The sequence below is a fragment of the Sphingobacterium sp. PCS056 genome, assembly GCF_023273895.1.
Classification (GTDB): Bacteria; Bacteroidota; Bacteroidia; order Sphingobacteriales; family Sphingobacteriaceae; genus Sphingobacterium.
Map to the genome: position 1 here is coordinate 346,029 of NZ_CP096883.1, position 57,671 is coordinate 403,699.

54 protein-coding genes (2 of these 54 cut by a window edge) are annotated in these 57,671 nt (G+C 34.6%); 31 read left to right on the forward strand and 23 right to left on the reverse strand.

The genetic code is table 11. The features are described from left to right. Positions 1–603, forward strand: partial view of a DnaJ C-terminal domain-containing protein gene (locus MUB18_RS01360; RefSeq protein ID WP_045755103.1) — the 3' portion only. It extends 294 nt beyond the left edge of the window; the window shows 603 of its 897 coding nt (coding positions 295–897); the start codon falls outside the window, past its left edge; its stop codon occupies positions 601–603. A 4-nt stretch (positions 604–607) separates the two neighbouring features. Next, positions 608–898 (forward strand): chaperone modulator CbpM, encoded by a 291-nt coding sequence (locus tag MUB18_RS01365; RefSeq protein WP_248754772.1) that lies wholly within the window; start codon positions 608–610, stop codon positions 896–898. Between the two features lie 23 nt (positions 899–921). On the opposite strand, the gene MUB18_RS01370 is transcribed toward MUB18_RS01365, so the two are convergent. The 5 genes from MUB18_RS01370 to MUB18_RS01390 form a co-directional block, all read right to left on the reverse strand. Then, a complete protein-coding gene (locus tag MUB18_RS01370; protein ID WP_248754773.1) occupies positions 922–1,812 on the reverse strand; it encodes a hypothetical protein in 891 nt (296 codons plus the stop codon). A 41-nt stretch (positions 1,813–1,853) separates the two neighbouring features. Beyond that, positions 1,854–3,521, reverse strand: a complete 1,668-nt coding sequence (locus MUB18_RS01375; RefSeq protein WP_248754774.1) for a TonB family protein — start codon at positions 3,519–3,521, stop codon at positions 1,854–1,856. 27 nt (positions 3,522–3,548) lie between these two features. Then, positions 3,549–3,923 carry a BlaI/MecI/CopY family transcriptional regulator gene (locus MUB18_RS01380; RefSeq protein ID WP_153195015.1) on the reverse strand — a complete coding sequence of 125 codons (375 nt, stop codon included), beginning with the start codon at positions 3,921–3,923 and terminating at the stop codon, positions 3,549–3,551. Between the two features lie 303 nt (positions 3,924–4,226). After that, the gene (gene arfB, locus MUB18_RS01385; RefSeq protein WP_052627713.1) at positions 4,227–4,631 is read right to left on the reverse strand and encodes an alternative ribosome rescue aminoacyl-tRNA hydrolase ArfB; all 405 of its coding nucleotides are present in this window, start codon (positions 4,629–4,631) and stop codon (positions 4,227–4,229) included. Next, complete coding sequence (locus tag MUB18_RS01390) at positions 4,621–5,337, reverse strand: DUF1003 domain-containing protein (RefSeq protein ID WP_248754775.1); 717 nt, start codon at positions 5,335–5,337, stop codon at positions 4,621–4,623. The genes arfB and MUB18_RS01390 overlap by 11 nt, the downstream gene beginning before the upstream one ends. A gap of 157 nt (positions 5,338–5,494) precedes the next feature. On the opposite strand from MUB18_RS01390, the gene bshA reads away from it, so the two are divergent. The 4 genes from bshA to MUB18_RS01410 all read left to right on the forward strand — a co-directional run bounded on the left by bshA (position 5,495) and on the right by MUB18_RS01410 (position 9,120). After that, entirely contained in the window at positions 5,495–6,631 is a 1,137-nt protein-coding gene (gene bshA / locus MUB18_RS01395; RefSeq protein WP_045755097.1) for an N-acetyl-alpha-D-glucosaminyl L-malate synthase BshA, read from the forward strand. A gap of 77 nt (positions 6,632–6,708) precedes the next feature. Next, positions 6,709–7,413: a UMP kinase gene (gene pyrH / locus MUB18_RS01400; protein WP_021189335.1), complete on the forward strand. Its 705-nt coding sequence runs from the start codon at positions 6,709–6,711 to the stop codon at positions 7,411–7,413. A 30-nt stretch (positions 7,414–7,443) separates the two neighbouring features. After that, positions 7,444–8,007, forward strand: a complete 564-nt coding sequence (gene frr, locus MUB18_RS01405; protein ID WP_045753624.1) for a ribosome recycling factor — start codon at positions 7,444–7,446, stop codon at positions 8,005–8,007. Positions 8,008–8,139: 132 nt separating this feature from the next. Continuing rightward, the gene (locus MUB18_RS01410; RefSeq protein ID WP_045753623.1) at positions 8,140–9,120 is read left to right on the forward strand and encodes a sugar phosphate isomerase/epimerase family protein; all 981 of its coding nucleotides are present in this window, start codon (positions 8,140–8,142) and stop codon (positions 9,118–9,120) included. Positions 9,121–9,175: 55 nt separating this feature from the next. On the opposite strand, the gene purE is transcribed toward MUB18_RS01410, so the two are convergent. The 8 genes from purE to glyA all read right to left on the reverse strand — a co-directional run bounded on the left by purE (position 9,176) and on the right by glyA (position 16,693). Continuing rightward, complete coding sequence (purE, locus tag MUB18_RS01415; protein WP_045753622.1) at positions 9,176–9,685, reverse strand: 5-(carboxyamino)imidazole ribonucleotide mutase; 510 nt, start codon at positions 9,683–9,685, stop codon at positions 9,176–9,178. 5 nt (positions 9,686–9,690) lie between these two features. After that, the gene (locus MUB18_RS01420; RefSeq protein ID WP_045753621.1) at positions 9,691–10,833 is read right to left on the reverse strand and encodes a 5-(carboxyamino)imidazole ribonucleotide synthase; all 1,143 of its coding nucleotides are present in this window, start codon (positions 10,831–10,833) and stop codon (positions 9,691–9,693) included. 24 nt (positions 10,834–10,857) lie between these two features. Continuing rightward, positions 10,858–11,361 carry an NADH-quinone oxidoreductase subunit B gene (locus MUB18_RS01425; RefSeq protein WP_021188837.1) on the reverse strand — a complete coding sequence of 168 codons (504 nt, stop codon included), beginning with the start codon at positions 11,359–11,361 and terminating at the stop codon, positions 10,858–10,860. After that, positions 11,358–11,903, reverse strand: coding sequence for an NADH-quinone oxidoreductase subunit A (locus MUB18_RS01430; protein WP_248754776.1), 546 nt, complete (start codon positions 11,901–11,903; stop codon positions 11,358–11,360). Before MUB18_RS01430 ends, MUB18_RS01425 begins: the two co-directional genes overlap by 4 nt. A gap of 295 nt (positions 11,904–12,198) precedes the next feature. Further along, on the reverse strand, positions 12,199–13,536 hold the full coding sequence (gene ffh, locus MUB18_RS01435; protein ID WP_045753619.1) for a signal recognition particle protein: 1,338 nt from the start codon (positions 13,534–13,536) through the stop codon (positions 12,199–12,201). A 154-nt stretch (positions 13,537–13,690) separates the two neighbouring features. Further along, positions 13,691–14,374 carry a zinc metallopeptidase gene (locus MUB18_RS01440; RefSeq protein ID WP_045753618.1) on the reverse strand — a complete coding sequence of 228 codons (684 nt, stop codon included), beginning with the start codon at positions 14,372–14,374 and terminating at the stop codon, positions 13,691–13,693. A gap of 218 nt (positions 14,375–14,592) precedes the next feature. After that, entirely contained in the window at positions 14,593–15,183 is a 591-nt protein-coding gene (locus MUB18_RS01445) for an RNA polymerase sigma factor (RefSeq protein WP_045753617.1), read from the reverse strand. A gap of 238 nt (positions 15,184–15,421) precedes the next feature. Further along, positions 15,422–16,693, reverse strand: coding sequence for a serine hydroxymethyltransferase (gene glyA / locus MUB18_RS01450; protein WP_317233174.1), 1,272 nt, complete (start codon positions 16,691–16,693; stop codon positions 15,422–15,424). 399 nt (positions 16,694–17,092) lie between these two features. Here glyA and MUB18_RS01455 point away from each other — a divergent pair, with 399 nt between their 5' ends. The 7 genes from MUB18_RS01455 to MUB18_RS01485 all read left to right on the forward strand — a co-directional run bounded on the left by MUB18_RS01455 (position 17,093) and on the right by MUB18_RS01485 (position 24,669). Next, entirely contained in the window at positions 17,093–17,446 is a 354-nt protein-coding gene (locus MUB18_RS01455) for a HesB/IscA family protein (protein WP_248754777.1), read from the forward strand. A gap of 239 nt (positions 17,447–17,685) precedes the next feature. After that, on the forward strand, positions 17,686–21,099 hold the full coding sequence (gene ileS, locus MUB18_RS01460) for an isoleucine--tRNA ligase (RefSeq protein ID WP_248754778.1): 3,414 nt from the start codon (positions 17,686–17,688) through the stop codon (positions 21,097–21,099). A gap of 3 nt (positions 21,100–21,102) precedes the next feature. Next, entirely contained in the window at positions 21,103–21,489 is a 387-nt protein-coding gene (locus MUB18_RS01465; RefSeq protein ID WP_045753613.1) for a TraR/DksA family transcriptional regulator, read from the forward strand. A gap of 60 nt (positions 21,490–21,549) precedes the next feature. Further along, positions 21,550–22,200, forward strand: coding sequence for a lipoprotein signal peptidase (locus MUB18_RS01470; RefSeq protein WP_248754779.1), 651 nt, complete (start codon positions 21,550–21,552; stop codon positions 22,198–22,200). Positions 22,201–22,263: 63 nt separating this feature from the next. Next, positions 22,264–23,211, forward strand: a complete 948-nt coding sequence (locus MUB18_RS01475) for a M20/M25/M40 family metallo-hydrolase (RefSeq protein ID WP_248754780.1) — start codon at positions 22,264–22,266, stop codon at positions 23,209–23,211. Continuing rightward, positions 23,211–24,128, forward strand: coding sequence for an SDR family oxidoreductase (locus tag MUB18_RS01480; RefSeq protein WP_248754781.1), 918 nt, complete (start codon positions 23,211–23,213; stop codon positions 24,126–24,128). Before MUB18_RS01475 ends, MUB18_RS01480 begins: the two co-directional genes overlap by 1 nt. Positions 24,129–24,141: 13 nt before the next feature. Further along, positions 24,142–24,669, forward strand: coding sequence for an acyl-CoA thioesterase (locus MUB18_RS01485; RefSeq protein ID WP_045755422.1), 528 nt, complete (start codon positions 24,142–24,144; stop codon positions 24,667–24,669). Between the two features lie 58 nt (positions 24,670–24,727). Here the strand turns inward: MUB18_RS01485 and MUB18_RS01490 are convergent, their stop codons facing one another. From MUB18_RS01490 to MUB18_RS01505, 4 genes are all read right to left on the reverse strand, one after another. Beyond that, positions 24,728–25,135 carry an EVE domain-containing protein gene (locus tag MUB18_RS01490; RefSeq protein ID WP_021188830.1) on the reverse strand — a complete coding sequence of 136 codons (408 nt, stop codon included), beginning with the start codon at positions 25,133–25,135 and terminating at the stop codon, positions 24,728–24,730. A 9-nt stretch (positions 25,136–25,144) separates the two neighbouring features. Further along, a complete protein-coding gene (gldC, locus tag MUB18_RS01495; protein WP_045753610.1) occupies positions 25,145–25,495 on the reverse strand; it encodes a gliding motility protein GldC in 351 nt (116 codons plus the stop codon). Positions 25,496–25,623: 128 nt separating this feature from the next. Then, a complete protein-coding gene (locus MUB18_RS01500; protein ID WP_094771783.1) occupies positions 25,624–25,863 on the reverse strand; it encodes a hypothetical protein in 240 nt (79 codons plus the stop codon). Further along, positions 25,863–27,212 carry a DEAD/DEAH box helicase gene (locus MUB18_RS01505; RefSeq protein ID WP_045753608.1) on the reverse strand — a complete coding sequence of 450 codons (1,350 nt, stop codon included), beginning with the start codon at positions 27,210–27,212 and terminating at the stop codon, positions 25,863–25,865. The genes MUB18_RS01500 and MUB18_RS01505 overlap by 1 nt, the downstream gene beginning before the upstream one ends. Positions 27,213–27,398: 186 nt before the next feature. Here MUB18_RS01505 and MUB18_RS01510 point away from each other — a divergent pair, with 186 nt between their 5' ends. Both MUB18_RS01510 and MUB18_RS01515 read left to right on the forward strand, forming a co-directional pair. Next, positions 27,399–29,537, forward strand: coding sequence for a S46 family peptidase (locus MUB18_RS01510; protein ID WP_045753607.1), 2,139 nt, complete (start codon positions 27,399–27,401; stop codon positions 29,535–29,537). A 127-nt stretch (positions 29,538–29,664) separates the two neighbouring features. Beyond that, positions 29,665–29,844: a hypothetical protein gene (locus MUB18_RS01515; protein WP_045753606.1), complete on the forward strand. Its 180-nt coding sequence runs from the start codon at positions 29,665–29,667 to the stop codon at positions 29,842–29,844. A gap of 141 nt (positions 29,845–29,985) precedes the next feature. On the opposite strand, the gene MUB18_RS01520 is transcribed toward MUB18_RS01515, so the two are convergent. Next, on the reverse strand, positions 29,986–30,789 hold the full coding sequence (locus MUB18_RS01520; RefSeq protein WP_317233175.1) for a GLPGLI family protein: 804 nt from the start codon (positions 30,787–30,789) through the stop codon (positions 29,986–29,988). A gap of 1 nt (position 30,790) precedes the next feature. Beyond that, on the reverse strand, positions 30,791–33,514 hold the full coding sequence (locus MUB18_RS01525; RefSeq protein ID WP_248754783.1) for an outer membrane beta-barrel protein: 2,724 nt from the start codon (positions 33,512–33,514) through the stop codon (positions 30,791–30,793). Positions 33,515–33,715: 201 nt separating this feature from the next. On the opposite strand from MUB18_RS01525, the gene MUB18_RS01530 reads away from it, so the two are divergent. The 10 genes from MUB18_RS01530 to MUB18_RS01575 all read left to right on the forward strand — a co-directional run bounded on the left by MUB18_RS01530 (position 33,716) and on the right by MUB18_RS01575 (position 44,984). Next, positions 33,716–35,086 (forward strand): dipeptidase, encoded by a 1,371-nt coding sequence (locus tag MUB18_RS01530; protein ID WP_248754784.1) that lies wholly within the window; start codon positions 33,716–33,718, stop codon positions 35,084–35,086. Between the two features lie 228 nt (positions 35,087–35,314). Then, positions 35,315–35,914, forward strand: coding sequence for a lysophospholipid acyltransferase family protein (locus MUB18_RS01535; RefSeq protein ID WP_228115782.1), 600 nt, complete (start codon positions 35,315–35,317; stop codon positions 35,912–35,914). Positions 35,915–35,943: 29 nt separating this feature from the next. Then, the gene (locus MUB18_RS01540; RefSeq protein WP_045755420.1) at positions 35,944–36,702 is read left to right on the forward strand and encodes an ABC transporter ATP-binding protein; all 759 of its coding nucleotides are present in this window, start codon (positions 35,944–35,946) and stop codon (positions 36,700–36,702) included. A 144-nt stretch (positions 36,703–36,846) separates the two neighbouring features. After that, positions 36,847–37,068, forward strand: coding sequence for a DUF2795 domain-containing protein (locus MUB18_RS01545; RefSeq protein WP_021188822.1), 222 nt, complete (start codon positions 36,847–36,849; stop codon positions 37,066–37,068). Between the two features lie 79 nt (positions 37,069–37,147). Further along, positions 37,148–37,612, forward strand: coding sequence for a hypothetical protein (locus tag MUB18_RS01550; protein WP_248754785.1), 465 nt, complete (start codon positions 37,148–37,150; stop codon positions 37,610–37,612). A gap of 209 nt (positions 37,613–37,821) precedes the next feature. Further along, positions 37,822–38,811, forward strand: a complete 990-nt coding sequence (gene trpD, locus MUB18_RS01555) for an anthranilate phosphoribosyltransferase (protein WP_248754786.1) — start codon at positions 37,822–37,824, stop codon at positions 38,809–38,811. Between the two features lies 1 nt (position 38,812). Then, the gene (locus MUB18_RS01560) at positions 38,813–39,451 is read left to right on the forward strand and encodes a phosphoribosylanthranilate isomerase (protein WP_248754787.1); all 639 of its coding nucleotides are present in this window, start codon (positions 38,813–38,815) and stop codon (positions 39,449–39,451) included. Then, a complete protein-coding gene (gene trpB, locus MUB18_RS01565) occupies positions 39,432–40,616 on the forward strand; it encodes a tryptophan synthase subunit beta (RefSeq protein WP_248754788.1) in 1,185 nt (394 codons plus the stop codon). Before MUB18_RS01560 ends, trpB begins: the two co-directional genes overlap by 20 nt. Before the next feature lie 4 nt (positions 40,617–40,620). After that, the gene (gene trpA, locus MUB18_RS01570; RefSeq protein ID WP_045753599.1) at positions 40,621–41,382 is read left to right on the forward strand and encodes a tryptophan synthase subunit alpha; all 762 of its coding nucleotides are present in this window, start codon (positions 40,621–40,623) and stop codon (positions 41,380–41,382) included. A gap of 668 nt (positions 41,383–42,050) precedes the next feature. Then, entirely contained in the window at positions 42,051–44,984 is a 2,934-nt protein-coding gene (locus MUB18_RS01575; protein ID WP_248754789.1) for a TonB-dependent receptor domain-containing protein, read from the forward strand. A gap of 29 nt (positions 44,985–45,013) precedes the next feature. On the opposite strand, the gene MUB18_RS01580 is transcribed toward MUB18_RS01575, so the two are convergent. The 4 genes from MUB18_RS01580 to floA all read right to left on the reverse strand — a co-directional run bounded on the left by MUB18_RS01580 (position 45,014) and on the right by floA (position 49,034). Continuing rightward, complete coding sequence (locus MUB18_RS01580; protein ID WP_248754790.1) at positions 45,014–45,592, reverse strand: Maf family protein; 579 nt, start codon at positions 45,590–45,592, stop codon at positions 45,014–45,016. Between the two features lie 2 nt (positions 45,593–45,594). Further along, on the reverse strand, positions 45,595–46,113 hold the full coding sequence (locus MUB18_RS01585) for a KdsC family phosphatase (RefSeq protein WP_248754791.1): 519 nt from the start codon (positions 46,111–46,113) through the stop codon (positions 45,595–45,597). 482 nt (positions 46,114–46,595) lie between these two features. Then, complete coding sequence (locus MUB18_RS01590) at positions 46,596–47,891, reverse strand: DUF3472 domain-containing protein (RefSeq protein WP_248754792.1); 1,296 nt, start codon at positions 47,889–47,891, stop codon at positions 46,596–46,598. A gap of 153 nt (positions 47,892–48,044) precedes the next feature. Then, complete coding sequence (floA, locus tag MUB18_RS01595; protein ID WP_045753594.1) at positions 48,045–49,034, reverse strand: flotillin-like protein FloA; 990 nt, start codon at positions 49,032–49,034, stop codon at positions 48,045–48,047. 391 nt (positions 49,035–49,425) lie between these two features. Between floA and MUB18_RS01600 the strand changes: the two genes are divergently transcribed. The 6 genes from MUB18_RS01600 to lpdA all read left to right on the forward strand — a co-directional run. Then, positions 49,426–52,857, forward strand: a complete 3,432-nt coding sequence (locus MUB18_RS01600) for a response regulator (protein WP_248754793.1) — start codon at positions 49,426–49,428, stop codon at positions 52,855–52,857. Between the two features lie 11 nt (positions 52,858–52,868). Continuing rightward, entirely contained in the window at positions 52,869–53,678 is an 810-nt protein-coding gene (locus MUB18_RS01605; protein ID WP_248754794.1) for a CheR family methyltransferase, read from the forward strand. A 62-nt stretch (positions 53,679–53,740) separates the two neighbouring features. Continuing rightward, positions 53,741–54,307 (forward strand): chemotaxis protein CheB, encoded by a 567-nt coding sequence (locus MUB18_RS01610; RefSeq protein ID WP_248754795.1) that lies wholly within the window; start codon positions 53,741–53,743, stop codon positions 54,305–54,307. Positions 54,308–54,314: 7 nt separating this feature from the next. Further along, positions 54,315–55,919, forward strand: coding sequence for a response regulator (locus MUB18_RS01615; protein WP_094771778.1), 1,605 nt, complete (start codon positions 54,315–54,317; stop codon positions 55,917–55,919). 43 nt (positions 55,920–55,962) lie between these two features. Beyond that, entirely contained in the window at positions 55,963–56,493 is a 531-nt protein-coding gene (locus MUB18_RS01620) for a plastocyanin/azurin family copper-binding protein (RefSeq protein ID WP_045755417.1), read from the forward strand. Between the two features lie 181 nt (positions 56,494–56,674). Further along, positions 56,675–57,671 carry the 5' portion of a dihydrolipoyl dehydrogenase gene (lpdA, locus tag MUB18_RS01625; protein ID WP_248754796.1) on the forward strand. It continues 410 nt past the right edge of the window, so 997 of the gene's 1,407 nt are visible here — the first part of the coding sequence; its start codon is at positions 56,675–56,677; its stop codon lies beyond the right edge, outside the window.

A 57,671-nucleotide genomic window follows, 5' to 3' on the forward strand; every position in this document is an offset into this window, starting at 1 on the left:
AGCTACTCAGGTAATTTTGACGATGGACAATTTTCTGATTTTTTTGAACAAATGTTTGGTAGCAGAGCCGGTGGTGGAAGAAGAAATAATTTCCGTGGTCAGGATCTGAATGCCGACTTAGAGTTGACACAACAACAAGCATACACCACGCATGCACAGACCTTTACCATTAATGGAAAAAATATCCGCATCACCATCCAAGCTGGTATGGAAGATGGTCAAAAAATAAAACTAAAGGGTCTTGGCAGTGAGGGACTCAATGGAGGGCCCAAAGGCGACCTTTACATCACTTTTCACATTGTTCCCGACCCAAAGTTCAAGAGACAGGGAAATGATCTGTATACGTCTTTAGATATTGATTTATACACCGCTATTTTGGGAGGTGAGGGTATTCTTGAGACATATGGTGGTAAAGTAAAACTTAAAATTCATCCGGAAACACAAAACAATGCCAAAGTAAGATTAAAAGGAAAAGGTTTCCCTATCTATAAAAAAGAAGGTGAATACGGTGATTTATATGTCACTATAAATATTGTTATCCCGACTAATCTAACGGATAAAGAAAAGGAACTATTCCAACAATTAGCTGATCTAAAAAAATAATCTCATGGAACGGACTCTTATAAAATTATCGGATTACTGCCTTTCAGGGAAAGCTGAAATCACGTTTATTGACACGCTAAATGAATATGGTCTTCTTCACATTATCATTGAACAAGAGGAAAAATATATCGAAGAAGATCAACTTAAAGATTTGGAAAGATTTTCGGATTGGTATTATGATTTGGATGTCAATCCCGCTGGTATAGAGGTTGCCCATCATCTTATTCAAAAAGTAGAGGCACTTCAACATGAATTGTACCGATTAAAAAATCAGCTTAAATCTTGGGACACATAATTCCAAGATTTAAGCTGTATTGGTCAATGCTTATCATGGTCTAAATGATCATCGTTAACAACTACTTCCTTTCGCCAAATAACACGATGCTGCAGATCTGTTAATTCTAACTGATATATTCCTTTACAAACAACAAAAGATCCATATGATTGGCCTGGCTGTAGAAGTCTATAGATGATTAGTTTCGTTGCGCCATCGCCATTTTGCAAAAAACCTTTCATCAATGTGTAATTTTCTCGTTGAATGAAATCAGTTGGGATTTTATAATCAAAATGACCTCTACTACTATCATCAGGACAAAGAATCTCCGTGCGGCTAGGTGTAAAAATATAATGCTGACTATACATGGCGGCATTTGAAATGGCAAGATCTTCTATTTGATCAAAATGATCATTATATCTGTCCGGAATAATATAGATCAAGCTTACATACTCTTCTTTTCCTAATTCCTGCTTAAAGGGAATTATAGCATGATAGATCTTACGTCTTTTAAATGTAGTTATTTGATAATAATATTTTCCTTCTTCAGTTCTTTTAATTGAAAATCCATCTTTGGAGATTAAATTTTTTGTATTTTTAAAACGTTCACTAGTTTTATTATTGATTAAACTAATCAATCTGAATGTGCTATCACCAGTACTCTGCCCACTAAATAAAACAGTATAGCCAGAAGTGGAATAACCGAGTTTCTGGATGAGCTGCTTATCACTTTTTGACAGATGACCGGTCTGCAATCCAATTTTTGTCTTTTTATCATAATTTAAGAAATGATTCCCCACATATACCGACATATTGCGGTCAACATTAACAAAATATTCATCCCCCTCGACTATAAACCCTTTGGGCGTAAACTGATAGGATGATCGGCATGAAATCAAGACGTTCACTGTAAATAATATAACAAGAATTTTCATGATATGTCAAAAATAAAGCTCCCTGGAAGGAGCCTTTAAGTTTATTGAATGATTGTGTTTAATCGGATGGGCAATGTGTAAGCAACGCGCACAGTATGTCCGTTTTGAATGCCAGGCCTCCATTTTTCAGGATAATTTTTAATGACATCAACTGCCGCCTGACCGGTTCCATACTTTAAATCCTTTTTAATTTCTACATTGGAAAGGCTTCCATCCTTTTCAACAATAAAACTAACTTCTACTACACCGTTTATTCCGTTTTTCAATGCTTCGGAAGGATAGCTATAATGAGCACCAATATATTTCATGAATTCTCCCATGCCCTGAGGGGGATTAGGTTTTACTTCGACAGCACTAAATATGGTATTTGGTCCTGGATTACTATCTTCTTGAACTGTTGATGAGCTCTGCAAAATGTATTTTTGATTGCTATCATGAGATACCTGATCTTTAGTGACTATAGGAGGAGGAAATTTGACATGATCGATTTTAATTGGAAGTGTAAATGCAACACGTACGGGCTTTCCTTTGTGAATTCCTGCTTTCCATTTTTTCCCATTTTTAACAACGGCTTCAGCTGCTAGAGCAGATCCAAATCCTAAATCATTTTTTGCTTTCACATGGGTTACGCGACCATCTTTTTCAACAGTAAATCCTACTGAAATTGTACCTGTTATATGGTTGTCAGTCATTTCTTTTGTATACTTGAAATTCTGACCAATGTATTTCATATAAGCCTGCATACCTCCAACTGGCTGAGGTAAGACTTCAGGTCTAGCATAAATTTTATCCTCTTGTTCTAATTCTGGCATTTCAATCAGTGAACTTACGGCATGTGACACTGCTGGTAATTTTACATCTATGACTTTAATCAGTTCGGTCTTAGCATCGACTGTATTATTTAAAACAAGTCCTGCAAAACCAATGATACCAGCAATTGGAATCATCAAAGTATATTTCCATTGATTGGATTTTTTTGATCTATTTTGAAATAACATCATAATTCTCTTTTTTAAAATGGACTCACTGGCAAACTCATGTGATAAGATATGAGTGGGCACGCGAAGTGCATTTGCGATTAATAATTCTGCATAAGATGTTTTATCTGTTGCAGCACAAAGTTGATCAGCAATACATTCATGCTGAAATTTCAATTCTTTGATATAAAAAAAGAGTACAGGATTGAACCAGTTAAAAATTCGGACGATCTCTATTAATAAAATATCATAAGAATGACCTTGCTGAACATGAACCAATTCATGACGATAAATGATGGTATTGTGCTTAGCTTCCTGACCGATATAAATAAAACTTAGAAAAGAAAATGATGTATTTCCCTCTGATTGATTAAATCGCTGATAAAGTCTGATTAATCGAATCAAAAAATACAGAACTGCAATGGATATCGAAAGCCAATATATGAGCTCAAAATTCCAGTTTAATTGCGAAAAATGATGCTGATGAACGATTTTGATTTCAGGAATACTCAATTCGGCCAATTCGAGAGAGATAGCAGGCATTAACTTCGCTTTATAAGCTAGATTGGATAAATCTATAAACCGTATCGCTGGTAGAGTAAAAGACAATACTACTGCACTCAATAAATAAACTCTATTTCCCTGAAAAAAAGTTAGTTTGCGCAAAAACACATGGTAAATGATATAGAATGCAATTAAACTTAAATTGGCTAAAATGAGATAAGCGATCATAATATGGGATTTAATTGTTGAAAAACACTACATTTTCTTTTGTTTTGCAATCATCTCTAATAACTCATTGACTTCACCAAGGTCCAACTTATTTTCTTCTAAAAAATAAGATAGCATACTCGTAGCTGAGTTATCAAAATAATTATGCAATAGTTTTCCTGTTATTAGTTTTTTATATTCTTCTTTTGAAATCTTTGGGATATAACGATGGCTTTTCCCATAAGATTCGTGCTCCAGAAAACCCTTGGTTTCCAAAATGCGCACTATTGTAGAAACTGTATTATATGCTGGTTTTGGTTCTGGTAAACGATCGATCACTTCTTTAACAAAGGCTCCATTCATTTCCCATAGCTCATGCATAATTTGCTCTTCAGCTTTTGTAAGTTCTTTAATTTCGTTCATAACTCTTTTTAATAAAAAGGCACGTCTGCCGATAATCGATTATATAACAAGTATAAAACTAAAAATTTAGTTATCCAACTAAAAGATTAGTTATTGTATTTAAAACACTAATAATGAGGAATATAAAATTAATTAGGATCTATAATTGTATTAAAGATTTCCATATATTTTATAAAGAAGTTTCTCTAAATCCCGTGTTTTGATTTAAAGCGTTAAAATAATAAGGGGGTTAACGATCATGAATAATTTTAAATGCTGTGGAGTAGCTATTTAAAATTAATGATTGGAAGCACAGATACTTTTTTAATCTCCACTCCATCGACGATTATTTTTCTTTTCGGCCTGTTTAGCCTTTCGATCTAATCGATCTAAAACTTTACGATATGGTATTTTTGTCTTCTTACGAGATTTCATAGGCGTCAAAGCGGTATTGACGATATGCAAAAAACGTTCTATAGCTATTTCTTTATTTTTTAATTGGGAACGATCAGTATCACATTCCAACTGAAATATCGCTTCTTTATTAATTCTATTACTTAGAACATCCGTAATCAATGTTTTCTGATCTTCATTTAGGCACATACTTTCCAAAACGGGCCATTGTAATAGCACTTTGGAAGACACTTTATTAACATGTTGTCCACCTGCGCCACCTGAACGCGTAAATTTGAATGTTAATTCTTTTATTAATAATTCCTTATTTATCATGAGTATTTCTCTCTAATTTATCTATTTTTTCAATTAGATCCTTAATGATATCGAGCTGAAACTGTTGCATTTCGATTAATTCTTGCTCTTTATGAATCAATAAATGATCAACTTTTTCATGTAAAGTACGAATCTCCAATTCGGCCTTTAGATTGATCATATAGTCATTTTGAGCACGTTTTCGATCCTTATCTTCTTGTCTATTTTGACTCATCATAATGACGGGTGCTTGTAGTGCTGCTATACATGATAATAACAAATTGAGCAAAATAAATGGATATGGATCGAATCCCTTATCATTTAACCAATAAATGTTAAAAAAGATCCAACACATCAAAAATGCCAGAAAAGATAAGATAAAGGTCCAACTTCCTCCAAAATTAGCGACTTTGTCTGCTATGCGCTCACCAAAAGATTCTTTGATTTCTTCTTGGTCGATTGAAGCACTGAGTACTTGATTGTTACTTAAACTTTCAACCACTAACTTATCAAGCTGTTTCAACTCTCCCAATTCATTTTTTAAAATTGTGGAAATATATTTTTCTTTATATCCGTCCAATTCATTAGATGAAATCAACGATTCTTTGGAAAATTGTGGAAAGTCTTCTTTAACAAGATCAAAAATGGAGCTTCTTAATGTTGATCCCAGGACTTTACTACTGATCGGAAAAGTTTTTCCTGATATGCTACTTACAAAAGTCTTCATAATATGTTTTCTTAATACGGTACAAGATAATTTTTTTCAATCAATAAAGTGTCAACAACATCTCATGACTCTGAGTTATGCTTAAAAAAATTATTGCATTCGTGTGATAGGCTGTTTTACAAAATAATCTTTAATTTGCAGTAAATAAAAAAGCATTATGAAAATTGGGATTGTATGTTATCCAACATTCGGCGGTAGTGGCGTCGTAGCGACAGAACTTGGAAAGGCTTTGGCTACGCATGGACATCAGGTTCATTTCATCACTTACCGGCAACCTGCGCGCTTAGACTTTTTTTCGGAAAATCTATTTTATCATGAAGTCGCTGTTTCACAATACCCACTTTTTGATTTTTTACCTTACGAATCGGCATTGGCGAGTAAACTGGTGGATGTTGTCCGTTTTGAAAAATTGGACGTTATTCATGTTCATTATGCCATCCCACATGCTTCAGCGGCCTTTATGGCTAAACAAATTTTGTTAACATATGGCATTAATATTCCTGTTGTAACAACACTACACGGTACAGATATCACTTTAGTTGGTAAGGATAAAAGTTTTAGCCCTGTTGTGACGTTTTCCATCAATCAGTCCGATGGTGTAACGACGGTATCACAAAGTTTAAAAGATCAAACGCTTACATTTTTCGATATTAAAAGAGATATTCAAGTTATTCCAAACTTTATTGACTTGGAAAGATTCAGTATCAAAGATCGCTCTCATTTCAAAAGAGCAATTGCTCCCGGCAATGAGCGTATTTTGATCCATACTTCAAACTTCAGAAAAGTAAAAAATACAGGTGATGTTATTCGTATTTTCCAAAAAGTAAATGAACATATTCCGAGTAAGCTATTGATGGTCGGTGACGGTCCTGAACGAACCAACGCGGAAGAATTGTGTCGTGATCTGGGTGTATGTCAAGATGTTCGATTTTTAGGAAAGCAGGATGCTGTAGAAGAAATTTTATCGGTTTCGGATCTCTTTCTAATGCCATCAAGTTCCGAAAGTTTTGGTCTTGCAGCTTTGGAGGCAATGGCTTGTAAAGTTCCCGTTATTTCTACCAATACAGGGGGATTACCGGAACTGAATGTAAATGGTGAGACGGGTTTTTTAAGTGACATCGGTGATGTGGATGAGATGGCAAAAAATGCGATCTATATATTAGAGGATAATGATCGTCTAGAAAAATTTAAAGATGCTGCATTAGCACGCGCGAAAACATTTCAGCTCAGTAATATCATGCCCCAGTATGAAGAATATTATAGAGAAGTGATAGAAAAAGTTAAAAATTCCTAATAAATATAACTTTCGTCCTTATCGGATGAAAAAAAAATTTTATCTTTGGCCTTTGGAGAATTTCCAAAAAAACAATTATGAAATACAAACGTATCCTATTAAAACTTAGCGGCGAATCCTTAATGGGAGATCAAAGCTATGGCATTGACATCAAGAGAGTTGCACAATATGCAAAAGATATCAAAGAGTTACATACTCAAGGTTTAGAAATTGCTATTGTTATTGGTGGAGGTAATATCTATAGAGGTTTAAGTGCAGAGCAGTCTGGTATGGACCGTGTACAAGCGGATTATATGGGCATGTTAGCAACTGTCATCAATAGTATGGCGCTGCAAGATGGTCTTGAAAAAGTAGGTTTAAAAACTCGTTTGTTGACAGCAATCAAGATGGAACAGATCTGCGAGCCTTTTATTCGTAGAAGAGCTGTTCGTCACTTGGAAAAGGGACGTATTGTGATATTCGGAGCGGGAACTGGTAACCCTTATTTTACAACAGATACTGCAGCTTCGCTTCGTGCGATTGAAATTAACGCTGATGCAGTTTTAAAAGGTACTCGTGTGGATGGTATTTATACGGCAGATCCTGAGAAAGACCCTTCTGCTACTCGTTTTGATGAAATTTCGTTTACAGAAGTTTATCAAAGGGGTCTAAATGTCATGGACATGACAGCTTTTACATTGTGTCAAGAGAACAACTTACCGATTATTGTGTTCGATATGAACAAACCTGGTAACTTGTCAAAATTAGCAAATGGAGAACCAGTAGGTACTATCGTACGCTAATCATAAAAAAGAAAAAAACGATATTAAGATATGAATGAATTGATTTCACTTGAATTGGACGATTGTAAGGAGAGTATGTCCAAAGCTGTTTCTTTTACAGAATCAGAATTAACAAAAATTCGTGCCGGAAAGGCTTCGCCCGCTATGTTAGATGGTATTTCCGTAGATTACTATGGATCTCCAACTCCATTGTCTCAAGTTAGTAATATTAATACAACTGATGCACGTACAATTGTTATCCAACCATGGGAAAAACAATTGATCAATGCGATTGAAAAGGCTATTACTGATGCTAATCTTGGTGTAAATCCACAAAACGATGGTATTGTCATCCGTTTGGTAATTCCTGCTTTGACAGAAGAAAGAAGACGCGACCTTGTTAGAAAGGCAAAAGAAGAAACTGAAAAAGGCCGTGTTGTCGTTCGTAATATCCGTAAAGAAACTAATGAGTCTTTGAAAAAGTTGAAAAATGACGGAGCTTCTGAAGACGAAATTAAAGTTGGTGAAGCTGAGGTTCAAAAATTGACTGATTTATTTATTGCAAAAGTCGATAAATTAGCTGAATTAAAAGAAAAAGATATCATGACGGTATAATTTTCTTCAATAAAAAAGAAAACAAAAAATGGGGATGTAGGTAATACATCCCCATTTTTTGTTTATAATAATACTTTTCTTTAAAATTAGTTGTAACTTAATCCTTACTAAACTAAAAACAAATTAAACAGTATGAATAATTCACGCCGTCAATTTATCAAAAAAGCTGGTCTTGGACTTTCTGCCGCATATTTCCTACCACAGTTACTCTCTTGTGAAAATAAAAAAATGGGTATTGATTCTCCCTTTACCAACCTAGGGGTGCAGCTTTATTCTATTCGTGATCTGATGGCAACAAATCCAACAGATTCCTTACAGCAGGTTGCAAAGATTGGCTATAAACACGTAGAGACATATGGAATAGATCCCGCTACAAAATCTTTTTGGGGTCTAGATTACAAAGCCTTAAAAAAAGTATTGGATGATAATGGATTAAAGTCGCACAGTGGTCATTACGACATGTCAAAATACTTTAGTCGTAATCATCAGGATAAAGAGGATCTGAATATCTACTTTGATGCCGCAAAAGAACTTGGTCAAGAGTATGTCATAGCCCCAGTATCTCCCATGTTTGACATTTCGGCTTTGAAGAAAGATGATTATCTATACATAGCAGAACAATTGAATAAGGCTGGTGAAGAGGCTAAAAAGCATGGATTGAAAGTTGCTTTCCATAATCATTTTTGGGAATTTAGGGATTTAGGTAATGGTACTAGAGGTGAGGAAGTTCTATTAGCATTTACTGAACCTGATCTGGTTGATTTTGAGCTTGATTTATATTGGGCTGAAAAAGCGGGAATGAATCCAGTCAGTTTGTTTGAGAAATTCCCTAATCGATTCAAATTATGGCATATCAAAGACATGGATAAAGGGTTTACTAAAACAATTGTCGGTCCTGAATTTGATAAATTAGATTTCGGTGCGATCTCGAAAGAAGTGAAATATACAGAGGTGGGTACTGGTCATATTGATTTCATCGCTATCGCTCAAGCGAAAGCAAAAGCAGGTTTAAAATATGCTTTTGTAGAACAAGATGACATTTATATACCTAACAAGTTTGAGAGTTTAAAAAAGAGCTACGACTACGTACAGGAGCATTTAGGGAAAATATGATAACAAAATAAAAGGGGCTTGGCCCCTTTTATTTTGTTATCATATTTAACGACTATTAAAAGGTCATTTTTTCGACTTCTTCAGCTGTTTCAATTACTTTTTCTGCCAAATCAGCTTTAAAAGCAATGATATTTTTTTCAATTGCTTTATCTTGAGTTCCAAGAATCTGAGCGGCTAGAATACCTGCATTTTTAGCCGCATTTAAAGCTACTGTAGCTACTGGAATACCATTGGGCATCTGTAAGATTGATAATACTGAATCCCAACCGTCGATCGAATTAGAAGACTTTACAGGAACTCCAATAACGGGCAAATGCGTAATTGATGCTACCATACCTGGCAAATGTGCGGCACCGCCTGCCCCTGCAATAATAACTTTCAATCCTCTTTTTGCGGCATCTTGTGCATAATCAAACATTCTCTGTGGGGTACGATGCGCAGAAACAATAGTCACCTCAAAAGGTACTCCTAATGTTTTTAATACATCTACCGCATCTTGCATAACAGGTAAGTCTGATTTACTTCCCATAATAATCCCTACTAAGGCTTGGTTCACTATTGACATATATCTTAAGCTTTTACTTTCAAAATTTCTTGTACTTTTCTTGCATTGCTGATCGCTAACTCTCGATCGTCATTGATGATACAAACGTGCCCCATCTTACGGAAAGGTTTTGTAAATTTTTTTCCATACAAATGTACGTATACGCCCTCCATAGCTAAAATTTCTTCAACGCCTTCGTATTTTGCTAATCCTTCATAGCCTTCTTCACCTAACAGATTAATCATTACTGCATTTGTACGACAGCGAGTATCACCTAAAGGTAAATTGAAAATTGCTCTTAAATGTTGTGCAAATTGTGATACATAATTTCCTTCGATGGTTTGGTGTCCACTATTGTGTGTACGAGGTGCTAGTTCATTGACTAATATCTCTCCATCTTTTGTTAAGAACATCTCAACGGCAAGTAATCCGACTATCTGTAGATCATTGGCAATCTTTTTTGCTAGTTCTTCTGCCCGTTGCTGAATATCAAAACCATAAGTAGATGGGGCAATCAAAAATTCAACTAGATTCGCATCTGGATTGAATTCCATCTCTACCATAGGAAAGGTCGATACATCACCGTTATCATTTCTTGCGACAATGACAGCAATCTCTTTCTCAAAATCTACCCATTCTTCTATTAAAGATGGTTCATCAAAAGCAGTTTCTAAATCCGCTAATGAATTAATTTTCTTCACACCTTTACCGTCATAACCATCTTTACGAAGCTTCTGAATATAAGGTATACTTAAATTAGCATTATTCAGGTGCTCCTTAGTAGAAATCAGCTGAAATAACGAAGTAGGTATGTCATTTTGTTTAAAGAATTGTTTTTGCAAACCTTTGTCTTGTATCAATCTGATAATACGCGATTGAGGATAAACTAGAACACCCTCTTCTTCTAATTTTTCCAACGCATCCACATTGACCTTTTCAATCTCAATAGTAATCATATCGAGATCTTTTCCAAAATTGTATACGGTTTCAAAATCGCTCAAAGAGCCACACTCAAAACGATTGCATAATTTACGGCAAGGAGCATTCTTATCTGGATCAAGAATATGAACATTAACATTATAATTAATGGCCTCTTGAATCAACATTCGGCCCAATTGACCACCGCCAAGAACACCTAATTGCAAATCACCATAAAAATCTTTTCCCATGTCTATTTTTCTATATCTATTCTATTAAGCTTTCTGATTGAACAACTGTTCTCCCAGTAAACTTTCTTTTTCAATTTTCTTTTGTAATTCTAAAAAAGCACCGATCAATGCTTCGGGCCTTGGGGGACATCCTTGCACGTATACATCGACGGGTATAACGCGATCAACACCTTTGACTACGTGATAACCGTGTTGCCAATAAGGTCCTCCGCAATTTGAGCATGATCCCATGGAGATCACATATTTTGGCTCGGGCATCTGTTCATATAGCTTGCGGATACGATCTGCCATTTTGAACGTTACTGTACCCGCTATAATCATCACATCTGACTGCCTCGGAGAAGGACGAGGAAATACACCTAAACGATCCAAATCATAATTTGCAGCCATGGCTCCCATCATCTCAATAGCGCAACAGGCTATTCCAAAACTGATTGGCCACATCGATGATAATCTTGCCCAATTGAGTAGGTCATCCAATTTGGCAACAATAACACCATTATTCTGTATTTGACTTTCTAAACTCATGATGTTGCTCCTGGTTTTTTAAATCTCGGCTTAAAAGCTACTTTTGGAGAAGCGGATACGACATCACTCTTTGCTATAACTGTTTCTTCCTGCAGATCTTCTCTATGATTTCGCAATTGATAGGTTGCTTGGTTCAGCATATCATAAGCTGTACTTGGAATATTTACTTTTACATGTGGACGTTGATGAATCGGTTTTACCCATTCTAGATCACCTTTTACCCAAACAAAGATCAATCCTATGATCAATATACCGACAAATAATGCCATTTCAATTAATGTAAACCAACCCCACCTCCCATCGGCTGCGATGTATTCAGCTTGTCCAAAAACGGTCGCCCAAGGAAAAATAAAAATTAATTCGACATCAAAGAGTAAAAATATGAGTGCAATAACATAGAACCTAGGGTTGAATTGTACCCAAGAAGAGCCTACGGCATCTTCACCACATTCATATGTACTCAATTTTTGTGGTGTAGGTTTATTAACAGACAGTAATCGTGCTGCCATAATGGTCATCGCGACTAAAAATATCCCTATCAAAATTATGATAAGTATCTTTCCGTATTCCGATAATTGCCCGGGGTCATCCATTGTGTTACAAAGTTAAAAAATAATTCTATTACAATTAGTACTAAGTCTAAAATACAAAAAATAAATACGATTTGTAAAAGCCTAAAATTATAATTTCATGTTTTTATGATTTCTGCATCTTCCCTTATCAGATCTGCAGAACTAAATTGGATATCTTTTTAGAATTTTACTAAATGACATTTAAAAAAATACCCTAAAAATTGTCAATTTTTAGGGTACAATGATTTAATAAATATGTTCTATCTTATTTCCCTGGCATTTTAGGCATATTTTTCATAAGTTTTGCTGCCATTGCAGGATTTGACATTTGTTTCATCACTTTACGCATGTCACCAAATTGTTTCATCAACTTATTTACTTCATTGATATCAGTACCTGATCCCTTTGCGATACGAATGCGTCTTTTTTGATCAATAGCATCCGGATTTTCTCTTTCAAATGGTGTCATGGAATCAATAATTGCTTCAATTGGTCTAAATGCATTATCATCTACTTCAATGTCTTTCATCGCTTTACCCACACCTGGTATCATTCCCATCAAATCTTTCATGTTACCCATTTTTTTGATTTGTTGGATTTGTGATTTAAAGTCATTGAAGTCAAATTTATTCTTGCGGATTTTCTTTTGAAGTTCAGCAGCTTGTTTTTCGTCAAATTGCTGTTGTGCGCGTTCTACTAAAGATACGACGTCACCCATACCCAATATACGGGAAGCCATACGTTCTGGATAAAACACGTCTAATGCATCCATTTTCTCGCCCGTACCTATAAATTTAATTGGCTTGTTGACAACAGATTTAATTGACAATGCGGCACCACCACGGGTATCACCATCTAATTTTGTCAAAACAACACCAGTGAAATCTAATCGATCATTGAAGGTTTTTGCAGTATTAACAGCATCTTGTCCTGTCATAGAATCGACAACAAAAAGAATTTCATGCGGTTGTGTAGCTTCTTTTACAGCTGTGATCTCCACCATCAAGGGTTCGTCAATAGCCAAACGACCTGCTGTATCAATAATAACAACATTGTGTCCACTTCTCTTTGCTTCTTCAACACCTGCTTTTGCAATCGCAATAGGATCTGTTGAATGACGATCTACATATACAGGAACACCAACTTGGCTAGCTAACACTTCCAATTGGTCAATAGCTGCTGGACGATAAACATCACCAGCTACCAATAATGGTTTCTTTCCTTTTTTATCTTTTAGATATAGCGCTAACTTTCCCGAGAATGTCGTTTTACCTGCTCCATTTAAACCAGCAATGAGTATAACTGTCGGATTTTTAGAAACTTCTAACTCGGTAACAGTGCCTCCCATTAATGCTGTCAACTCATCATTCATGATCTTAGTCAACAATTGTCCAGGTGAAATGCTTGTTAGTACGTTTTCTCCTAATGCTTTTTGTTTAACATCGTCAGTAAATGTCTTTGCAGTTTTATAATTCACATCGGCATCCAATAATGCCTTACGAATTTCTTTCATCGTTTCTGCAACGTTGATCTCGGTAATACTACCTTGGCCCTTTAAAACCTTAAAGGCTCTATCTAATTTATCCTGTAAGTTTTGAAACATGATAATTGTAAGTCTATGCTAATATAAAAAGCAAAGTTAAAAAAATTGTCGGAAGCTGAAGCATATAGAATTCAATTCCAAGCGTTAAACATAAAAAAAAGCGAATATTGATAAAAATATTCACTTTTTTATGCTGTAAGTATACTTAAAACAATTAATCTCTTCTTCCAAATAATAGGGAAGCATAATATAATAGAGTAACTAACGCACTTAATGCTGCTACTACGTAGGTCATAGCTGCCCATTTTAAGGCATCTCTGACACCTTCATCTTCTGCCGCACTATGTGTTACACCGTTATTACTCAACCAAGCTTTTGCACGATTTGACGCATCAAATTCTACAGGTAGCGTCACGAAACTAAATATTGTTGTAATGGCTAGCGCTGCGACACCTATTGCTAAGACAATATAATTTTGTGAAAAGGCCATTAATATAACACCTAACATCAAAACCCATGATGTCAATTTTGAGGCGAAGCTCACCATTGGTACCATCGCTGATCTAAATCCTAACCATTTATATGCTGTAGCATGTTGCACAGCGTGCCCACATTCATGAGCAGAAACTGCAGCAGCTGCTATACTTCTGCCGCTGTACACTTCAGGACTCAAATTTACCGTCTTATCAGCTGGGTTGTAATGATCCCCTAAACGATCGGGAATCGAAACTACTTGCACATCATAGATCCCATTGTCCGTCAACATTTTTTGAGCAATTTCCCCTCCTGTCAATCCACTTGTCAATGGAATTTCAGAATATTTTTTAAACTTATTTTTAAATCGGGTTTGTACGATCAGGCTCACCACCATGATCCCTATAAATAAAATCCAATACATAATATTTTCCTTGTTTTTGTAAATGCTTAATCAAAATATATTCCACCTTACCATAGTAGACAAAATTTCATACACTAATGTACTAAAATCATCCGCGAATCCATAATGGAACGATAAGTGAAACAAAAATATGACATTATTACAGATAAAGTTAAAATAAATGGGATGAACTTCTGCAGTTCATCCCATTTTACAAATTATTATTTTTTCAGTATGTCTTATCCGATCTGCAACATCAAACTTTGTCCTTCTATCATTTTTCTTAGGTTTGCCAATGCATAACGCATACGACCTAATGCTGTATTGATACTTACCTCAGTAATATCTGCAATATCTTTAAAACTCATATCACAAAAATGTCTCATAATTAAAACTTCTTTTTGATCATCTGGAAGTTTTTGAATCATTTTTTTCAAATCAATATCCCTTTGCTCCTTGAGCATTTTGGACTCTACATTTTCATCACTAAAGTCTAATACATCGAAAATATCAAATCCTTCGGTATTGACAATATTCGGAGCTCTTTTCTCTTTTCTGAAATGATCAATAATCATATTGTGTGCAATGCGCATAACCCAAGGTAAAAACTTACCTTCATCGTTATACTTACCGCCTTTTAATGTATTGATTACTTTTATAAAAGTTTCTTGAAAAATATCTTCTGCAAGATATTCATCTTTTACTTTCATATAAATGGAGGTATATATTTTAGATTTATAACGTTCTAACAAAGCTGCTAACGCTGTTTCTTTACCATCTAAATATATATGGATTAATTCTTGATCCGTTTTTTTATTTAAAACACTCATACTTCACCTATTTTTAGCAGTTACCAAATTAATTTAACTAAAACCTGTTCAAAAAAGTAAATGTATTCCGTATAGTAAGATATTTATGAAGTGATCAATTTTTGTATACTCAAAACAAGAGAAAATTATCGAGTAATCAAATTATTACAATATTATTTAAGACTTTTTAACATTTGCACAAAAAAAAGCGCCTTGATTCAACTCTAAGGCACTTTTCCATATAGCAATATGTTATATTTTATTTGTAAAGAGGGAATGCTGCCATCAATTCTTTTACTTTAGAATGGATTTTAGCAAGCTCTGAATCATTTGATGCATTTACAATAGCTGCATCAATTAGTTCTCCAATTTGGATAATCTCTGTTTCTTTGATACCACGTGTCGTGATCGCAGCTGTACCGAAACGAACACCTGAAGTAACAAATGGAGAACGAGAATCAAATGGAACCATATTTTTGTTTGTAGTAATACCTGCTTTTCCTAAAACAGCTTCTGCTTCTTTACCAGAAATATCTTTATTTCGTAGGTCTACCAACATCAAATGATTATCTGTACCACCAGAAATAATTTTATAATCTCTTTCGACGAAGAATTGTGCTAGAGTAGCCGCATTTTTCTTAACTTGAACAATGTATTCCATATATTCGTCAGAAAGCGCTTCACCATAAGCAATTGCTTTAGCTGCGATGGTATGCTCCAAAGGTCCTCCTTGTGTACCAGGGAAAACAGCTAGATCCAACAATTTTGTAATAGTACGAGTTTCGCCCTTTGGTGTTTTTACTCCCCAAGTATTTTCAAAATCTTTGCCAACCATAATCATACCACCACGAGGTCCGCGAAGGGTTTTATGTGTAGTTGTAGTTACGATATGACAGTGAGGAAGTGGATCATTTAATAATCCTCTTGCGATAAGTCCTGCTGGATGAGAAATATCGGCTAAAACTAAAGCGCCAATTTCATCAGCAACTTTTCGGATTCGTGCATAGTCCCAGTCACGAGAATAAGCTGAAGCACCACAGATAATCATTTTCGGTTTTTCACGAAGTGCCGTTTCTTCTAATTGTTCATAATCAATTAGACCAGTTTCTTCTTTTACACCGTAAAACAAAGGTTGGTAAATTTTACCTGATAAATTCGCTGGAGAACCGTGCGTCAAGTGACCGCCATGAGATAAGTCAAGACCTAAGATTTTATCACCAGGCTTGATCGTTGCTAAAAACACAGCGGCATTTGCCTGTGCTCCTGAATGTGGTTGTACATTTACCCATTCAGCACCAAATAATTGTTTTGCACGATTAATGGCAATAGTTTCGATTTCATCGACTACCTCGCAACCACCATAGTAACGTTTTCCCGGTAAGCCTTCAGCATATTTATTTGTCAAAACTGAACCTGCAGCTTCCATAACTTGTTTTGAAACGAAGTTTTCTGATGCAATTAATTCGATACCTTCTTCTTGGCGTTTAAGCTCATCAGCTATCAAATTGAAAATGGCTTGATCTCTTTCCATTGTTTTAATCTAGTATAAAATATGAATATTATGATTTTAGTCTACAAAGATAGTATAATACTTAAAAAAGGCTTCACAAAACGCCCTTTATTATTACAAAATATCATAAAATCACCTAATTTATTAAAATATGACAAAATCAATATTCTTAATTCGTAACGAATTACTTCAACGTCATCAACAAGAAGACTTGAAGAAGCGACACAAGTTGTATAATAAAGATTATCGATATTGACATGTTAGGTCATCACAAATTTTTTGTCTGCTCGTTAAGTCCTGTTGCACAAAAGGTAAGGATCAGAATTATAGCAGTGTATAATCAATGTCATAAATTTGTAGCTCTCTTATTTTCTATTAAAATTATGTAATTTTGTTTAAGTTGGTTAAAATATTATCACGATGAGTACAGAGACTATAACAGAGAAAGCTCCTTTAACATTAACTGATGGAGCAATAAAGGAATTAAAAAAGCTGAAAGATCAACAAGAAATTTCAGATGATTTTGGATTACGTATTGGTGTTGAAGGTGGTGGTTGTTCTGGAATGAGCTATATTTTAGGTTTCGACCAGAAAAAAGAAGGGGATAGCGAATACAGTATTGCAGGAATTAGAGTTTTTATGAATAAAGCACACGGTTTATATCTGGCAGGAATGGAAGTTGACTTCAGAAATGGCCTGGATGCGCGTGGATTTACTTTCAATAATCCCAATGCCTCAAGTACATGTGGCTGCGGAAGCTCTTTCTCCGCATAAAAAATTAAAGATATAATCCAAAGCCCGATATTCGCTGGATATTGGGCTTTGTTCGTTTTACAAAAACGTACCTTCTGATCAATACCGAATGCTACAAATGTAGTTTTTTTGACTAAAAAGTACATTAACTCTGCGTCAAAGAGGAATACATATGCCTTAAAACTGTTCATTTTTTAACTTTCAGCTTTCAGCTTAATTGATTAAATTAGCGACCTTTAGAAAAAGATTACGAGACACCGATGTATAAAGAATATAAGCAGCTTAATTTGCCGGAAATAGGCAAAGAAATATTGACCCGTTGGGAACAGGAAAAAATATTCGAAAAAAGTATCACAAACCGTCCAGGAAATAAACCTTACACATTTTATGAAGGCCCTCCTTCGGCTAATGGTATGCCCGGTATTCACCATGTGATGGGTCGTACGATTAAGGATATCTTCTGCCGTTACAAAACTCTAAAAGGATTTCAAGTAAAACGTAAGGGTGGATGGGATACTCATGGGCTTCCAATCGAACTTGCTGTCGAAAAGAAATTGGGGATTACAAAAGAAGACATCGGTAAAAAAATAACTGTAGAAGAATACAATGATGCCTGTCGTACGGAGGTCATGAAATATACTGATGTATGGAATGATCTGACTACTAAAATGGGTTATTGGGTAGATCTTGAAAACCCATATGTGACATATGAAAATAAGTATATCGAAACACTCTGGTACCTTTTAAAAGAATTTTACAAAAAAGGCCTTCTCTATAAAGGGTACACTATACAGCCTTACTCCCCTGCTGCAGGTACAGGATTGAGTTCGCATGAATTAAATCAGCCCGGTACTTACAAAGATGTGAAGGATACTACTATTGTTGCTCAATTTAGACTCATCAACAATCAATTACATCCAGCAATCGGTACTCTGGTAGAAGATACAGCCGAGGATGTAGCTTTCATCGCATGGACGACTACACCTTGGACACTTCCGTCCAATACTGCTTTGATTGTTGGGAAAAAAATCTCTTACGTAAAAATTAAAACTTTCAATCAATATACAGGTGCACCAGTTTCTGTTATACTGGCAAAAGATTTAATTTCAAAACATTTCAAGGCTGAAGGAAAAGACGCTTCGTTTCAAGATTATAAATTAGGGGATAAAGTTATCCCTTGGGAAGTGGCCGCAACTGTTACTGGTGAGGAGCTTGTTGGTCTACGTTATGAGCAATTAATGCCCTATATTACTTCAGATGAACTGCAAGAAAGGGCTTTCCGTGTAATCCCAGGTGATTTTGTAACTACAGAAGATGGTACGGGTATCGTACATGCTGCTCCTACTTATGGTGCAGATGACTTTAGAGTAGCTAAAGAACAAGGTGTACCCGGAATTTTGATTAAGGATGAAAATGGAAAAGAGGTTCCAACAGTAGATCGTACTGGTCGTTTTGTAAAAGAAATTACTGACTTTGCTGGTCGTTTTGTGAAAGAAGAATATTATTCGGATGCTGAACGTGCTGATAAAGATTTCCGTCCTACTGATGTACTCATTGCAATTAAACTAAAAGAAGACAACAAGGCTTTTGATGTCAAAAAATATGAACATACATACCCACACTGCTGGCGTACAGATAAACCGGTTCTATACTATCCATTGGATAGCTGGTTTATTAAATCTACAGCAGTTAAAAATGATCTAGTTGCTCTTAATAAAACTATTAATTGGAAACCTGAGGCAACTGGCACAGGGCGTTTTGGTAATTGGTTAGAAAATTTAGTTGACTGGAACTTATCACGTTCTCGTTACTGGGGTACTCCACTTCCAATCTGGCGTTCTGAAGATGAAAATGAAGAAATATGTGTAGGCTCTATGCCTGAATTAAAATCTTTATTAGAGGCTTCTTTAATATCAGATGTTTTATCAGAAAAAGAAAAAGAAACAAACAAATCATATTTAGATAAATTCGGTACGGAGCAACTTGACTTACACCGTCCATATGTAGACGATATCATCTTGGTATCCGATGCTGGTCAAAAATTATTCCGTGAACCAGACTTAATCGATGTTTGGTTTGATTCTGGTGCTATGCCTTATGCACAATGGGGTCTGGATTATGAAAAATTAGCAAATGGAGAAGCGCTACCTTTCAAAGATGGATATAAAGAAGCATTTCCTGCAGATTTCATTGCTGAAGGTGTGGATCAAACACGTGGTTGGTTCTTCACACTTCATGCGATATCCACGATGCTTCAAAAATCTGTTGCTTTTAAGAATGTGGTATCTAATGGTTTGGTTTTAGACAAAAACGGTAATAAAATGTCTAAACGTCTTGGTAATGGTATTGATCCATTTGCAACGTTAGATAAATATAGTGCTGATGCTACTCGTTGGTATATGATCAGTAATGCATCTCCGTGGGATAACTTAAAGTTTAACGAAGAGGGATTGGACGAGGTACGTCGTAAGTTTTTTGGGACTTTATATAATACATATGCTTTCTTTGCTTTATATGCGAATATTGATAAATTCAGTTATGCGGAAGCAGATATCGAGCTAGCGAATCGTCCTGAAATCGATCGTTGGGTAATTTCATTATTAAATAGTTTAACGAAAGAGGTAGATGAGTATTATGCAGAATTCGAACCTACAAAAGCCGCTCGTGCAATACAAAATTTTGTTGATGAGCATCTAAGTAATTGGTATGTTCGTCTTTGCAGACGTCGCTTTTGGAAGGGCGAATATTCGGAAGATAAAATATCTGCCTACCAAACACTTTTTACTTGTCTGGATACCATTGCAAAGTTAATGTCTCCGATATCTCCTTTCTTTTCAGATCAATTATACTTGGATCTGAATAACACAACAGGAAAAGAAACTTTTGAATCTGTACATTTAGCTAATTTCCCAATATATCACGAGCAATTGGTTGATAAAGATTTGGAAGAACGCATGTCCTTGGCTCAAGATATCTCATCATTGACGCTGTCACTGCGCAAAAAAGTAGGCATCAATGTTAGACAGCCATTAAATAAAATATTACTTCCAGTATTAGATAATAGTTTCCAAGAGCGGGTTGAAAAGGTAAAAGATTTGATACTTTCGGAGACTAATATCAAAGATATTCAATTCATTACGGATACTACAGGTATCATCAAGAAAAAAATAAAGCCAAATTTCAAAGCTCTTGGCTCGAAAGTTGGTAAAGACATGAAGTTAGTGTCTGCAAAAATCAATGCGCTTTCTATGGAAGAGGTTGCGAAATTGGAACGCGATGGCGAAATAATGTTAGCCGATACGCCGTATACGATCCAATTAACTGATGTAGAAATTATAGCAGAAGATGTTGCGGGATGGCAGGTCGCTAATTTAGCTAAATTAACCGTTGCGCTAGATATTCATATTTCTGACGAATTAAGACAAGAAGGATTGTCTCGAGAGTTGGTTAACCGTATCCAAAACCTAAGAAAAGATAAGGGTTTTGAAGTTACTGACCGTATCGTTGTTTTCGTTAGTAAAGATGCTGATATTGAGCAAGCCACGAATAAAAATTTATCTTATATTTGTACCGAAATTCTAGCGGATTCATTGAGATTCGAAGAATCACTAACCACTGGAGATAACATTGATATCGATGGTAAGGAATTGAATGTTTTAATCGAAAAAATTTAAATTATGGCAACTAATAACGAAAAGACACGCTATAGCGATTCAGAGCTACAAGAATTTAAAAGCATTATTTTAGAAAAATTAAGAATAGCAAAAGAAGAACTTTCAGCATTGACTGCCTCACTTAACAATAGTGATGCAAATGGTACAGATGATACTGCAGGAACCTATAAAACACTAGAAGATGGTTCTGCGACTTTGGAAAAAGAACAAACAAATCAATTAGCAGCGCGTCAACGAAAATTTATAGACAATTTGGATGCAGCTTTAGTGCGTATTGAAAATAAAACATATGGTATCTGTAGAGAGACCGGAAAATTGATTCAAAAGGAAAGATTGAAAGCTGTCCCGCACACTACATTAAGTATTGAAGCTAAGAATAAGCAGTATTAATATTATTTAAATACAAAAAGATAATGGTCTTTACTGTCGGTAAAGACCATTTTTACAACTATGAAAGGCTATACTAAACCCGTAATTTTAATAATTCTAGTTCTTTTAATTGACCAAATATCAAAACTATGGGTTAAATTAAATATGACCATCGGTCAAAGCTATGAAGTGATTGGTAAATTTGTACAAATTCATTTCATAGAAAACAATGGGATGGCGTATGGAATGGAATTTGGTGGAGAATTTGGAAAACTCATGCTTACTCTTTTTCGTATTATCGCTGTTGGAGCAATCGGCTATGGTCTACATTACATGGTTCAAAAGAAATATAATCGAGGATTTATTCTCAATATTGCTTTAATATTTGCAGGAGCACTTGGGAATATAATTGATTCTACTTTCTACGGTTTAATCTTTAGTGAAAGTACTTGGTATGACAAAGCGACCTTATTCCCTTCGGGTGGTGGTTATGCAACTATTTTTCATGGAAAAGTAGTGGACATGCTTTATTTTCCGCTTATTGAAGGTACCTTTCCCTCTTGGCTACCAATTTGGGGTGGTCAGGAATTTTTATTTTTCCGACCTGTATTTAACATCGCTGATTCTGCAATATCGGTGGGCGTAATTCTGATTCTACTTTTTCAAAAAAAATACTTTAAAGAAGAAAAAGAAGAAAAAACAAGTATCCATAGTGAAATTGTAGAAGATTAAAAATGACTTCCTTAAGTCTTGAAAATTCAAGGCTTTTTTTATTCAATAACAATAGTTAAGACAATGAAATTAGAAATGAAATGGGCAATATTGGCACTTCTAACTATTTTTAGTTTACCCAGCATTGCTCAATATAGCAATCCAGATTTAGTAAAAAAACATATTCATTACCTTGCAAGTGATAAAATGAAAGGTCGAGGTACAGGTAGTAAAGAAGTCTTTAAGGCAGCTGACTATATCGAAAAATATTTTAAAAAACTTAAACTACAACCGCTAGGTGAAAAAGGATTTCGTCAATCGTTTGAAGCTAAAGTCTGGAAAGTTAAAGTGAGTGACAGCATTCGTAAGGCAGATAATATCATTGCATTTTTAGATAATGGTGCACCGCTTACTATTGTTATTGGCGCTCATTATGATCATTTAGGAACTGGTCATCAAGGAAGTTCAAAAGATTCGTTAGGTGTTGGTAAAATACATAACGGAGCTGATGATAATGCTTCTGGAGTAGCTGGTTTATTGGAGTTAGCACGCTACTATAGCACAAATAATATAAAGGAAAATCATAATTTTCTATTTATTGCATTCGGTGCAGAAGAATTAGGATTAATAGGATCCAAATATTTTACCGAACACCCTACCCTACCCTTAGATAAGATAACTGGCATGTTGAACATGGATATGATCGGAAGATTAAATCCTGAACAGGGTGTTGCTGTAATCGGATATGGTACAAGTAAAAAGTGGCCAGAAATCTTTGAAGGCATTGCTCCAAAGATTAAGTTCTATACAGGTCATGACGGAAATGGTGGTTCAGATCAAACCTCTTTCTACAAAAAAAATATTCCTGTTTTGTTTTTCCACACCGGTGGTCACCCAGATTATCATATGCCAACAGATGACCCAGATAAAATTAATTACACTGGATTGAATGGTATCATTGATTTCGAAGTCATGGTTATCAACAATATGTTAAAACAAAGTGGAAAACTAGAATTTCAATTCACAAATTAATGATGGTTTCCAACAAAGTGTTAATAACGGGTTCTAATGGTTTTTTAGGACAAAAACTGATTGATCGTCTTAGTAAAGACAGTAGCTACGATACTTTTGCAATCTCTATGCATGAAAATGAGAATCCAAATAAGGAAAATTATCATTTTCAACAATTGGATTTAATGAATTCGGAACTTCTAAATAACTATTTATCAGAATTTAAACCTAACTATATCATACATACTGCGGCTATCACAAGTGTTGAAGCATGTGAAGCTGATCAGGCTAAGTGCCAGAAGATGAATGTTGATGTTGTCGAACAGCTAGCCCAATACTGCAAGCAATCAAATGCTTTTTTAGTACAGTTATCCACAGACTTTGTGTTTGATGGAAAAAATGGTCCTTATAAAGAGGAGGATTTGGCTCATCCATTGAGTGAATATGGGAAGAGCAAGTTACGTTCTGAACAAGTTATCCACAATACGGGATGCGCCTATGCAATTTTAAGAACTATACTAGTATATGGAATAAATGCAAACCCAAAACGCTCTAATTTAGTACTTTGGGCAAAAGAAAAACTATCTAGTAAAGAATCAATAAATGTAGTAAAAGATCAGTGGCGTATGCCAACTTTTGTTGATGACTTGGCAGAGGCATGTATTTTAGCAATTAAAAAACGTGTAACTGGGGTTTTCCACATTAGCGGAGAAGAAATGTTTACAATTGCAGAAGCTGTTTACCAAATTGCGGATTTTTGGAAACTGGATAAATCTTTAATTTTTGAATTAACAGCTTCAGAAATCAATCAATCCGAAAATCGTCCTCAGAAAACTGGTTTTATATTATCAAAAGCAAAATCAATCTTAGGTTATGAACCGACTCCCTTCAAAGTGAGTTTAGAAATAATTGATCAACAATACGGAATCTTCCGTTAATAATAAAAAAGAGATGAAGGATAAATGTGCAAAAGAATCGACTACAGTAATGAATGAATTGGTATTGCCAAACGATACCAACACTTTTGGAAATTTGATGGGTGGTAGGTTGTTGTATTGGATGGATATCTGTTCGGCTATGGCTGCTCAGAAACATTGTAACAGTCCAGTAGTGACGGTATCTGTTGATAACGTATCGTTCAAAAGATCTATTCGATTAGGAGAAGTGGTTACTATTGAGGCTAAAGTGACACGTGCTTTTAATACTTCAATAGAAGTAAGAATGGAAGTATTTGCTCAAAACTTACCTTTGGGTACTAAAGAGAAATCCAACGAAGCATATTACACTTTTGTAGCTATAGATGAACATGCGAAACCGCAACCTATTCCAAAAGTTATTCCTGAAACGGAATTGGAACATAGACTCTATGACGAAGCCATGAGACGCCGTGAGTTGCGCTTAATCTTAAGTGGTAAACTAGACCCTAGTAAAGCGACAGAATTGAAAAACCTAGTCAATCTATTTGATCATAAAGGTTAATTGAAAAAGCCTCAAATTTATCATTTGAGGCTTTTTCAATCTAATTGGGAGTCACTTATTACTCACTCCCTAATGCGACTATACGATCAAACTCTTCGGCTTTTAGTGGCATCACTGATAATCTTCCTTGACGAACTAAAGCAACATCTTGAAGAAATTCATCAGCTTTTATCTGTTCAAGAGTGACCGATTTTTTGAATGTTTCGACTGGAGCTAAATCAACAACAACCCATTTCGGATCTTCAGTTGTGGGATCCTGATAATATTCTTTTACAACTTTTGCTATACCTACTACTTCTTTGCCCTCATTACTATGGTAGAATAAAACAAGATCACCTTCTTTCATTGCTTTGAGATTATTACGTGCTTGATAATTACGTACACCATCCCAAAAGGTTTGACCATCCTTGTTAAATTGTTCCCAACTGTATTTAAAGGGTTCTGATTTGACCAAAAAGTAATTCATATTAAAAAATTAGTTTTGTTGCTCTAATACTTCCATTTTATCCGCAAAATGTGCACAGTAGTCACGTAAATCAGCGATGACTTTCTCTGCCATAGGATCTCCTCCAGAAGAACGAAGAAATGAATCACCTAATGTTTGTAATGTTTCGTAAAAAAAACGTTTCATTTCATCATAAGGCATATCTTTTGTCCACAAATCGATACGCATTGAATTTTTATATGCTGAATCCCATAATGCTAAAAACATGGCTTTTGCAGGTAGTTCATCAGAAGATTCACCATCATTTGAAGACCAAGTTATTGTATTTGGAACATTGGTTTCGTCCAATTCAATCTGTAATTTTATTTCTGCTTTTTTCATTATAATATTGTTTGTTTTAATAATGAGTGAATGCTGATCGCTGTATTTAACAGCTCTTTTCACTCGGTTTTAAAGCCTATGAATATATTAAAAGTATATCCATTTATAAATGCTATGTATAAATGGGATTATGTTATTTTTATGATCAAAGTCAATATCGCTACTGCTACTATAAAAAATAATTCATAAAGCCATAACTTCTTATCTTGTTTGACAATAACACGAAAGAAAATATCCACGAATAGAAGTACAACAAGTAAGCTGATGAGTGCTGTAATAGTTAGCAACGGATTTCCGTCTGCCATATCTTCTACAAAATACCAAGCTATCAGGCATGCCGATACAATATTAATGGGTGTTAGTCTCACTATTTCGTTCTATAATTTCTTTTAGTCGAAGTTTTAGGACCCTTTTTATTGGATTTAAACCCTGAAGCACGTTGTGATGCTTTTGCTTCTTTCTGTTTAATCACAAATTTCTTTTCGTGAAAAGCTCCTTTAAAATCTGGATCATCTTTTCGCTTTTGATTGTCAATTTCTTTAGCAATGATTTGACGTTCGAAATAAGGAGTTTCTTCTACAAAAACTTCATCTGGTAAAGGTGCAACATCTACAGATTGGCGCATTAACTTTTCAATTTTTCTGAAATAATGCTTTTCTGCATCATTACAAAAAGTAATAGCATCGCCAGAATTAAATGCACGTCCGGTACGTCCGATACGATGAACATAATCTTCTGTAACAATGGGTACTTCGAAATTAATAACATGGGACACATTGGTTACATCTAATCCACGGGCAGCTACATCTGTGGCTACTAAGATCCTAATATTTCCTTCTTTAAACGCATTAATAGAGTTAATTCGAGTATTCTGACCTTTGTTGGCATGGATGACACGTACTTGATCTTTTCCATATTTACGTTCTAAAAAAGCGAAAACATTATCTGCAACTGTCCTCGTTTTACAAAAAACAATTAAACGGTGAAATGACTCATCATCTTTCAATAAATGTTGTAGTAAATTTAACTTTGTCTTTTGATTAGGAACAAAATAGACCCTTTGACTTACTGTGGAGGCTGGTGTTGCTTGTTCAGAAACTTCCACAATAGTAGGGAAAGCTAAAAAATCACCAGCAATTTTACGAACCAGTTCGCTCATTGTTGCTGAAAACAATAAATTCTGTCTTTTACGGGGTACGACTTCTAAAATACGGTGAAGTTTAGAAATAAACCCCATATCCATCATTTTATCGGCTTCATCCATTACAAGAAATTTCAACGATTTTACGTTGATATGTCCCTCTAAGTATAAGTCCAAAAATCGACCTGGTGTAGCTACAATGATATCTACTCCTTTTTCAAGATTTTCAATTTGGGTTTTAGGTCCTAATCCGCCGTATAATACTACCGTACGTAAATCAAGGTATTTAGAAAATGTTTGAATATTTTCCTCGATTTGCATCGCAAGTTCTCGTGTTGGCGACAAAATCAATGCACGTGCATCTTGCCCCTGTGCATATTTCAATTTCATTAATATAGGTAAGACAAATGCAGCAGTCTTCCCAGTGCCAGTTTGTGCTACTCCCATGATATCTTGACCAGCAAGAATTGGTGTAATCGTTTTTTCTTGTATTTCTGTTGGAACCGAATAACCTGCCTCTTCAATTGCGTTCAAAAGCTGCTTATTCAATTTAAAATTTTCAAATGTTTGCTGCATTTTACAAAGGTAATGAAAAGCATTCACTTGCTTATCCTATGCTTTAAATGATTCTGAGATTGACGTAAAATTGACATAACTATTTCATTATTATTCAAAAGTAGCTGTTGCATAAGCTACATTTTGAATTCAAGCAGAATTAAACCACCTTTGTAGTAAATAACTAAACTTTTTTATCAAGTTTGTATGAAAAAATTATGGATCTTATTGCTGCTTATTACAGCAAGTTTGACCACATTTGCTGATGAAGGAATGTGGTTCTTAATGCATTTGAAGCGCCTGAATGAGGCTGATATGCAAAAGAAAGGATTGAAATTGACTGCTGAAGAAATTTACAGTATCAACAATTCTAGTTTAAAAGACGCAATCGTACAATTCAATGGTGGTTGTACTGCTGAAATTGTTTCTGATCAGGGATTAGTATTCACAAACCATCACTGTGGTTATGGAGCTATCGCCGAACTTTCAACTCCTGAAAATGACCACTTAACCAATGGCTTTTGGGCGAAAACAAAATCAGAAGAGCTCAAACCTAAGTCGTTATTCGTTCGTTTCTTTGTTCGTATGGATGATGTTTCAAAAAGAATCTTATCGTTAGTAAATGATAAGATGTCTGAATCTGAACGTCAAAAAATCATTAATCAAGAAATTGCTAAAATCGAAAAAGAGAATAGCGAAAATGGCAAGTACATCGTGAACGTAAAATCATTTTACAATGGAAATGAATATTACTATTTCGTTTATCAAGATTTTAACGATGTTCGATTAGTGGGCACTCCTCCTAACAGTATTGGTAAATTTGGTGGTGACACAGACAACTGGGAGTGGCCACGTCACACTGGAGATTTTTCTATTTTCCGTGTTTATGGTGACAAAAATGGCAATCCCGCAGAATATGCTAAGGACAACGTTCCTTTGAAACCAAAGCATTTTTTACCAATCAGTTTAAAGGGCTTTAAAGAGGGTGACTTTGCTATGATTTTAGGTTACCCTGGTCGTACAAACCGTTGGATGCCTGCTGGTGGAATTGATCAGAATGTAAAATTTGCATATCCTGCTTGGGTTGAAGCTTCTAAAACAGGAATGGATGCCATGAAAAAATACATGGACAAAGATCAAGCAGTTAAAATTAACTATGCTTCTAAATATTCTCAAGTCGCCAATTACTGGAAAAATCGTCAAGGAATGATCGATGCTTTAACTTTACATAAAACTGCCATTACTAAAGCGCAGGATGAAGCAAAATTCAATAAATGGGCTAATAAAAAAGAAAATAAAGAACAATATGGCGACGTTATTGCTACAATCAATGCTTATTATGCCGCAACCAACGAGAAGGCACGTCATGACAACTATTTAAGTGGCATGCTCCGTTCTAGTACCTTGGCAGCATTGCCGTATTCTATAGGTAGTGGTCTAGATATGTATGTGAAGTCGAATGAGGCAAAACGTAAAGAATTGTTACCAAGATTACAAGCAGCTATTGCATCTGGCTACGAAAAAATGTACTTGCCTCTCGAGGAAGATGTTTTAATTGATGAACTAAACCTATATGCAAAAAAAGCTGGTAACATTGCGCCTTACGTTTCAGAATTGGCAAGCAAAAACAATAATGATTTAACTTCGTACATTCGTGAGGCTATCAAAAATAGTATTTTTGCATCTGAAGAGCGTTTGAATAACTTTTTAAGTAATCCTACAGCCATTGCATTAGACAATGACCCACTCTACAAATTATCTTCAGCTTTATTAAATAAATATCGTGAATCTGCAATTGCGGATAAAGATGCTACAGATAAATTTGAAGCAGCACATCGTAAATATGTAGCTGGTGTATTGGCTTCAAATCCAAAAGGTAAATTTTATCCTGATGCAAACAGCACGTTACGTTTAACGTATGGTTCTATTAAATCACTACCTGCAGATAAACGTAATGACGCGGCAGAAAACTACTATACGACTTTAAAAGGTACAATTGCGAAGTACAAAAAAGGAGACGAAGAGTTTGATTTACCGCAGCGATTGATCGATCTGCAGAATAATAAAGATTATGGCCGTTACGCTGATAAAGCTGGTTATCTCCCTGTTAACTTCCTAAGTGATAATGATATTACTGGTGGAAATTCGGGATCTCCTGTAATAAATGGAAATGGTGAATTAATTGGCTTGGCTTTTGATGGTAATATCGAAGCAATGGCAGGTGACGTCATTTTTGATCACAAATTGCAACGCACAATATCTGTTGATATTCGATATGTTCTTTTTGTTATTGACAAATTTGCTGGAGCGACCAATATCATAAATGAATTAAAAATTGTAGAATAATAATATTTTACAATTTTTAACAGATTTTTTTCAGAAAAAATATTTTCTATTAAATTGGTTTTTGTATATTTATTGTGTTAATTAGAGTAATAAACAGGACCATAAAACTAAAATTATAATTATTAAAATGGAAAACTACGTAAAATTAAAAGAGTTAGTAGCATCAATCGAAGCAGATGCAGACAAATTTTTCAACAATGGTAACTCTGCTGCTGGTACTCGTGTACGCAAAGGATTACAGGACATTAAAACATTAGCACAGGAAATTCGCAACGAAGTTACTGCTAAGAAAAATGATGGTAAATAATTATTATTTATCTTATTAAAATAAAAGAGGCTGTCTCAAAAGGATAGCCTCTTTTATTTTAAATAGTATTTTTGAACACAAATAAAGCCCTCAAATGAACCATTGAGGGCTTTATTAGGTAACTACGGGCTAGTTCTTCAATTACAAAGTTGCCAATTGCATGATGTATTTTACGGTCTCTTTATTCAACCATTGTGATATAGTCTCTGTAAATTGATCGACCATCTGTTTCCGTGTCATGGATTTAGTTTTCTTATTTTCAAAAACCTTTTTATCCATAACAATCGTATTGCTTAGTTCGACTTGAGTAGCAAAATAAGACACGTGCTGGCTTGGAACTACTAATCCCAAGATCATACCCGGCAAACCATTTATAGACTCAGGTCCCCCACTAACTGGAATTTCATTGGCATAAAATCCGATGACATAAGTTGAATCAGAGGTAAAACCATTAGCTCTACGGCAAGTATAGCCAGCTATTTCACGGTACTCGTCTGTGATACGCCATTTTACTGTTTTCACAGAATCTTGGATGATGATTTTATCGCCCATCACATCATTAAATCGTTTATAGTCTTTAGTAGCCAAATTTGAAAGCGTTTGTGCATCAAAATCAAGAGCAAACATCATAATTAATTGCTTGACTTTCATATCCAATTCTTGTCCAACGACAGGTTGAAAAAGGGTTTCGTTGCCATTAAACTTTAACGTCTTTTTCAAAACTACATTTTCTGGTATTGTTGGAAGCATACGTTCAAATTGATCCTTTGAATTTCCGTCAGCTTTAGCAATAAATTGTTTGTTTACAATATTCTTCATATACATTGTCTTATCAAAAGATATCGAACCAACCTTAGAAAAAAGTGTATACTGCGCTTTTGCAAACGTACTGCAGCATAATAATATAAAAAGAATGCTATAATTAAGTATTTTCATGTGTCTCATCTTATAAAAACATTTTAGTAAAATCCCATGATAACTTCAACATATAATAACGTCTGATAGTATCATATCTTCTTTGTGTAAATACAGAGTTTGCAGCTGATCTGCTAAAGCCTTTATTTTGATTTAAGACATCATTAACTGTAAAGTCTAAAATCAAAGATTCATTTTTCAAGAATTTTTTACTAATTCCTGGATGTACCAAAAATTGCTCAAATTTCTGATCAAATGCTTGTGTGGCTGCTTCATATGTATAATCGTAATTCGTATATACTTTTAGTGTTTTAGTGAAAAAGTATTCAACACTACCAGAAGAGCCGAATACAAATCCGTTACTATTTGAATTTTGCTGCAAATTAGACTCCATTATACGATATTGTGGACTTAGATTTATATTAAAGTTCAATCCTGTTTTTGTGTCACGTGTAAACGTGTAAGTAAAGTTATAATTGGTTGTATTCACTTTATTAAGCTCACCATTGAAGAAATTATAATTTTCAGAAAGTGACCATGACAACTGTGGAGAGTTACTTAATCCCAGTTTCTTATTGAGTTTGAAATAATAACCAGACCAGAAATTTGTCGAAATATTTGTTTTCCCCGTTATATTATTCCATTCGTAAGTATTGATACCGTTTGAAGTTGTGATATTTTGTGAAATTGGATCTTTTACAAGGTTTAAATTACCTCCAACATATGCGTAACTTCCTGTCAATAATTTAAACGTATTATATCCTAAATTAAAATTGTGACTGAATGCTGGTTTCAAATTTTCATTACCAAGATAACGGTTCAATTGATCTGAATTATCTAATATAGGTTGAATCTGATTTAAAGAAGGTAATTGATTGCGACCATTATAATTGAACCACATGTTTTTACCTTTGGTAAAAGAGTAACCTCCACTTAAAGATGGATTATAGGTGAAGAAATTTCTTGAGAAAGATGCTTTGGTATTGTTATTTTGTTGCTGTAGATCATCATTGTTAAAACTATTGGTAAAGTTAAACCTTAACTTCTCTGTGGTATACCCTAAAGCCACCTTGTAATTGCTACTTGTTCTATCAAAATCATAATCATTACTGAAACGTTCGTCAAGGTCATCATAATCTCCCGATCCTTCATTAAAAGATTCAACCAGAGAAGAACTTTTATTACTTTCAATACCGGCACCAATAGATAAATTTAAAACTTTAGACAAGGGTTCTGTATAAGTTAATGAAGCACGGTTATTGGTAACATTTTGTAATCTATTTTTACGTTGATCTGTGATAGAGTCTGTATCGAATTCATATTTATGTACCGTAGAAAAGAGCGATCCACCACCCGAAGTTTCATCTTTTCTGATCTCTCCATTAAATGTCAACGACCTTCCTTTTTTCTTAAATTTATGGGTAAATAAAGCGCTTAAATTAAATGCTTTTACCGTATTGTCAGCAACTTCCCTTGTCTTTTCGGTTATAACTGAATCTAATTCTGCAGAAAACTGATAGGCTTCTCGTTTATTATCAGACCATAAATTCTTTTGCGAGGCTCCTCCACGAATAGTCAACGTATTCAAAGAGTCAAAGTTCAGGTCATATTTTAGGTTTACCCGATGTTGATCATTTTCTGTATCCACAGTTTTTACGGTACGGCTATTGATAAGACCACTCATCAAGGTCTCATCTTGACCGTCACTACTGATCCGCCCATACTTATAATTGATATTAACATTATGCTTGTTTTTATCAAATTTGTCCGAAAAATTAATACCCGAATTGATCGCTCTCGGAATACCAACAACTCCTTGTCCTGAGAAAGGATCAGTAAAGTTTGACCATGAAACAGATCCATCATCACCATAACTCACACCCGAGTCACCACCATACTTGTCTGCATCTTGCCAATTCATCGTAGTGGTACCGTTATTACCAAAAAGACCATAGGCTGATATTTTTTGTGAACCTTTAAATTTATTGACCATGATCTGCCCCATGTAATAATCATCGGTGCCCACTCCTAGCAATGCTTTTCCGAACATACCATTTTTAGCCCCATCTTTCAATTTAACATTAATGGTTTGTTCACGCTGACCATCATCCACTCCTGTTCGCTCTGCTTGATCTGATTTCTTCTCATAAACTTGTACTTTATCGACCATATCAGAACGCAAATTGCGCGTTACCAAAGTAGGATCATCTCCAAAGAATTCCTCTCCATCCACTAATACTTTTTTAACGGTCTTTCCTTGAGCAGTGATCTTGCCCGAAGCATCAACCGTGATACCAGGCAATACCTTCAACAAGTCTTCAACTTTAGCATTTTTTTCAACTTTAAAGCTACCTGCATCATATTCTGTTGTATCCCCCTTTATAGTGATTGGAATACGACCTGTCACAATAACTTCCTGTAAAAGTTGGGCAGTGCTTGTCAAACCAACTTTTAAAGCTGAATAGTCTTGATTTGGTAATATTGAGGTATAATAATCGCCATATTTTGGATAACTTACAATCAGTACACTCTCACTTTGAGTAGGTGTATTTAAAGAAAAGTTACCATTCTCATCAGATCTTGTAAAATCTAGAAGAATAGAGTCTTTGGCACTCAAGAGCATAATTGTTGCATTTGACAACTTCTGCTGATCTTTGGAATCGCTAATTTTACCATGAATTTTGCTCTGAGCAAAGCAGAAGCTCACAAGCATAGGTAAAAGCAATAACAAATGGAAAATTGTTTTTCTTTTCATCTAAAAAACTATTATTATCACGTTGGTTAATAAAACTGTTCAAATATATTGTATTGTTATAGCTATTAGATGGGCTTTCAATGGAAATGTTACAACAATTTTAATCTTTTTTTTAAATCTTTTAATAATGATCTTAAAACCATAATTATCAAAGTGAAATTATAATGTTTTACCTATTTTTGCTATAAATACATTCATACTATGCAAACTATACAAGAATATGTTGAGGCCAACAAACAACGATTTTTAGATGAGTTGTTTGATTTATTGCGTCTCCCGTCAGTAAGCGCTGATCCAAAATTCAAAGGAGATGTTGAAAAGACTGCGGAATTTGTCGCACAAAAACTAAAGGAAGCTGGCGCAGATCAGGTAGAAATCTGTCAAACTGCTGGTAATCCTATTGTATACGGAGAAAAGATCGTTGACCCTGCACTTCCTACAGTATTGACTTATGGACATTATGATGTGCAACCTGCAGATCCATATGAATTGTGGGATACTCCGCCATTTGAACCAACTATTCGTGATGGCAAAATCTACGCTCGCGGTTCTGCTGATGACAAAGGACAATTTTATATGCATGTAAAGGCATTTGAATACATGATGAAAAATAACGCACTTGCTTGCAATATTAAATTCATGATTGAGGGTGAAGAAGAAGTTGGATCTGTTAATTTAGGAACTTTTGTCAAAGAAAATACGGAAAAATTAAAAGCTGATGTCATTGTTATCTCCGACACCTCTATGATTAGTCTAGAAACTCCATCTTTAGAGACCGGACTAAGAGGACTATCCTATGTTGAAGTAGAAGTAACTGGTCCAAATAGAGATTTACACTCAGGCGTATACGGTGGCGCGGTTGCAAATCCTGCTACAGTATTAGCAAAATTAATCGCATCATTACATGATGAAAATAATCATATTGCAATTCCTGGATTTTACGATGATGTGATAGAACTATCTCAGGAAGAACGTAACGAATTGAATAAAGCTCCATTTGAAATCGAAGAATATAAAAAAGATCTAGGTGTAGAAGCATTATGGGGTGAAGAAGGCTATTCTACCATAGAGCGTACAGGTACTCGTCCGACATTGGAAGTAAATGGTATATGGGGTGGTTATATTGGAGAGGGTGCAAAAACTGTACTTCCTTCTAAAGCATTTGCTAAAATCTCCATGCGCTTGGTGCCAAATCAAAATTCACAACGTATCACAGATTTATTCAAAAAACATTTTGAAGCAATTGCTCCAAAATATGTTCGTGTAGAAGTTAAACCTCATCATGGCGGTGAACCGGTAGTAACTCCTACAGACAGTGTAGCCTATAAAGCTGCCGAAAAAGCACTTACTGAAACATTTGGAGTAAAACCTATTCCAACTCGTGGTGGTGGTTCTATTCCTATTGTTGCTTTATTTGAAGAAGTCTTAGGTTTAAAAACAGTCTTATTAGGTTTCGGATTAAACAGTGACAACTTACACTCTCCTAATGAAAAATACGGTATTGAGAATTATTTGAAAGGTATTTCAACGATTCCCCTATTTCATAAATACTATGCTGAATTAAGTAAGTAAAAACTTACGAAAATATAAGAAAGGGGGATTACATATCCCCCTTTTATAATATATTAGCCCTAAATTAAGACACCTTACTATTTGATGATTATATTCTTAAAGAAACTGCACCGCTACTTTTACTTCACAAGTGTTTTTATCATTTTCTGCTTTCTTTTCCCTTTAATATGGTTGTATGCAAGAAATCCAATAAAGAATTATACTAAAATAGCTTTTCTTAGGAGATGGATGAGTTTACTCGGTTCCTACTTTACAGGTATTTTCTATCGCGTCAAGTTTGAGGAAAAAATAGACTGGTCTAAGCCATATATCCTCTGTGCTAATCATACTTCGGTTTTAGACATTACAGCGATGACCTATATTTCACCAAGAGCGATCACTTTTATTGGAAAAGCTGAATTATTAAAGAATCCTGTGACAAGAATTTTCTTCAAAACCATTGATATACCGGTCGATCGTAAAAGTAAAATGTCGTCTTTTAGATCATTCAAAAAGGCTAATGAGATGTTAAAAGAGGGAAAGACGCTAGCCATATTTCCGGAGGGAAAAATTGATGAACAATACCCTCCAACAATACATCCATTTAAATCAGGTGCATTCCGTATGGCAATCGAAAATAATATTCCGATCATACCTATTGTGATTGAAAATGCCTGGGAGATCTTATGGGATGATGGTCATCAATTAGGTTCCCACCCTGGTATAGTAAAAATACAAGTATTTGCGCCAATAAATACACTGCAATACAATGAAAAGAATGCTTCAGACTTAGAAGATTACGTTTATAATAAAATGCTATTACATTGGAAATTGCAGAATAAATTGTAATTTAATCACCAAATTAAAAAACGTTCGTTATGGCTTCCTCAACATTAATTGAAATTCAAGAAATTGCCCGACAGTATACAATAGGAACAGAAACTATACATGCATTAACATCTGTTTCTTTAAATATAAAGAAAGGGGAGTTTGTTGCATTAATGGGACCATCCGGATCTGGAAAATCAACATTAATGAATATTTTAGGCTGTTTGGACACACCTAATCATGGTGCATATATTCTAAATGGTATTAATGTTAGTGAAATGTCTGATGATGAATTGGCCGAAGTCCGAAATAAAGAAATCGGTTTTGTTTTTCAAACTTTCAATTTATTACCTAAGAGTACAGCATTGGAGAATGTTGCTCTTCCTTTGATCTATGCCGGTATTAAACAAAGTGTACGAGAGGAAAAAGCTACTCAAGCTTTAAATAGTGTTGGCCTAGGGAATCGAATAGACCACCGTCCCAACGAACTTTCGGGTGGTCAACGGCAGCGTGTGGCAGTTGCACGTGCATTGATAAACAACCCTTCTATCATACTCGCTGATGAACCTACAGGAAATTTGGATACCAAGACTTCTATTGAAATCATGGGACTTTTAGAAGAAATTCATTCGAAAGGAAATACGATTATCTTGGTGACGCATGAAGAGGATATCGCCCAACATGCACATCGAATAGTCCGTATGAGAGATGGTTTAATAGAGGCTGATTATCCTAATACAGATATCAAATCAGTTTCTCCTCGATTATCCGCTTTAGAAGAAAAAGGTGACGATTTTGAAAATATTTAACATATTGACGATTACTTCACGATATTTTTTTAAACTGAATATCAATACATTAATGTCTTTCATAAAAAATAAATAACAAATAACTTGCTAAAGACAAATTAAATTATATTTTTGCGAAAATTGAAAACTTAATCTGTTTTTATTATGTATTGGACATTAGAGTTAGCTTCGCATTTAGAAGATGCCCCTTGGCCGGCAACAAAAGATGAATTAATCGACTATGGTATTCGTTCTGGTGCTCCTGTTGAAGTAATCGAAAATTTACAAGATTTAGAGGACGACGGTGAGCCTTATGAAAATATAGAAGAAATTTGGCCAGATTATCCTACTAAGGATGATTTCTTCTTTAACGAGGACGAGTATTAATAAAAAATGCCTTACAATGATTTGTAAGGCATTTTTTATACCTATTAATCCTTTTAACTATATTTTAGTCTTAATTATTATGATGACATACTTAAAAGGTATATGTTTACTTCTACTACTCATAGCACCAAAGATTAATTTTGGTCAAGAATATGAAACTGCTGACACGAATTTAGTTTTTATAAAGAAATTTGTCGCGGCACTTTATGATCAATCTCTGGCCACTGACGTCATATTGAGTCAATATATAACGATCAACAAGGAGTTAACAGATGAATATTTTGAATATCTCGAAGCAAGTTTGAATGAAGTGAGACTCAATATACAAATGAAAGACAGCAATCAAATACAATATATCAACTATTATCAACTTCCGAAGAAGGAAACAAGGGACATCGATCTAGAAGGAAAAAATGCAAATCATATTTACTTCCTAAAAGTAAAGGATAGGCTGGTTGTATCACTTTACTTAGATTCCGGGAAAATTGGATCTTTTACGTTAGTGTCAAAAGGCAATAATTTAGCTCATTTTGTGACATATTAAAAATAATTCGCTAAATCACTTGTTTTTTTTAAAATAATCAACCATATTTGCTATAACAATAACAAAATGAATATAAAGGTATTAAATAAGTCTTGGTGGTGGCATAACAGTTAAACTGTTGTGGCAAAAAACTATTGCTTAGATTTATCTATACATCAAAATAGTAGGCTTGCCTTTTTAGGTAAGCCTTTTTTTATTTTAATAGCAGCATGAAAAAAATATTAGCGCATTTATTCGAATATAAATCATTCAGCAGAAAAGAGGCTTATGACATCCTGATCAATATTACGGAGGGAAAATATGATAGTCATCAAATCGCAGCATTCATGACCGCATATGGCATGCGAAGTATCCGCGTGGAAGAACTAGGTGGATTTAGAGATGCCATGTACGACCTATGCCTAAAACTGGATTTTAACGGTTATGATCTAATCGATTTATGCGGTACAGGAGGCGATGGAAAGAATACCTTTAACATTTCTACTTTAGCTTCTTTTATTGTAGCTGGGGCAGGTTATCATGTCGCTAAACACGGTAATATCGGTGTTTCTTCGGGTTGTGGGTCTTCCAATGTCATGGAGTATTTAGGTTATCAATTTACAAATGATAAGGGCGAACTATCCAGACAACTTGAAGAAGCAAATATTTGCTTTCTACATGCACCATTATTTCATCCTGCAATGAAAACAGTTGCCCCTATTCGAAAGGCATTGGGAGTGAAAACTTTTTTTAATATGTTGGGCCCTTTAACAAATCCTGTAAATCCAAAATTTCAATCAGTAGGTGTCTTCAGTCTCGAGTTAGCCAGATTGTATGGCTATCTTTATCAGGAGTCAGCGAAACAATATTCTATTATACATGCACTTGATGGCTATGATGAAATATCTTTAACAGGTGATTTTAAAGTCATCACCAACTCAGGTGAACAATATTACAGTATCCCACAATTAGGATTTGATATTGTTCCACCAGCATCATTAGCCAGTGGAGAGACCATCAATGAGGCCGCAGATACATTTTTAGCCATTATCAGCAATAAGGGTAATGATATTCAAAACAATGTCGTACTTACAAACGCTGCATTTGCAATTAAAACATTTGATCCTGAGAAGACCTTTGCTGACTGTTTTTATGAAGCTGAAGAATCATTACAAAGTGGAAGAGCATTAAATAGTTTCAAAAAACTTATAACTAAATAACATGAGCTTAAAAATTAAAGTTTGTGGTATGAAAGATCTTGACAATATGCTTGATCTGATTAAATTACCGATAGACTATATGGGTTTGATTTTCTATGAGAAATCAAAAAGATATGTCAGCAGCCTAGATGCCCATTTTATAAAATCCATTCAAGGAATAAAAAAAATAGGGGTTTTTGTTAATGCGACTGAACAAGAAATTTTAGAAAAAATAGATACTTTCGGATTAACTGGAATACAACTTCATGGACATGAAGATCCAAATTTTTGTTTACAATTTAAATCCCGAGGTATCGTGGTCATCAAGTCTTTTGGCATTGATGAAAGTTTTGACTGGCAATCATTGAAGAAATACGATGACGCAGTTGATTATTTTTTATTTGATACCAAAAGCGTCAATCACGGTGGGACGGGAATACAATTTGATTGGAACCTATTAAAAAATTACACGCTCGAAAAACCATACTTCTTGAGTGGGGGCTTGAGTGCTGAAAATGTGATAGCAGCAAGCCAATTTCCTGATCATCGTTTATATGGTCTCGATTTAAATTCAAAATTTGAATTTAAATCGGGGATAAAAAATGTAGAATTATTAGAACAAACATTGAAAAACATGAGTTATGAGCAAATACCAGGTTAATGAAAAAGGATACTATGGGCAGTTTGGTGGTGCTTACATTCCAGAAATGCTATATCCAAATGTAGAAGAACTGCGTGAACAATATTTAGATATCATTCAAGAACCGAGTTTTCAGCAAGAGTTTAATCAACTTTTGAGAGATTACGTTGGAAGACCATCACCGCTATACTATGCAAGCCGTCTTTCAGAAAAATATGGGAGTAATATCTACTTAAAAAGAGAGGATCTCAATCATACGGGTGCGCATAAAATAAACAACACCATCGGTCAAATCTTATTAGCACAACGATTAGGTAAGAAAAGAATTATTGCTGAGACAGGCGCCGGACAACATGGAGTGGCAACTGCTACGGTATGTGCTTTAAAAGGTTTACAATGTGTCGTGTATATGGGCGCGATCGATATTGAAAGACAAGCACCGAATGTTGCTCGTATGAAAATGATGGGAGCTGAAGTTATCCCTGCAGAGTCGGGAAGTAAAACACTAAAAGACGCTACTAATGAAGCCCTTAGAGATTGGATAAATAATCCTGTAGATACACATTACATTATTGGTTCTGTTGTAGGCCCACACCCCTACCCCGATATGGTTGCGCGCTTTCAGTCGATCATATCAGAAGAAACAAAAAAACAGTTGTTTGAAAAAACTGGTAAATACAATCCTGATTATGCGATAGCATGTTTAGGAGGAGGCTCCAACGCAGCAGGTATGTTTTACCATTTCGTAGACGAAGAATCCGTCAAACTGATTGCTGTAGAAGCTGCAGGATTAGGTGTAGACTCTGGCGAGTCTGCCGCAACAACAGCACTTGGAAAAGAGGGTGTGCTACATGGAAGCCGATCGCTTCTGATGCAGACCCCAGATGGACAAGTCATAGAACCATACTCCATATCTGCAGGTTTGGATTATCCGGGAATTGGTCCACAGCACGCCTGGTTATTTAAATCTGGCCGTGGCAACTATGTGAGCGTAACTGATAAAGAAGCAATGGAAGCTGGACTGTTATTGACAAGACTTGAAGGGATCATACCAGCCATCGAAAGTGCTCATGCGCTAGCATATTTAGAAAAGATGGAATTGAAACCAGAAGAAACTGTGGTCATTTGTCTTTCAGGTCGTGGAGACAAGGATTTGGACAATTATATGAAATATTTCGGTTTTTAATACAATGAGAAAAATACAAAAAAAAGGAGATCAGGGTCTCCTATCTATATATTTTACGGCCGGATATCCGACGCTGGACAGTACAGTGGCTATCGCTAAGAAATTGGAAGAATCAGGAGCTGATTTTTTAGAAATAGGGTTTCCATACTCTGATCCTGTTGCTGATGGTCCTACCATCCAACATAGTTCAGAGATAGCACTAAAAAACGGCATGACCGTAGAGACTCTTTTTGAACAGTTAAAAGAGCTCCGTAAACATGTCACTATTCCTGTATTTCTAATGGGATATGTGAATCCTTTGTTACAATATGGCGTAGAACGATTTTGTGCCGACTGTAAAAAAGTTGGTGTTGATGGCATTATCGTACCGGATTTACCCATGTATGAATATGAGGAACTGTATAAAAATGTTTTTGAACAAAATGATGTTGCCAATATTTTTATCGTTACTCCACAGACTTCTGAAGAGCGAATTAGAAAGATCGACAACCTTTCTAACAGTTTTATCTATTTACTATCTTCTAATGCAACAACAGGAACAGAATTAAGCGTAGGAGATAAGACAACTGCCTATTTTCAACGCATAAAAGATATGGATCTAAAAAGTCCTTTAGCAATTGGCTTTGGAATTTCTAATAGACAATCTTTTGAACAAGCAACAACTTATGCAACAGGAGCAATTATTGGAACTGCATTTGTCAAACTATTGGCTAAAGAAAATTATTTGGACGAAATTCCAAATTTTATTAAATCAATAAAAGGTTAATAAAAAAGTCCTTGCCTGCGCAAGGATTTTTTTATTTTTACTTATGAAATTCTTTAAGATCAATATTGTAGCAATAATATGACAACTAGAATTTTTTAGAGCGCTAGTTGTTTATTAGCTTTGTAGAAATGAAACAGTTGATCATACTTATCTTGATTTTTCACTATTCTCTTACAGCGACTAGTGCAACTGTGTATTTTCATTTTTGCCACGGAGAGACACAATCTATCTCTCTGAATAAAGACGAGTCATCACATGCAGAATGTACATTATGCAAAAAAAACGACTCCTGCCATAAAAGTCCTATTTCGGAAGAGCATAAATCCACTGATGATAATAAATGTAAAAATGTTTCTGTCGATTTAAAAAACGTTGATGACAATCATTTTTCATCAGATAGTGCAAAGGTTTATCCAGTTATCAGTCCTGCTATTCTAGTATTAAACTGGATTATTATAAATCAAAACTACTTCGAAAACATTGCCAATTCCAAATGTGTTTTCGCGTCAAATAAACCGATGTCAGCATCTGATATCTCTCCTTATTTGATAAACTGTAACTTCAGAATCTGATTTTTAAATTTTTTAATAGGTCTTTAAAGACAACCAAGGTCACACTTTAGCTATAAAAGCTGAAGTATACTACTATTTCAAAATTTTAAAAAAATCATGAAACAATTATTAAAATACGCACTTATACCTTTATTTATTTTTCTTGCAAATACTTCGCTGAAAGCTACATCTAATATTGCTAAACAAGACAGTACGGTAACATTACATGTCGCTGGAAACTGCGGTATGTGTAAAAAACGTATTGAAAAAGCAGCCAATCTTCCGGGGGTGTCGAACGCCGTATGGAGTGAAGATACCCAGAAGCTGGCATTAACTTATAGTGCTAAAAAATCAACATTAGAAACGATTAAAAAAAGCATTGCGGCTGTCGGACATGATGTTGAGAATGTACGAGGAAACGATCAAGCATATGCCGAATTGCATGAATGCTGCTTATATCCTAGATTAGAAAAAGTTCAAGCTTCGCCATTAACAGTTAGTGCTACCACAAACAATAGTAGTGCTACAACAACCGTTTCTGTTGATAGCACAACCACTATGCATGTAGCAGGAAACTGTGCTCTATGTAAAAAAAGAATCGAAACTGCGGCAACTATTAATGGTGTTACATCAGCAATCTGGGATGTAAACACAAAAGAGCTGGTAGTAAAACATAATCATCAAAAAGCACCTTTAGAAGAAATAAAAAAAGGCATTGCTGCCGTTGGACACGATGTAGACAATGTACGTGCCGATGATCAAGTATATGAACAATTACATGAATGTTGTTTATATCCGAGAATGGAAAACGGTAAAATTACGGCTGTAAAAGCAAAGAAAGATGATCATCATGACCACAACCACATTCTAACGGGCGTAGTTGTTGAAGAAAATGAAAAAGGAGACCTCAATCCAATCACAGGTGTTAATATCCATTGGTTAGAAGATAAAAGCAAAAATGCAAGAACAAATGAAAATGGTGTTTTCAAATTACAGCATCATGGAAATTTTAAGAAGATCGTTGTGAGTTTTGCAGGTATGCAATCAGATACGATTACGATAAAAGACTTGCATGAAGTATTGATGATAAATGCAAAAAGCAATGTCTTATCTGAGGTGGTCGTAACAGGAAGCAGAAGATCAAACTTCATCAATCGAATGAATCCTGCGCGAGTAGAGGTATTAACAACTAAAGAACTATTTAAAGCAGCATGTTGTGATTTAAGTGAAAGTTTCGAAACAAATGCTTCTGTTGATGTCGTAAGTAATGATGCTGTAACAGGTTCTAAACAGATTCAAATGCTAGGATTAAGCGGTATATATACACAGCTTACTGTAGAAAACTTACCAGGCCCTAGGGGGTTAGCAGCTCCACTAGGTCTAAACTCGATATCTGGAAGCTGGATCGAATCTATTCAAATTGCAAAAGGTATTGGTTCCGTTGCAAATGGATATGAAAACATGGCTGGACAGATTAATGTTGAAATTAAAAAACCTCAAAATTCGGACAGACTTTACTTCAATGCCTATGCTAACAACATGGGAAGAACAGATGTAAACTTAAATTTGGCTCAAAAAATTAACAACAACTGGTCTACCTCTGTTCTATTACATGATAATTTCATGTATAATAAAACCATGAACTTCAGTGATAACGGTTTTCGTGATATCCCTGTTGGAAACCTCTTTTCGGGTGTAAATCGTTGGAACTATGAAAACGGAAAAGGCTTCATGGCACAGTTTGGAATAAAATATTTAAATGATGACCGTACAGGTGGTCAAACAGATTTTAACAAAAAAACAGATAAAGGAACAACTAACAGATATGGTTTAGGTTTTGATATTGAAAGAATCGAAGGTTTTGCTAAAATCGGATATGTATTTCCAGAAAACAGACACCGAAGTATAGGTCTACAACTAGCAGGTTCAAACTACAATCAAAAAAGCTATTTTGGTTTGAAGAATTATAATGGTGAACAGCAGAATGGATATGCCAATCTAATTTTTCAAGATGTACTCGGAACTGTAGCACACAAATACCGAGTAGGGGCTTCGGTTAATTATGATAACTATGATGAGCTATATTTGGATGTTCAAAATTTCAAAAGAAAAGAAACTGTCTCAGGTGCTTTTGTAGAATATACTTTTAGTCCGAATGAAAAGTTTGATGCCGTAGTCGGTTTAAGACAAGATTATAACTCACTATATGGTTGGTTTACTACACCTCGCTTAAATTTACGTTATGCACCTTTTACAGGCAATACAATGCGCTTAAGTGCTGGTAGAGGGCAAAGAACGGCTAACATTATTGCAGAAAATATGTCTGCACTAGCAAGTAGCCGTACATTAATTATAAAATCTCCAGACAATTTTAAAAATGCCTACGGATTAGATCCTGAAGTTTCTTGGAATACTGGCTTTACAATTGATCAAAGTTTCAGATTGTTCAACAGAGAAGCAACTGCATCAGTTGAGCTATTTAGAAATAGTTTTGAAAATCAGGTTGTGGTCGACTATGAAAACCCTAGAGAAATATCTTTTTATAACTTAACAGGTAAATCATATTCAAATAGCCTTCAGGCAGAATTACGCTTCAATCCTTTACCTCGGTTAGAAACAAGACTCGCATATCGTTTACTCGATGTCCAAACTGACTTTGAAAGTGGCAGAAAAAGTAAACCGCTATTGGCTAAACACAGAGGTTTTACTAATCTAGCTTATACATTACCTTCATCAGGATGGAGCTTTGACTATACCCTAAATATTGTAGGAGACAAAAGAATACCTTCCACAACACAAAACCCAGTTGAATATCAGGTAGCAACAAAATCAAATGCTTATGTGACGATGAACGCACAGGTAAGTAAAGATTTTGGAAAAAATAAAAATTTCACAATTTATGTCGGCGGTGAAAACCTAACAAATTATTTCCAACATAATCCAATTTTAGGGGCTGATGATCCATTTGGTTCTTACTTTGACACGTCTCTATTATGGGGACCACTAACGGGAAGAATGTTCTATACCGGTGTAAGATTTCATATCAACTAAAATAAAAAAGGGAACTAACGTTCCTTTTTTTATTTTAGTTTTTTTAATTCCTGATAAAGCCGAGCTGTCGGCAACCCCACTACATTCGTATATTCTCCTTTTATACTTTTAATCCCTATACGTCCTATCCATTCTTGTATACCATAAGAACCCGCTTTGTCATAAGGTTCATACCTATCGATGTAATACATAATTTCTTCATCACTTAATGGATAAAATTCGACTTCAGTTGATTCCGAAAAAGTAGTTATTTTACCCTTATTCAAAATGCAGACGGCAGTAATCACTTCATGAATATCTCCGGACATTATTTTCAATACTTGAAACGCTTCATCTCTATTTTTTGGTTTCCCCAATATATCCTGTGCTGAAGTAACAACAATCGTATCTGCTGTAATAACATATGCATCAATAAAATCATTTCCAAAAGCTTCTGCCTTCTTTTGTGCAATTGCACAAACTACATCTCGAGCGTTTAATTTAGAGTCGACGACTTCATCCGTTTCGCGAACTATTACCTCAAAGTTCAAACCTAATTCCTTTAATAGTTGACTTCTTCTCGGAGATTGAGAACCCAATATTATATTTTTTTGTTTTAAATCGATCATACCTAATTACTTTTGACAGTGCTGTCAATCTGCCATTTTCCTTGTATTTTCATTACCTTTTCAATTACATCGCGAACGGCTCCGTCTCCACCAATTTTTGGAGAAATATAGTGGCAAATAGCTTTGATCTCTTCCACAGCATCAGCTGGACAAGCTGCTAAACCTGCAAGTTGCATGCATTCAAGATCTGGCATATCATCGCCCATATACAGAATGTCACCAAAAGTCAAGTCGTAACAAATCAAAATTTCTTTCAACTTTTCAATTTTATTAACAATTCCTGAATGAATTTCTTTAATCCCAAGCCCCGCAAGCCTTTTCACAACTCCTGTAGAATTGCCACCTGTAATAATGATGATTGGATAATCTCGTTTAACGGCTAGTTGCATGATATAACCATCCTTAATATTAAAAGTACGCATCTGATCTCCAGCTTCGTTAACAAGTACACGACCGTCCGTCAATACCCCATCCACATCCAATACAAAAGCTTTCACCCTTTTTAGATTATCAAAAATCATAGTTCTTTTTTTTCAAAAATAAGTAATATATAATTTGAAATGCTATAGATCAATCTTAAATTTTTCTTAATAAAAGACAAGTAATTATCACAATTAGACAAAAAATCATTTTAATGTCATAACAGTTGTTGCGCTAACAACTTTCTTTCAAAAACATTTGGTAGAAACAGCTATTTAGGTGTATCTTTGTAGAAGATAATTAAGGTTATCTATTACAAAAAAGTAATGTAGCATGTCATTAATAAATAGTTCAAATGACATTCATATAACATTAAATCAAATGTTTATCATTAATTTTGTAGTATCAAATCACCCTTAAAGATGGTGGTTTATTTAAAATGTCTTTTCATAATTTAGGTTTATAATTGGTTAGTAACAAACCCTGATGCCCATCATCAGGGTTTTGTTTTTTAAACAACTAGCAATCAAAAAAAAATAGCTGCAAACAGTTGTTAACAGCTATCAATTAGTATTCTAATTTCTTATTTAAGTGGTAGCGATTTAATATCAATCTTTGGTTTCTCACCAGTAACTTTTCTAGTGAACTTACTATCAGCAGGTACATAATTATTAAAAAAACCAAAATTTTTCAAATAAAATCCTTTTTCATTGACACCTCCAGAGTAATCCATCCGATACCCCTTTCGTCCTGTGTTATCAACAGTAAATCGACCTTCCGTGCAAGGGTACCAATTTCCTTGATTATCAGCTACCCATTGATTAGAAAAGTGTACTTCTCTTTGATAAATGCCTTGTTCAGGACTAAAGTTTTCGAGGAATGAATGAAATCCCGTTAAATATTGACTCGTTTGCGGACGTTCAAATTCGGCGATAATTTGCCACTTTCCTACTTCTGGAGCATAAAACCATGCCGTATATGCAGTATAGTTATTCTCGACAGGTCTGCCTCGCAACAAAAATTTATAGGTATTTCCAGCTATCCAATTAAATTTCAAATAACTTTGCCCACCAGACCCTTCGTTTCCAAATTCACCAGTATGAACGCTGTTTCCTTTGGTCTTCAGTATGATTTTATGATCGTCAGGTATTTGTTTAGGATCATCTGTTGTGAAAGGACTCCACACAGAAAATAAAATACGACGTTCGGTGCTACTATTGACTTGCATGCCAAAATAACCTACATTAAATCCATTAGACATAAAATATGAACCCTCAATATCATTTCCTTTAGGAACAGTTACTTCATTATAATAATATTCAATTTGTTTATCTTTTGGCTGTTGATATCCCATATGCGTAGATGGACCACGTCTTCCCCAATAAAAAAAGTTGTCTTCATTATTTCGCACAAAATTCATATGACCTTCTGAAGCAGTCCCAGTCAAAACATACCCTGCTACAGTTGGATACAACGAAGCATCCGAGGTTGCTTTTAATTCCATCGCATAGTAACCCGTATCTGCAATTGTAAAATCAGCAATAGATATTGATCCTTTTTGATTTGGTTTGATATTTAACCTGGCACTTTTGTCTCCTAATGTAAAAATAAATTCACCACCCTCATTTGCTGCAGATACTTGAATAGCAACATGTACTTGACCTGTCTTGCCAAAACGAACAAATGTTTTGACCGAACGGTTTTTATCTTTCCAATTCTCAATATTTCCAGTTTTCAAGATCGATTCTTTATGGTTGTTTTTTGGGTATTCCCAACTATTACCACCTATGGGTACAAAACTCTCTTTTTTTATATCAGTCGTCTGCCCATATACAAATGCTAAATTTAAAAAGAGAAATAGAGTTAATAACTTTTTCATTGATTTCATGTCTATAACAATTAATTATAGCATTAAATATACTGATAGGAATAAGAAAATAGAACTGTGAAAAACGCTCAGAAAAAAAACAACCGATTGCATTGTAACTGCAATCGGTTGTTAAATCGTATAAAAAAACTGTTACATCAGATTTTAATCCTTCTGATGACCTCTCGTATCATGACCTGGTTTGGAAATAGAAGTCCGCATATCTGTATCTGCCTGAATATTCTGCATCTTATAATAGTCCATCACGCCTAAATTTCCATTTCTAAAAGCTTCGGCCATCGCTAATGGCAACTGTGCTTCGGCCTCAATAACTTTCGCTCTTGCTTCTTGCGCCTTAGCACGCATCTCTTGTTCGTTTGCAACAGCCATAGCCCTGCGCTCTTCAGCTCTTGCATTAGCAACTTTTAAATCAGCTTCAGCTTGATCGGTTTGTAATTTAGCACCTACGTTTTCACCGATATCAATGTCTGCAATATCGATAGATAATATTTCAAAAGCTGTCCCACTATCTAGTCCTTTTGATAGAACAGTTTTTGAGATACGATCTGGGTTTTCGAGAACCTGTTTGTGGCTTTCCGAAGATCCGATTGTTGTGACAATCCCTTCACCAACGCGAGCTAAAATCGTTTCTTCACCTGCACCTCCAACCAATTGATTAATATTTGCCCGAACCGTAACCCTTGCTTTTGCTATTAATTGGATTCCGTCTTTTGCAACAGCAGCTACTGGAGGTGTATTAATTACTTGCGGATTAACCGATAATTGAACAGCGTCAAAAACATCTCGACCAGCCAAATCAATCGCTGTAGCAAGTTTAAAGTTTAAAGGAATATTAGCTTTATCTGCTGAGATTAAAGCTTTAATCACTTTATTAACATTTCCACCAGCCAAATAGTGAGTTTCAATTTCATTTGATGTAATATTTAAACCCGCTTTTGTTGAAGTGATCATTGCATTTGTCACCAAAGATGGTGGTACCTTACGCAACCTCATCAAGACCAAATTCAATAAACTTATTTTTACATTAGAAAGTTGAGCCGTAAACCAAAGATTGACAGGTAATAAATAAAGCAAAAGAAATAAGGCCACGACACAGCCTACAATCATTAAAGCAAAAGAAAAATTTGGATCCATTTGATTAGATTAATTAAATAGTAATTTTCTTAAAGATATTAAATAATGATCAAAAATATACTATAGTAGATCGAAAAGTGAAGATAAATAATCAAAAAGTAATAAGTTATAATACAGCAAGCATTCATATATACTGGAAAAATTAACAATAAAATCTACGATTACTTACTCATTTTTTTTACTACTTTTACTGATCATATATAATCATTTTAATTTGTGAGATTTCAATAAAGATTTTCTAAAAACCGCTAAATATTAAGCATATATAAGTATTCAAAAAAAGAATACTTGCAAAATAGCAAGTAAAAAAAACAAATAATAATTACCTCATCTCTAATATCAATTAGAGATCTATTTAATGCATTTTCAACATATTAATCGCTATACCAGAATGAAAAAGCTACGTTTTCAGCAACAACTTATCATTGGAATTATATTTTCATTTCTCATCATACTATCCGCATCACTTTTTCTTTTTGTTCAATTGGAAAAACACTCAACTTACGAACGAGATGTTATTCAGAATGCTGAAGCCAAATTTGATCTGATCGATAAAGTCAAAAACAGTATTGCGAAAGTTAATCATGCAAAACTTGAATACCATACTGAAGAAAAAGAAAGTGCACTTATGCCCTATGTCAATGAAATCAACCTACCCTTAGAAGTTATAAAAAACTTAAGCAAAAAAGATACATATTTTATTTTTGACAGCAACAAATTAAATAACCTAAAAAACTCACTGCTAGAATTTTATGATTTCGACCGTGATATTGAACTCAGTAAAAAGAACAAGTATCATGTCTTAAATATTAACAATAAGCGATCAGATATTCAAAATCAAATATCTATAATTTCTAAAGAACTCATTGATAAAAGAAAAGAATTAATACAAAAGTCAACAGATCAATTAGAAAAGACCATGTTTATCACTTACTTTTTAATATTCGTTGGTCTTGCTATTATGGTCTATATTTTCATTGTTGTACTTAATGTCTTTAAGACATTAAAAAAGAGCATTGTAGATCAAAAAGAATCAAATGCTGCATTATTAAAACTTTCAACGGAAGTCGAACAGAATAATGCCATTTTAAACAACATTAATATATTAGACGAAGATTTAAGAGGTGATTTTAATGAAAAAGAGATTGCCACTATTGGTTTAAATAATATTTGTAAAACGACTAATGCATTAGCCGGTACAGTATATGTAAAAAAAGAAAATAGCACTAATTTCTATCTTTTAGCAAAAAAGGGTATTCCGGCAGAGACTAACATAAAAAATATAATCTTAGAAGGTGATGGCATATTGAGTGATGTCATGAAAGACAAAAAACTTCAGATAATTCGTGATGTCAATGCGGATAAATATCACGTTGCTTCTTCTTTGATCAATAAATTTGAAGCACACTTATATCTTATTCCTATTGTATATGAAAATGAATCCATCGGCATCATCGAGTTAATCTGTCAAATGGAAAGCAAAAAGGAAGAACAACTGATCGAATATCTAAATAGTGTAAGCAAAATACTTGCGATCAGTTTAACAGTTGCACAAGCACATACAAAAATGGCAGAGCTGTATGAAGAATTACAACAACAAACGGAAGAGCTCGAAGCACAGCAAGAGGAATTAAGAACAACAAATGAGGAACTTGGTTACAAAACCAACTTACTTGAAGCTTCAGAAGAGGAACTAAGAGTACAACAAGAAGAGTTAGTACAAACAAATAATGAATTGGATGAAAAAGCGAAATTACTCCAAGAACAAAATAATGAATTGGAGAAAGCTAAAGACAAAATCGCTCTAAAAATTCGCGAAGTAGAATTAGCTTCCAATTACAAGTCTGAATTTATGGCCAACATGAGCCACGAGCTCCGTACTCCGCTAAATAGTATCTTAATTTTGGCCAAATTATTACAAGATAATAAACAAGAAAATCTGACAACCGAACAGATTAAATATTCCAATGTGATTCACAATGCAGGAACAGATCTTTTGCATCTCATCAATGACCTCCTTGATTTAGCAAAAATTGAGTCTGGTAAAGTTGAGTTATCTCAAGAAAATATCGACACGAAAGATCTAATCGATTATATTGAAGTTTTTTTTAAAAATACAGCAGAAGATAAAAAGATAAATTTTAAAATAAAAACATCTTCCAATGTCCCTATTCACTTTTTCTCAGATGAATATCGAATACAACAAATTTTGAAAAACCTACTTTCTAATGCGTTCAAATTTACGCATGCAAACGGAGATGTAATCATGGAAATCGACTTGGATGGTGATGGCGGCCTGTCTTTCAAAGTGACAGATACAGGTATTGGTATCGCTGCAGACAAACAAAAATTAATTTTCGAAGCGTTTAAACAAGAAGATGGTTCTACAAGCCGCAAATATGGTGGTACGGGATTAGGTTTGTCAATTTGTAGAGAAACAGCAAAATTATTAGGAGGAAAAATTTCTTTAACAAGTAAAGTTGGAGCAGGTAGTTCTTTCACATTTACGTTGCCGTTAAATGAATCGACAACTATCGCAAAAATGAAAGAAATTGTGATTGAAGAACCGCGGGAAATAATAAAAACTTCCACTTCCCCAATAATTAGTAAAAATGAATCTACAATTCATAGTGATGAAAATTCAAATACATTACTCATTATTGAAGATGATCTCATATTCGCCGATATACTAAAAGACTATGCCGAAGCGCACCATTATGAGGTCATATTAGCACATGATGGTGAAGAAGGGCTAGAAAAAGCATTTTTTCTAAAACCAAAAGCGATCATTTTAGATATTATGCTACCCAAAATAGATGGGTGGAATGTACTTAAATCTTTAAAGGCCAATCCAAATACATCTGCCATTCCAGTACATATGATGTCTGCTGGTACATATTTGGCAAATGAACCTATTATCGCCGGAGCAATTGGCTTTATGGCTAAGCCAGTATCTGAAGAAACATTAGAAAAAACGTTTAAAAAAATTCAAGCAATGCTTGAAAACTCAGTAAAAAAAGTGTTATTAATTGAAGATCAACACATCCAAAGTGACTTTATAAAACATGGACTTAAAGAAGAAAAAATAATAGTTGATCAAGCTTACGACGCCAACAAAGCTCTTGAATTATTAGCAAATAAAGCGAATAAATATGACTGCATTATTTTAGATCTAAACTTACCAGATAAATCAGGTGTTGAATTACTGGATGAAATAAAATCAGATGAAACGTACAGAGAAACACCAATTATAATCAATACCGCGATGGAATTGACTTCTGAACAAACAGCCAGAATTTTGAAACATTCACAAGCTATGGTTCTTAAATCAGCCAAATCCAATGATCGACTCATCGATGAAGTTCGCTTATTCTTAAATAAAATAAATCAGGAACCAGAAGATAAGGGCCGTATTACAAATAAAATAAAAGATTTTAAGCTTGAAAAAACTTTAGAAAATAAAACTATTTTATTGGCAGACGATGATATGAGAAATATTTTTGCATTGACTAGTGCATTTGAAAGCTATAATATTCAAGTAGAAATTGCCAACAATGGACAAGAAGCATTAGATATCCTTAATGAAGATAATGCGATTGATCTGGTCCTTATGGACATTATGATGCCTGTAATGGATGGTTACGAAGCTATTGAACAAATTCGTAAAAATAGAAAATATATTGATTTACCAATTATTGCTATTACAGCCAAAGCGATGAAAGGTGATAAAGAAAAAGCAATCGAGGCTGGGGCTAATGACTATGTCAGTAAGCCAATAGATATTGATAAATTAATTTCATTAATCCGTGTTTGGGTTAGTTAAATAAATTAAATATGCTAAACTATACCGAATTAGACGAAATAATAGAAATCATTAAAAATTTTCATGGTTTGGATATATCTGGATATTCAAAAGCATCTTTAAAAAGACGAATAACTAGAATTATGGATCTTAATAAATTGGATCTTGTCGGTTTAAAATCAAATTTAATAAATCAAGAAGGTTTCCTGAATTACTTTATACCTGAAATGACTGTTAACGTCACAGAGATGTTCCGAGATCCAGAATTTTATATTGCTGTAAAAACGAAGCTCTTTCCGTACCTGGAGACTTATCCTCACATAAAAATTTGGAGTGCAGGATGTTCAACGGGAGAAGAAGTTTACTCATTAGCTATTTTATTAAAAGAATGCAATTTACTAAGCCGTTCCTTCATATATGGCACTGATATTAACCATCTCGTTATAGAGAAAGCCAAACAAGGCATTTATAGTTTAACGAAGTTAAAAGAATATTCAGAAAACTTTATTAAAACAAAAGCTGAGCATTCATTATCAGAATATTATACGGCCATGTATGACGCAGCAACCATTCAAAATGATGTAAAGAAACACCTCTTATTTTCAATTCATAATCTGATTACAGATGGTGTTTTCAATGAGTTTCAAGTCATTACTTGCCGCAACGTTTTAATATATTTTGATATCCAATTGCAAGAAAAAGTATTTGATCTATTTTATGACTCACTTTGCAAATTAGGATTTCTATGTTTGGGCTCAAAGGAATCATTGATTAACTATAAACGTGCGCATCTATTTAAATTAATTGATAAAAAAAACAATATTTATCAAAAAATAGCGTAATGAAAACATCATGAATAAAATATTCATAATGGTCACATCGCTGATAAAAACAATTCAACCTGATGAAAAAGGGAAATAAAATATTGCTATTGGGGGGGTCTGCAGGAGGTTTTGGGGTGATCTTAAACTTATTAAAATCAATTCCTAAAAATTTCCCAATCCCAATAGTTGTAATTGTCCATCGAAATCCAAAATTTGAATCTAATTTTGAGTATGTTTTAAAAAATACATTTGCCATACAAATTAAATCCGCAGAGGACAAAGAAACAATTGAAGGGGGAAAAGTTTACTTTGCTCCTCCAGGCTATCATTTATTAATAGAACCAGATTTCAAACTCGCATTGGACAATTCTGAACCAGTTCAATTCTCAAGACCTTCCATAGATGTTACCATGGAATCGGCTTCTGAAGTTTATCAAGAAAACTGTATTGCAATCCTCTTTTCTGGAGCAAATCAAGATGGAGCAAAAGGATTATTAGCGATTAAAAATAATGGGGGAATAGGTATCGTACAGCATCCCGATTCTGCAGAAGTTGCAACAATGCCTCAAGCAGCAATAGACATAAATGCCCAGCATCATATTTATACGACTGAAGAAATTGTCAAGTACATTCATCAATTAAATTGATTAATAAATGAAAAACATAAACTTATTAATAGTTGATGATAAAATCGAAAATATCATTAGTTTAACAGCGCTTTTAAATGATATTGAAAATATCAATATTATAAGTAGCCAGGATCCTAATGAAGCTCTTCGCTTATGTTATAAGCAAAATATTGACATTGCTTTGGTAGATGTACAGATGCCTGAAATCAACGGTTTTGAATTTGTATCCCTCATAAAACATAACCCTAAGACCAGTCACATTATTGCGATTATGGTCACAGCTATCTCTAAAGAGGAAAAGTACCTCATTCAAGGATTAAATAGTGGTGCTGTAGATTATTTATATAAACCACTAAGCCCAGAAATAACAATTGCTAAGGTAAAATCTTTCGTGCAGCAGGTACAGACTCAAAATGAAATCAAAGAAAAAAATAATGCCTTAGAAAAGTCTAAAGAAGAATTAATACGGGCAAAAGAAGAAGCTGAATTAGCTCGAAAATCTAAAGAAACATTTCTAGCCAATATGAGCCACGAAATACGCACTCCTATCAATGGGGTAATGGGTATCGCACAAATGCTCAAAAACTCCCCCCTATCTATAGAACAACAAGATTGGGTCAACAAATTAAACAGTGCGTCACTGAATTTACTTAATATCGTTAATGATATTTTAGATCTGTCAAAATTTGATTCGGGTATGATGAAACTCGAACTCGAACCGACCTCCGTACATGATATTACAGACGATTTAAAAAATCTATTTGTACACAAAGCAATACATAAAGGATTAAATTTCTCTATCAAAATAGATGATAAAATCGATAGTTTCTTCTTAGCGGATCCTCTGAGACTTAAACAAATTCTTACGAATTTTATATCAAACAGTTTCAAGTTCACTGCCCATGGTCGTATTGATCTATGCATTAATCTTATTGATAGCAATACATCCAAATTATATCTACAGTTTATCGTCATTGATACAGGTATAGGGATACCAGAGCAATCATTGGAAAAAATATTTTTTGCCTTTGAACAGGGAGAAGACGGTATAACCAAAAAATTTGGTGGAACAGGACTAGGATTAGCCATTGTAAAAAAGCTCGCTACATTACTTGGAGGAAAAGTCATAGCTTCGAGCGAATATGGAAAAGGTAGCACATTTACTTTTGAATGTTGGTTCGATCGAACAACAGCGGTCAAAAAAACGAAACCCGAAAAGATATTATATTCAGAATTAAGCAGTTTTGACAATTTAAAAATTTTAGTTGCTGAAGATAATGAACTAAACAGTTTCATGTTAGCCAATATTCTAAGAACTTGGAATTGTCAGATTGAAACGGCAAGTAATGGAAAAATAGCATTAGAAAAAGTGGAAGAGAAAACATTCGATATTATTTTCATGGATTCTCATATGCCTATTATGAGTGGTTTTGAAACGATTAGAAGGATACGAGAGCATAGTAATCCTGATATCGCTAATATTCTCATTATATCAATTTCAGCATCCGTATTAGAAGCAGAACAACAAGAAGCGCTTGAGGCAGGAGCAAACAAAGTGATCGGAAAACCATTTGATCCAAACCATCTACATGCCATGATTGAAAAATTATTACGCAAAAGAAACAATTAAAAGCAATATTTTGCCTATTTTTAGTAAAAAATATAATAACATAATGAAAAAATTATTTGTTTTACCAGCCATTGCTTTAGCAATATCTTTTGCTTCTTGCGGAGGCAATTCAACAACAAAAGAAAACAGTGCAACAACTGAGCAAACGCCTGCAGATGCCACAGTAGCAGAAACGATCCCTGGAATTGAAAATGTTGAACTTTCTAACACACTAGCATTAGAAGGAAATGATGCGATGAAATTTGACAAAAATTTATTCCGCGTTAAAGCAGGAGAACCTGTAGAATTAACATTTAAAAATGTAGGATCAATGCCTAAAGAATCGATGGGGCATAATGTCGTTATCTTAAAACCAGGAACTGATCTAGCTACATTTGGTGGTGAAGCTGCTGGAGCAAAAGCGGATGAATATGTACCAAAATCGGCTCTTTCCTCTGTAATTGCACACACAAAATTATTAGGACCTGGTGAAACAGACAAAATTACTTTTACATTGGAAAAAGGAAATTATGATTTCATCTGTAGCTTCCCTGGACACTATGGTGTAATGCAAGGAAAAATTGTTGCAGAATAATCAATAAGAAATATGACTTTAAAGGCATTCCTAAAACAAGGGGTGCCTTTTTTATGACGTTACATTTTTAATGAAATTAACAACAGGTCTTTATTTCAAATTTATACATGATTTTAACAAAAATAGGTTTCCTATAAAGTTAATTATAACTAAATTTGCTGAAACATTTAAAACGTAATCGATGCAATACGACGTAATAGTAATTGGAAGTGGACCAGGCGGATATGTAGCAGCAATCCGTTGTGCACAATTAGGGTTAAAAACTGCTGTCATTGAGAAGTATAGCACTTTTGGAGGAACTTGTTTAAATGTAGGCTGTATCCCTTCAAAAGCTTTGTTAGATTCATCAGAACATTACCACAATGCTGCACATTCCTTCGAAGCACATGGTATCAGCTTAAGTAATTTAAAGGTTGATATGAAAAAAATGATTGCTCGCAAAGATGATGTTATCAACCAAAATACCGCAGGTATTACATATCTTTTTAAAAAGAACAAAGTTGAAAGCTTTCAAGGAATTGGTTCATTTGTAGATAAAAATACCATTAAAATCACAAAAGAAGACGGTACTTCCGAGCAAATCACAGGTAAAAATGTAATTATTGCAACAGGTTCAAAACCGACCTCTTTACCATTCTTACCAGTAGATAAAAAGAGAATTATTACTTCTACAGAAGCGTTAAATTTGACAGAGATCCCTAAGCACTTAATCGTTATTGGAGGTGGTGTAATTGGGCTTGAATTAGGTTCTGTTTACGCTCGTCTAGGTTCTAAAGTTTCCGTTGTGGAATTTGCAAAGTCGATCATCGGTACAATGGATGGTGGCTTAGGCAAAGAATTACAACGTGTTTTGAAAAAATCTGTAGGAATGGAATTCTATACTGGTCACAAAGTAACAGGTGCTACTGCAAAAGGTAAAGCAGTTACCGTTACAGCTGAGAATCCAAAAGGAGAAATCATTTCTTTAGAAGGTGATTATTGTATTGTAGCCGTTGGACGTACAGCATATACTGAAAACCTAGGTTTAGAAAACATAGGTATTACGGTTGAAGAAAGAGGTAAAAAAATTACTGTAAATGATCATTTAGAAACAATTGTTCCAGGTGTTTATGCAATTGGAGATGTTGTAAAAGGTGCTATGCTTGCACACAAAGCAGAAGACGAAGGTATCTTCGTAG

Bases quoted from the DNA above. Each gene is read 5' to 3' on its own strand.
- MUB18_RS01365 (WP_248754772.1), top strand. From the start codon at position 608: ATGGAACGGACTCTTATAAAATTATCGGATTACTGCCTTTCAGGGAAA.
- MUB18_RS01370 (WP_248754773.1), bottom strand. From the start codon at position 1,812: ATGAAAATTCTTGTTATATTATTTACAGTGAACGTCTTGATTTCATGC.
- MUB18_RS01375 (WP_248754774.1), bottom strand. From the start codon at position 3,521: ATGATCGCTTATCTCATTTTAGCCAATTTAAGTTTAATTGCATTCTAT.
- MUB18_RS01380 (WP_153195015.1), bottom strand. From the start codon at position 3,923: ATGAACGAAATTAAAGAACTTACAAAAGCTGAAGAGCAAATTATGCAT.
- arfB (WP_052627713.1), bottom strand. From the start codon at position 4,631: ATGATAAATAAGGAATTATTAATAAAAGAATTAACATTCAAATTTACG.
- MUB18_RS01390 (WP_248754775.1), bottom strand. From the start codon at position 5,337: ATGAAGACTTTTGTAAGTAGCATATCAGGAAAAACTTTTCCGATCAGT.
- bshA (WP_045755097.1), top strand. From the start codon at position 5,495: ATGAAAATTGGGATTGTATGTTATCCAACATTCGGCGGTAGTGGCGTC.
- pyrH (WP_021189335.1), top strand. From the start codon at position 6,709: ATGAAATACAAACGTATCCTATTAAAACTTAGCGGCGAATCCTTAATG.
- frr (WP_045753624.1), top strand. From the start codon at position 7,444: ATGAATGAATTGATTTCACTTGAATTGGACGATTGTAAGGAGAGTATG.
- MUB18_RS01410 (WP_045753623.1), top strand. From the start codon at position 8,140: ATGAATAATTCACGCCGTCAATTTATCAAAAAAGCTGGTCTTGGACTT.
- purE (WP_045753622.1), bottom strand. From the start codon at position 9,685: ATGTCAATAGTGAACCAAGCCTTAGTAGGGATTATTATGGGAAGTAAA.
- MUB18_RS01420 (WP_045753621.1), bottom strand. From the start codon at position 10,833: ATGGGAAAAGATTTTTATGGTGATTTGCAATTAGGTGTTCTTGGCGGT.
- MUB18_RS01425 (WP_021188837.1), bottom strand. From the start codon at position 11,361: ATGAGTTTAGAAAGTCAAATACAGAATAATGGTGTTATTGTTGCCAAA.
- ffh (WP_045753619.1), bottom strand. From the start codon at position 13,536: ATGTTTCAAAACTTACAGGATAAATTAGATAGAGCCTTTAAGGTTTTA.
- MUB18_RS01440 (WP_045753618.1), bottom strand. From the start codon at position 14,374: ATGTATTGGATTTTATTTATAGGGATCATGGTGGTGAGCCTGATCGTA.
- MUB18_RS01445 (WP_045753617.1), bottom strand. From the start codon at position 15,183: ATGAGTGTTTTAAATAAAAAAACGGATCAAGAATTAATCCATATATAT.
- glyA (WP_317233174.1), bottom strand. From the start codon at position 16,693: ATGGAAAGAGATCAAGCCATTTTCAATTTGATAGCTGATGAGCTTAAA.
- MUB18_RS01455 (WP_248754777.1), top strand. From the start codon at position 17,093: ATGAGTACAGAGACTATAACAGAGAAAGCTCCTTTAACATTAACTGAT.
- ileS (WP_248754778.1), top strand. From the start codon at position 17,686: ATGTATAAAGAATATAAGCAGCTTAATTTGCCGGAAATAGGCAAAGAA.
- MUB18_RS01465 (WP_045753613.1), top strand. From the start codon at position 21,103: ATGGCAACTAATAACGAAAAGACACGCTATAGCGATTCAGAGCTACAA.
- MUB18_RS01470 (WP_248754779.1), top strand. From the start codon at position 21,550: ATGAAAGGCTATACTAAACCCGTAATTTTAATAATTCTAGTTCTTTTA.
- MUB18_RS01475 (WP_248754780.1), top strand. From the start codon at position 22,264: ATGAAATTAGAAATGAAATGGGCAATATTGGCACTTCTAACTATTTTT.
- MUB18_RS01480 (WP_248754781.1), top strand. From the start codon at position 23,211: ATGATGGTTTCCAACAAAGTGTTAATAACGGGTTCTAATGGTTTTTTA.
- MUB18_RS01485 (WP_045755422.1), top strand. From the start codon at position 24,142: ATGAAGGATAAATGTGCAAAAGAATCGACTACAGTAATGAATGAATTG.
- MUB18_RS01490 (WP_021188830.1), bottom strand. From the start codon at position 25,135: ATGAATTACTTTTTGGTCAAATCAGAACCCTTTAAATACAGTTGGGAA.
- gldC (WP_045753610.1), bottom strand. From the start codon at position 25,495: ATGAAAAAAGCAGAAATAAAATTACAGATTGAATTGGACGAAACCAAT.
- MUB18_RS01505 (WP_045753608.1), bottom strand. From the start codon at position 27,212: ATGCAGCAAACATTTGAAAATTTTAAATTGAATAAGCAGCTTTTGAAC.
- MUB18_RS01510 (WP_045753607.1), top strand. From the start codon at position 27,399: ATGAAAAAATTATGGATCTTATTGCTGCTTATTACAGCAAGTTTGACC.
- MUB18_RS01515 (WP_045753606.1), top strand. From the start codon at position 29,665: ATGGAAAACTACGTAAAATTAAAAGAGTTAGTAGCATCAATCGAAGCA.
- MUB18_RS01520 (WP_317233175.1), bottom strand. From the start codon at position 30,789: ATGAGACACATGAAAATACTTAATTATAGCATTCTTTTTATATTATTA.
- MUB18_RS01525 (WP_248754783.1), bottom strand. From the start codon at position 33,514: ATGAAAAGAAAAACAATTTTCCATTTGTTATTGCTTTTACCTATGCTT.
- MUB18_RS01530 (WP_248754784.1), top strand. From the start codon at position 33,716: ATGCAAACTATACAAGAATATGTTGAGGCCAACAAACAACGATTTTTA.
- MUB18_RS01535 (WP_228115782.1), top strand. From the start codon at position 35,315: ATGAGTTTACTCGGTTCCTACTTTACAGGTATTTTCTATCGCGTCAAG.
- MUB18_RS01540 (WP_045755420.1), top strand. From the start codon at position 35,944: ATGGCTTCCTCAACATTAATTGAAATTCAAGAAATTGCCCGACAGTAT.
- MUB18_RS01545 (WP_021188822.1), top strand. From the start codon at position 36,847: ATGTATTGGACATTAGAGTTAGCTTCGCATTTAGAAGATGCCCCTTGG.
- MUB18_RS01550 (WP_248754785.1), top strand. From the start codon at position 37,148: ATGATGACATACTTAAAAGGTATATGTTTACTTCTACTACTCATAGCA.
- trpD (WP_248754786.1), top strand. From the start codon at position 37,822: ATGAAAAAAATATTAGCGCATTTATTCGAATATAAATCATTCAGCAGA.
- MUB18_RS01560 (WP_248754787.1), top strand. From the start codon at position 38,813: ATGAGCTTAAAAATTAAAGTTTGTGGTATGAAAGATCTTGACAATATG.
- trpB (WP_248754788.1), top strand. From the start codon at position 39,432: ATGAGCAAATACCAGGTTAATGAAAAAGGATACTATGGGCAGTTTGGT.
- trpA (WP_045753599.1), top strand. From the start codon at position 40,621: ATGAGAAAAATACAAAAAAAAGGAGATCAGGGTCTCCTATCTATATAT.
- MUB18_RS01575 (WP_248754789.1), top strand. From the start codon at position 42,051: ATGAAACAATTATTAAAATACGCACTTATACCTTTATTTATTTTTCTT.
- MUB18_RS01580 (WP_248754790.1), bottom strand. From the start codon at position 45,592: ATGATCGATTTAAAACAAAAAAATATAATATTGGGTTCTCAATCTCCG.
- MUB18_RS01585 (WP_248754791.1), bottom strand. From the start codon at position 46,113: ATGATTTTTGATAATCTAAAAAGGGTGAAAGCTTTTGTATTGGATGTG.
- MUB18_RS01590 (WP_248754792.1), bottom strand. From the start codon at position 47,891: ATGAAAAAGTTATTAACTCTATTTCTCTTTTTAAATTTAGCATTTGTA.
- floA (WP_045753594.1), bottom strand. From the start codon at position 49,034: ATGGATCCAAATTTTTCTTTTGCTTTAATGATTGTAGGCTGTGTCGTG.
- MUB18_RS01600 (WP_248754793.1), top strand. From the start codon at position 49,426: ATGAAAAAGCTACGTTTTCAGCAACAACTTATCATTGGAATTATATTT.
- MUB18_RS01605 (WP_248754794.1), top strand. From the start codon at position 52,869: ATGCTAAACTATACCGAATTAGACGAAATAATAGAAATCATTAAAAAT.
- MUB18_RS01610 (WP_248754795.1), top strand. From the start codon at position 53,741: ATGAAAAAGGGAAATAAAATATTGCTATTGGGGGGGTCTGCAGGAGGT.
- MUB18_RS01615 (WP_094771778.1), top strand. From the start codon at position 54,315: ATGAAAAACATAAACTTATTAATAGTTGATGATAAAATCGAAAATATC.
- MUB18_RS01620 (WP_045755417.1), top strand. From the start codon at position 55,963: ATGAAAAAATTATTTGTTTTACCAGCCATTGCTTTAGCAATATCTTTT.